Here is a 57,671-nt window from a genome sequence, read left to right as displayed (position 1 = left end):
CGTGCGCATGCGCTGGGCGCGGCCGGGGTCGGCCTGTTCCGCACCGAGTTCCTGTTCCTGCAGCGCACCGAGCTGCCGGACGAGGACGAGCAGTTCCACGTCTACCGCGACGCGGTGCTGGGCATGAGCGGTCGCCCGGTCACCTTCCGCACCCTGGACCTGGGTGCGGACAAGGCCGACCGCACCGGCCTGACCCTGGCCAACGAGGACAACCCGGCGCTGGGCGTGCGCGGCGTGCGCCTGTCGCTGCTGTACGACCGCGTGTTCGACACCCAGCTGCGCGCGATCGCGCGCGCCGCCGCCTACGGCCCGGTGCGGGTGCTGGTGCCGATGGTCAGCTGCCGCGAGGAAGTGGTGCTGGTGCGGCGCCGCCTGCGCCGTGCGGTGGCCGCGGTGCGTCGCCACGGCGTGCAGGTCGAGGTGCCACCGCTGGGCGCCATGATCGAGGTGCCGGCCGCGGCGATCGGCGTCTACGGCCTGGTCGACGCGGTCGACTTCATGTCGATCGGCACCAACGACCTGGTCCAGTACATGCTGGCGGTGGACCGCAACAACGACGCCCTCGGCGACCTGTATTCGCCGCTGCACCCGGGCGTGCTGCGGCTGCTCGCGCACGTGATCGGCGCCGGCGGCGCGTCTCGCATCCCGGTGGCGGTATGCGGCGAAATGGCCGGCGACGTCCGCCTGGCGCCGCTGCTGCTGGCGCTGGGCCTGCGCGAGTTCAGCCTGCACCCGTCCGGGCTGCTGGAGCTGCGCCGCACGATCCGCGAGTGCCGGCTGGAAGACCTCACCGCGCGCGCGGCCCGGCTGCTGCAGGCGCGCGACCGCAACGCGATCGAACGCTGGTTGAGCGCAGCGACCTCCTGAGCACGAGTGCAGCCGCAGCCTCGGGCAGCATCCGGTCGCGATCCATGACCGCAATCACCACTGCGACCCACAACCACACCCACGACCGCGATGGCCACGCGCAAGGGCGGGCTTCCCTGCCCCGCACCGTGGCTACCCATCGCCGGCGTGAGCGGTGATAATGCCGCGCATGAACGCCTGACCCGCCGCGCACCTCCACCGCGGCCCCGCCCGCCACCGGAGACGCGCATGGCCGAAGCCGTCCGCCACGACAAGACCGCGCGCCAGCTGCGCCTGCTGTCCGATGCGCTGGACAGCGGCCGCCTGGGCCCGGTGCGGCGGCTGGTCAATACCCTGGCCCCGGCCGAGATCGGCAACCTGCTCGAGTCGCTGCCGCCCGGCAAGCGCGAGGTGGTGTGGGGCCTGGTCGACGCCGAGGACGACGGCGAGGTGCTGCTGCACGTTGGCGACGAGGTGCGTGAGAGCCTGATCGCGGACATGGATCCGGACGAGCTGGTCGCCGCGGTCGAAGACCTGGACATCGACGACCTGGCCGACCTGGTCGAGGACCTGCCGGACACGGTCATCGACGAGGTCCTCAAGTCGATGGACCGCGAGAACCGCGAGCGCCTGGAGCAGGTGCTCTCGTACCCGGAGGACAGCGCCGGCCGCCTGATGAACCCGGACGTGGTCACCGTGCGCACCGACGTCAACGTCGACGTCGTGCTGCGCTACCTGCGCCTGCGCGGCGAACTGCCCGACCACACCGATCACCTGTACGTGGTCAGCCGCCGCCACCAGTACCTGGGCCGGGTGCCGCTGGCGGCGCTGGTCACCCACGAGGACACCACCCCGATCAACCGCCTGGTCGACGACGAGCAGCCGGCGATCGACGTGGGCGAGAGCGCGCAGGAAGTGGCGCGCCAGTTCTCCGACCACGACTGGGTCTCGGCACCGGTAGTGGACGAGAACAACATCCTGCTCGGCCGCATCACCGTCGACGACGTGGTCGACATCATCCGCGAGCAGGCCGAGCACCAGGCCCTGGGCGCGGCCGGCCTGGACGAGGACGAGGACCTGTTCTCGCCGGTCAAGCGCGCCGTGCGCGGCCGCGTGGTCTGGCTGGGCATCAACCTGTTCACCGCGTTCCTGGCCGCCAGCGTGATCGGCCAGTTCGAGGTGACCCTGCAGAAGATCGTCGCCCTGGCGGTGCTGATGCCGATCGTGGCCGGCATCGGCGGCAATGCCGCGGTGCAGGTGCTGACCCTGATGGTGCGCGGCCTGGCCCTGGGCCAGGTCGGCGCCAGCAACGCGAAGATCCTGCTGTGGAAGGAGATCAGGGTGGCGCTGATCAACGGCCTGCTGATCGGCGGCATCGTCGGCGTGATCGCCTTCTTCTGGTTCCACAGCCCGTTGCTCTCGCTGGTGATCGCGCTGGCGCTGGTGCTGAACTTCTGCGCCGCGGCCGCGGCCGGCGTGCTGCTGCCGCTGCTGCTCAAGCGCATGAACATCGATCCTGCCGTGGCCGGCACCGTGGTGGTCACCGCGGTGACCGACGTGATGGGTTTCTTCTGCTTCCTCGGCCTGGCCACGCTGATCCTGCTGCACTGACGCCGACGACGGCACGGCCACGCGTGCCCGGCCATACTGCACCGCCCCGCCACCCGCCGGAGTCCCGCATGTTCCGCCAGTTCGGTTGCCTGGTCCTGCTGTCGATGCCGCTGCTGGCCGGCTGTGCTTCCGCACCCGCGGGCGGCACCCATGCCGGCGAGCCAGCCACGGCAACCACCTCCGGCCATTACCTCGCGCGCGAACTGGAAATCGAAGGGCGGCACTACCGCTACGCGGTGTTCGTGCCCTCACGCGCGCAGCCACGGCCGCTGCCGGTGGTGCTGTTCCTGCACGGTTCGGGCGAGCGCGGCAGCGACGGCCTTGCGCAGACCCGCGCCGGCCTGGGCCCCTGGCTGGACGCCGATGCGGGCAGCTTCCCGGCACTGGCCGTGTTCCCGCAGGTGCCCGAAGGCGAGGAATGGAGCGGGGTCAACGCGCGCATGGCGCTGGCCACGCTCGACGCGGCCAGCGCCGAGTTCGGCGGCGACCGTTCGCGCACCTACCTCACCGGGATGTCGATGGGCGGGTACGGCACCTGGGAAGTGGCGCTGCTGGCGCCTGGCCGGTTCGCCGCGCTGGTGCCGGTGTGCGGCGGGGTACTGCCGCCGCGCGCGGAGCGCCCCACGCTGCGGGTCGGCGCGGTGGCCGGCGAAGCCGATCCGTACGCGGCGCTGGTGCAGAGGCTCGGCCACGTGCCGGCCTGGATGTTCCATGGCGCCCTCGACGACCTGGTCCCACCGGCGGACGACCGCCGCGTGTACCGGGCCGCGCGCGAAGCAGGCGCGGACTTCCGCTATACCGAGTATCCCGAAGGCAACCACAACGCCTGGGACGCGACCTATTCCGATCCGGCGATGTGGGACTGGCTGTTCGCCCGGCGCCTGCCCTGAGGACACTGCGATGCCCGAACTGGTCGACGACTACTTCCTGCCCGGCTGGCGCACGCGCACGCACGAATGCGCGGCCTGCGAATGGCGCGGCGACAGCCGCGCGATGCAGCTGCAGCCGCACGAAGACCTGAGCGAATACCTGTGCCCACGGTGCGAGGACATCGTGCTGGTGGTGCGGCACCCGGACCTGGAACGGGTGCGCGCCGCGGCCGCCGACGGCCATCCGGAGGCGATTGAACAGCTGGCCCTGCTGCAGGAATACCTGGACCGCCCGCGCGAAGCGGATTGACACGCGGCCACGCCGCACCCATGCGGGTTCCTGCTACGGGCGCAGGCGGCGGATCAGCTCCGCAGTGACCGGATCGGAGGCCTTGGTCTCCCCGCGCAACGCCGGCAGCAGAGCGTTCGCCACCTGCTTGCCCAGCTCCACGCCGAACTGGTCGAAGGCGTTGATGCCCCAGACCACCGACTGCACGTAGACGCTGTGCTCGTACATGGCCAGCAGCGCGCCCAGCGACTGCGGGGTCAGCGCGTCGAGCAGGATCGTGGTGCTCGGGCGATTGCCCGGATAGACCCTGTGCGGGTCGTCGCTGTGCTGGCCATTGGCCAGCGCCTCGGTCTGCGCCAGCAGGTTGGACAGCAGCGCGTCGTGGTTCTCGGCGTAGGGATCGTCGTTGCGCACGGTGCCGACGAAATCGGCCGGGACAATGCCGGTGCCCTGGTGCAGCGCCTGGAAGAAGCTGTGCTGCACGTCGGTGCCCGCCCCGCCCCACCACACCGGCACGGTGTCGGCGGCGACCGGGGCGCCGTCCAGCTGCACCCGCTTGCCCAGCGACTCCATCACCAGCTGCTGCAGGTAGGCCGGCAGCAGCGCCAGGCGCTGGTCGTAGGTCATCACCGCGTGCGAGGCCAGGCCCAGCGCGTTGCGGTTCCATACCGCGGTCAGGCCGTGGCGCACGGCCAGGTTGGATTCCAGCGGCGCTTCCAGCGCGTGCGCGTCGACCCGGCCGGCGCCTTCGAGCAGCTGTTCGAAGCGCTCGAAGCCGATCGCCAGCGCGATCGGGAAGCCCACCGCCGACCACAGCGAATAGCGCCCGCCGACCCAGTCCCACATCGGCAGCACGCGCTCGCCGGCGATGTCGAACGCCGCCGCGGCGCGCTCGGGATTGGCGCTGACCGCATGGATGCGCTCGCTGCCGCCGAGCCAGTCGCGGACGATGCCGCCGTTGAGCAGGGTTTCCTGGGTGCCGAAGGTCTTGGAGATCAGGACCGCGGCGGTACGCTCCGGGTCCAGCGGCGCCAGCACGCGCTGCGCGGCGGCGCCGTCGACGTTGGAGATGAAGTGCACGCGGAAGCGGCCCGGCAGCGGACCGCGCAGCGCGTCGGCCACCAGCCGCGGCCCCAGGTCCGAGCCGCCGATGCCGACGCTGACGATGTCGGTGACCTCGCGGGCCTCCAGCGCTTCGACCAGCGCGCGCATCCGCACCCGCACCGCCGCGGCGGTGGCATGCGCCTCGCGCGCCACCGGCGCCGGCGACAGGTCGCCGCGCAGCGCGGTGTGCAGCGCGGCGCGACCTTCGGTGACGTTGACCTTTTCGCCGTCGAACAGCCGCCGGAACGCGCCGGCCAGGTCGCGCTGCCGGCCCAGCGCCAGCAGCGCCTCCCAGGCCCGCGCGTCGTAACGCTGGCGGGCGAAGCTGGCGTAAAGCGGCCCGACCTGCAGCGCCTGCGCCTGCACCCGCCCCGGTTCGCGTTCCAGCAGCCCGGCGATGCTGGCGCCCTGCAGGCGCGCGGCGTGGGACTGGAGGAGGTCGATACCGGAGGCGGATGCGGTCATCAGGCGGCCTGCTTGGGGATGCTGTGGTTGGTATGGGTGATGCGGTTGCCGGCGTCCACGTAGACCAGGTCGGGCTTGAACGTGGCCGCTTCGGCGGCGTCGAGCTGGGCGAACGCGGCGATGATCACCAGGTCGCCCACCTGCACGTGGCGCGCGGCGCCGCCATTGAGCGAGATGATGCCGCTGCCCTCGTCGGCGCGGATCGCGTAGGTGGTGAAGCGGCTGCCGTTGGTCACGTCCCACACGTGCACCTGCTCGAACTCGCGGATGCCGGTGGCATCGAGCAGCAGCCCGTCGATCGCCACCGAGCCTTCGTAGTTGAGCTCGGAATGGGTGACGGTGGCGCGGTGGATCTTGGCTTTGAGCAGGGTCAGGTGCATCGGTCGTTCAACTCTCGGGGCTTCAGAATTCGATGTTGTCGATCAGCCGGGTCCGGCCCAGCCGCGCGGCGACCAGCGCCACCTTCGGGCCGGTCTCGCCGTCCAGCGGCTCGGACAGGTCGGGCCGGCGCAGCGCGGCGTAGTCCACCGCGAAACCCGCCTGGCGCAGCTCCTCGCCCGCCTGCGCCTCGACCACCGTACGCGGCGCGCCGGCCTGGTGCGCGGTGCGCATGCCGAGCAGCACGCGGTGGATCGTGGCCGCGCGCGGGCGCTCCTCCGCGCCCAGGTACTGGTTGCGCGAACTCATCGCCAGGCCGTCGGCCTCGCGGACGATGCCGCCGCCGACGATTTCGATCGGGAACTGCAGGTCGGCCACCAGCTGCCGGATCACCGCCAGCTGCTGGTAGTCCTTCTTGCCGAACGCGGCCACGTCCGGCAGCACCTGGTGGAACAGGCGGCTGACCACGGTGCACACGCCGTCGAAGTGGCCGGGGCGGCATTCGCCCTCCAGCACTGCGCTCACGCCCGGCACGTGCACGTGCGAGGCCAGCTCCACCCCGAACGGATACATCGACTCGACCGTCGGCAGCCACAGCACGTCGCAGCCGGCGCCTTCCAGGCCGGCGGTATCGGCGTCGGGCGTGCGCGGGTAACGGGTGAAGTCCTCGTTCGGACCGAACTGGGTCGGATTGACGAACACGCTGGAGACCACGCGGTCGGCATACTGCCGGGCCAGCATCACCAGCGAGTAATGACCGGCGTGCAGGTTGCCCATGGTCGGGACGAAGCCCACCCGCAGGCCCTCGCGCTTCCAGCCGCGCACGCGCTCGCGCAGGGCATCCAGTCCGGTGATGGTTTCGATCATGTTCCCGTGCTTCGAGTGGCGTGGCGGAGTGGCGGCCCGGAGGCCGGCTCAGGCGTAGGCGTGCCCGGCGTCGGGGAAGCTTCCGTCGCGCACCGCCTCGGCATAGGCGCGGAACGCGCCGGCGACCGAGCCGCCTTCGGCGAGGAAATCCTTGACGAAGCGCGGCCGGCGATGACCGCTGTCCAGGCCGAGCATGTCGTGCAGCACCAGCACCTGGCCATCGCAGTGCGGGCCGGCGCCTATCCCGATGGTGGGCACGGGCACCGCGGCGGTGATCTCCCTGGCCAGCGGAGTCGGCACGCATTCGAGCACCAGCAGCGAGGCGCCGGCCTCGACGACCGCGCGCGCATCGGCGAGCAGCTGCGCCGCGGCGGCCTGCTCCCTGCCCTGCACCTTGTAACCGCCGAGCTTGAGCACCGACTGCGGGGTCAGGCCCAGGTGCGAACAGACCGGGATGTCGCGCGCGGCCAGGAAGCGGATCACCTCGAGCTTGGGACCGGCGCCTTCCAGCTTGACCATCTGCGCACCGGCCTGGAGCAGTGCCACCGAGGCATCCAGCGCACGCGCCGGCGTCGCGTCGGCCTGGAACGGCAGGTCGGCCACCAGCAGTGCCTGCGTGAGCACCCGGGCCACCGCGGCGGTGTGGTAAGCCATGTCGGCCACCGTCACCGGCAAGGGCGACGCGTGGCCCTGCACGACCATGCCCAGCGAATCGCCGACCAGGACCAGGTCGATGCCATTGCCGTCCATGACCCGGGCAAAGCCGGCGTCGTAGGCGGTCAGCATCGCCAGCCGGCGGCCCTGGCGCTTGGCTTCGGCCAGCGCGGGCACGGTCCACGGCTTCTGCTCGGCATGTACGCTCATCAAGGTATCCGGTTCGGCAGGCGGGCATTATGCCCACCCTGCGGCCCGGAAGGGTCGAAGAAGCGCTCTTCTCCCCGCCGCGGGCGCCGGACGCGCAGGCCCGTTTTCCGGCAACTACCCGTGGCCCGGCTGACCCTGGCGGCGGATCAACCCATCCCCGCGGGCCCGTCCAACGGCTCGATCGCGCCTGCACCGGACTGCCCGGGATCCAGGCCGCGCAGGGCGTCGGCGACGGTGCCATGGCCGGGGAACGGCTCGGCGGGCGCGATCTCGGCCAGCGGCACCATGGCAAAGGCACGCTCGTGCAGGTGCGGGTGCGGCACGCGCAGGCCCGGCAGGTCGAGCACGCGGCCGCCGTACAGCAGCAGATCCAGGTCAAGCACGCGCGGCCCCCAGCGCGAATCGGCATCCCGTTCGCGGCCCGCTTCGCGCTCGATCCGCAGCAACGCCTCCAGCAGCGCCAGCGGCGCCAGCCGGGTCCGCAGCAGTGCGGCGGCGTTGACGAAATCCGGCTGGTCCAGCCGGCCCCAGGCCGGGGTGCGATAAAAGCGCGAGAGCGCCAGCAGGCGGGTGTCCGGCAATGCCGCCAGCGCGGCGGCCGCGGCGCGCAGACCTTCGACCGGCCGGCCCAGGTTTGCGCCCAGGCCGATGCAGGCGTGGACCGGCGGGGCGCCCGCGCTCATTCGGCGGCGACGGGCCCGCGACGACGGCGACGGCGACGGCGGCGTCCGGGCGCATCGTCGTCCCCTTCGGCGGCCGCGCCGGCGGCCTCCAGGCTGGCCGACAGTTCGTCGCCGGAAGTGCGCTGCGCCTCCTTCCAGAATTCCACGTCGGCCGCGTGCGAATCCGACGCGACCTGGCGCAGCACCAGGAAGTCGAAGGCGGCGCGGAAGCGCGGATGCGCCAGCAGGCGGAACACGCGCTTGCGCTGGCGGCTGGAGAAGCGCGACTGCAGCAGCCAGATCTCCTGCATCGGCAGCGAGAAGCGCTTGGGCAAAGCAATTGTCTGCACCTGGTGCAGGGTGACCCGGTCGGCGGCGCGGCGCTGCGCTTCTTCGGCGTGCATGCCCTGCGCCTGCAGCCCGGCCAGGGCACGGCAGTAGGCCGGCCACAGCAGCAGCGCGAACAGGAACGCCGGCGACACCGGCTCGTCGGCGGCCACCCGCGCATCGGTGTTGGCCAGGCCCTGCAGCAGCATCCGCCGCAGCGCGCCGCTGCGGTTGGAGCGCAGCGCGGCGGCGGTTTCCGGCAGCAGCGCGCCGAGCAGGCCGTGCGCTTCCAGGCCCTCGAAGCTGGCCACCGCGTGCCCGGACAGGAACAGCTTGAGCATTTCCTCGAACAGCCGCGCCGGCGCAGCCTCGCCCAGCAGCGGCGCCAGCCGCGGGATCGGCGCGGCGGTGGCCGGCTCGATGCTGAAGCCGAGCTTCGCCGCCAGCCGCACCGCGCGCAGCATCCGCACCGGGTCTTCGCGGTAGCGTGTTTCCGGGTCGCCGATCAGGCGCATCACCCGCGCCTGCACGTCCTCGTAGCCGCCCACGTAGTCGCGCACCGAGAAGTCCTCGATCGCGTAGTACAGGGCATTGCAGGTGAAGTCGCGGCGGACCGCATCGTCCTCGATGCTGCCGTAGACGTTGTCGCGGACCAGGCGCCCGTCCTCGACCTCGCGGTCGCCGCTGCCGTCGTCGACGTTGGCGCGGAAGGTGGCGACCTCGATGATCTCGCGACCGTAGACCACGTGGGCCAGGCGGAAGCGGCGGCCGATCAGGCGGCAGTTGCGGAACAGCTGCTTGACCTGCTCGGGCGTGGCATCGGTGGCCACGTCGAAATCCTTCGGATGCATGCCCAGCAGCAGGTCGCGCACCGCGCCGCCGACCAGGTAGGCGCCGAAGCCGCCCTCGCGCAGGCGGTAGAGCACGCGCAGCGCATTGGGGCTGACGTCCTTGCGCGAGAGGATGTGCTGGTCGCGGGGAATGCGGCGCAGGATGGGCTGCGGGAGGGCTTGCGGATTGATGGGCGTGCTTCCGTGAACGGGAACGTGCCGGACCGATTGCCGTCCGGCGGGCGCGTGAATATACTAGCGCGCCTTCGCCGGCGACACCCCGACGCTCCCTTCGTCTAGTGGTTAGGACGTGGCCCTCTCAAGGCTAAAACAGGGGTTCGAGTCCCCTAGGGAGCGCCACTCCGCCGGCCGGAGCAAAGGAAAACCCCGCATCCGCGGGGTTTTTTCGTTTCCGGGCCCGGGGGCACCCCCCTGCCTTGCCGGGTCGCCCGGCCCCGCCCCGGAAACCGGCCCGGCGGGCAGCGACCGCGCCGGGCCTGCCCCCGTGCCCGGTCGTGGCGCGCGCCACGACCGGACCACCGGGCTCAGCCCTCCATCTGCTCCAGCTCCTTGCCCTTGGTCTCCTTCACGTAGCGCAGGACGAAGAACACGGAGAGCACCGCCGCGACCATGTAGATGCTGTAGGTCGCCGCCAGGCCGATGCCGGCGAGCAGGATCGGGAAGGTCATGGTGACGGCGAAGTTGGAGGTCCACTGCGCCGCGCCGGCCACCGCCAGCGCCGAGCCGCGGATCTGGTTCGGGAACATCTCGCCCAGCATCACCCACATCACCGGACCCCAGGAGATGTTGAAGAACACCACGTAGGCATTGGCCGCGACCAGCGCCAGCGTGCCCATGCCGCCGGGCAACTGCAGGTGGCCGTCCACCAGCGAACCGCTGGAGAACGCCCACACCACCAGCGCCAGGGTGACCGACATGCCCACCGAGCCGACCCACAGCAGCGGCTTGCGCCCGACCTTGTCGATCAGCAGCACGGTGACGATGCAGGCACCGATGCTCAACGCGCCGGACAGCACGTTGATCAGCAGCGCGTCGGATTCGGAGAAGCCCACCGCCTGCCACAGCACCGCACCGTAGTAGAACACCACGTTGATGCCGACCAGCTGCTGGAAGGTGGCAAGACCGATACCGACCCACACGATCGGGCGGATCTTTCCGGTCGCCCTGTTGACCAGGTCCGACAGGCTCGGGCGATGGTGGTCCTGCGACAGCGAGGCATCGATCTCGGCCAGCTTGGCCTGCGCCTCACCGGCGCCGAACAGGCGCGTGAGCACGGCCAGCGCGTCGTCCTTGCGCCGCTTCACCACCAGGTAGCGCGGACTCTCCGGGATCACCAGCAGCAGCACCAGGAACAGCGCCGACGGGAACGCCATCATCCAGAACATCCAGCGCCAGGCCGGATAGCCACCCCACAGCGCCTCGGTCGACGCGCCGGCGGTCCTGGCCAGCAGGTAGTTGCTCAGGAACGCGGCGAACAGGCCGGAGATGATCGCGATCTGCTGCACCGTGGCCAGGCGGCCGCGGTAACGCGCCGGCGCCACTTCGGCGATGTAGGCCGGGGACATCACGCTGGCCGCGCCGACGGCGAAGCCGCCGAGCACGCGCGCGACGATGAACATCAGCGAGCTGGATGCCGCGCCGGCGCCGATGGCCGACAGCAGGAACAGGACCGCCGAGATGATCAGCACGCTGCGCCGGCCCCAGCGGTCGGCCAGGCGGCCGGCGAAGAACGCGCCGATCGCGCAGCCCAGCAGCATCGAGGCGACCTCGAAACCGAGCGCGGCCTTGCTCGAACCGAACGCCTGCTGCAGGCCATCGACGGTGCCGTTGATCACGCCGCTGTCGAAGCCGAACAGGAAGCCACCGATCGTGGCCACGCAGCTGATCAGGATTATGAAGCGGGTGTTTTCCCCGCCTTGCGCGGCCGTCTGGCCGGCGATGGATGGACTGCTCATTTCAACCCTTGTCGTCGTATTGGTCTTCCGCACCGGCACGCCGGTGCGCCCTCCCCCGCGGTCCGCCGCACGCGGACCGTCCAACCACGCGGCCCGCAGGAACAGCGGACCGCGCCACAGCTTACCCGTACTGCCAGCGCCTTCACCGGCGGGTTTGCAACGCTCCCGATCATGCCCGCACCAGCCGGCCGCCCTGCCATGCCAGTGCCGCCGACTCGCCCGCGGCCAGTTCCAGTTCCAGCACCTGGCCGCCGTATTCGATGCGGTAGCGGCCACCGCGGTCGCTGGCCACGCGCGCGCGGTGCAGCTGCCCGCCCGCCCACTCCAGGTCCACGCCCGCCGCACCGCGCACACGCAGCCCGCGCACCCGGCCGTCGGGCCAGGCCTGCGGCAGCGCCGGCAGCAGGAACACCGAACCGCCCCAGCTCTGCAGCAGCATCTCGGTGATGCCGGCGGTGCCGCCGAAGTTGCCGTCGATCTGGAACGGCGGATGGGCGTCGAACAGGTTCGGGTAGGTGCGCGCGGGGCTGACCAGCATCGCCAGCACCTGGTACGCGCGCTCGGCGTCGCGCAGCCGCGCCCACAGGTTCAGGCGCCAGCCGATGCCCCAGCCGGTGGCCTCGTCGCCGCGGATCTCCAGCGAGCGGCGAGCGGCGGCGGCCAGCTCCGGCGTGTCGCGCACGTTGACCTGGCTGGACGGATGCAGCGCGTACAGGTGGGAGACGTGGCGGTGGTGGATCTCCGGCACGTCCATGTCCCAGTCCTGCTGCCATTCCTGCAACTGGCCGGCCTTGCCGATCCGGTGCGGCGGCAGGCGCTGGCGCAGCGCTTCGAGCCTGGCCGCCAGCTCCGCGTCCACGCCCAGTTCGCCGGCGATTTCGATGCACTGGCCGAACAGGTCGCGCAGCAGCTGCGCGTCCATCGACGGGCCGGCGCATAGCGTCGCGCCGAACGGATGCACGTTCTCCGGCGAGATCGACGGCGCGGTGACCATCGCTCCCGTGTCGGGATCTTCGACCAGGGTGGCGGCATGGAACTCGGCCGCGCCCTTGAACAGCGGCCACACCTTTTCCAGGTAGCCCGGCTCGCGGCCGTAGTCCCAGCGGTCCCACAGGTGCTGCAGCAGCCAGGCGCCGCCGGTCGGCCACAGGCCCCATTCGGCGCCATCGATCGGCGCGGTGCGCCGCCACAGGTCGGTGTTGTGGTGAACCACCCAACCGGGGGCGCCGTACATGCGCCGCGCAGTCTCTTCGCCGGCCGCGGCCAGTTCGGCCACCATCCGTTCCAGCGGCTCGACGCACTCGCCCAGCGCATTGGCCTCGGCCGGCCAGTAGTTCATCTCGGTGTTGATGTTGATCGTGTACTTGCTCTCCCACGGCGGCGAGAGCAGGTCGTTCCAGATGCCCTGCAGGTTGGCCGGCTGGCTGCCGGGCCGCGAGCAGCCGACCAGCAGGTAGCGGCCGAACTGGTGGTAGAGCGCGGCCAGTCCCGGGTCGCCGCCCTCGGCGAAGCGGGCCACGCGCTCGTCGGTCGGCAGCGCGGCAATGGCTTCGGGTGTGCGGCCCAGGTCGAGGTCGACGCGGCGGAACAGGCGCCGGTGCTCGGCCTGGTGCGCGGCGAGCAGCTCGTCCCACGGTTTCTTCGCGGCGGCGTCGAGCTGGCGCCGGGTAATGCCTTCCGGATCACCGCTGGTGTCGTCGAAGGCGATGAAGCTGGTGGCGGCGGTCAGCAGCAGCACCACTTCGTCGGCCTTGGCCACTTCGATGCGGTCGCCGAGGCGGCGCAGGGTGCCGCCCTTCGGCATCACCTTCAGGCGCAGGGCGAAACGCAGCCGGCCTTCGATGCCGAAGGCGTCGCCGTTGCGGCCACGCAGCAGCAGGCCGTCGTCACCGTCGGCGAGCACTCCGGTATCGGCGTGGTCGCTGTCCAGGCCGATGCGCAGGCCGATGCGCCCGGCCTTGTCGGCGGAAAGGCGCACGGCGATGCACTGGTCCACCGGCGAGACGAACACCTCGCGCAGGTGCTGCATGCCGCGGGCCTCGAACGTACTGGTCGCCAGCGCACGGTCCAGGTCCAGTTCGCGGCGGTAGCCGTTGACGTCGGAGATCTCGAGGAAATCCAGCTGCAGGTCGCCCAGCGGCTGGTAGGGCATCTGCTTCTTCGGCCGGCCCATCATCTTCGCGTTGGCCAGCGCTTCGGCCTCGGCGTAGCGGCCGGCGAACAGCAGACGGCGCACCTCCGGCAATGCGGCCAGTGCGTCCGGCGGCGTCGGGTCGTACGGGCCGCCGGCGTACAGCGTGTCCTCGTTGAGTTGCAGGCGCTCGTACCTGCCGCCGCCCCAGACCATCGCCCCGAGCCGGCCGTTGCCCAGCGGCAGCGCCTCGACCCATTGCGTGGCGGGGCGCCGGTACCACAGGCGCAGCGGTTCGGGCGCGGTCGTGGGTGCGGATGCGGCCGTGACCGCAGCCACGCCGGCCACGCCACCGAGCGCACCGCTGCCGACGGCGGCAGCGGTGGCCTTGAGCAGTTCGCGCCGGGTCAGGTCCACGTGCAGCGCTCCTTGCTCATGCCCTGCGACCTCAGCCGTTGCGGCCCACGGTCAGCGCCTGCCCCGTGTACTGCAGCGTGCGGTCGGCCTTCGGCTCCACTTCGCCGGCGTCGTCGCGCGGGCCGTCGATGAAGCGCACGCGGACCTCGCGCTCCGCCTGCATGCCCGGGTACGAGCCCTCACGCGCACCGATCGTCAACTCGCCGCTGGCCTCGTTCCAGGCCAGCGGAATGCGGCTGGATTCACCACGCTCGTAGCCGTAGTTGCGGCCGTCGTCCTCGTAAAGCGAGAAGCTGCCGTCGGCGCCGGTGTAGACCTCGATGGTCAACGGAGCATCGGGCTGCTCGTCCACGTACTGCTGGACCACGGTGCGCGGCACGATCGAGCCGGCGCGCACGAACAGCGGCATGCGCTGCAGCGGTGCCGCGGCGGTGATGGTCTGCCCGCCCTCGTGGCGCTGGCCGGTCTCGAAGTCGATCCACGACGTGCCCGCCGGCAGGTAGACCTCGCGGCTGGTCGCCTTGAATTCCACCACCGGCGCGACCAGGAAGGCCGGGCCGAACAGGTACTGGTCGGCGACCTCGCGGGCCTTCGCATCGGACGGGAAGTCCATCGCCAGCGCGCGCAGGATGGTGCCGTCGCGATGGTACGTGTCGCCGGCCAGGGTGTAGATGTACGGCAGCAACGAGTAGCGCAGCTTCAGGTAGTGGACGAAGCTGTCGTAGTGCGGCGTGCCCTCCGGGGCGATCTCCCAGATCTCGCGGTACGGGAACTGGCCGTGCAGGCGGAAGATCGGCACGAACGCGCCGTACTGGAACCAGCGCAGGTTGAGCTCGCGCCACTCCGGCACGTGCGCCGGCTGCTGCTCGATGAAGCGGTTCTCCGGGGCGAAGCCGCCGATGTCGAAGCTCACGTTCGGCGCGCCGGCCATCGAGGCGTTGACCAGGCCGGAGATCTGTTCGCGGAAGTCGTCCCAGCGCGGCACGATGTCGCCGCTCCAGAACGCCGCGCCGGCGCGCTGCTGCCCGGCGAAATACGCGCGAGAGAGGATGAACACGCGCTTGTCCGGATCGACCTGGCGCGAACCCTGGTACACGCCCTCGGAGTGCTTGAGCGGATAGGAATTGAAGTACTCCACCGACGAGCCCAGCGCATTGGGCAGCATCCGCGCCTTGCGCTCGCCGATGTCGATGTTGCTGTGCAGGTCCGGCTCGGACGCATCCAGCCACCACGCATCGATGCCGCGGCGGTTGAGGGTCTCGTTGACCTGGCGCCAGAAGATCGAACGGCCCTGCTCCGAATGCGCGTCGTAGAACGAGTTGAGGTAGCCCTTGCCGATCCAGTCCAGCTCGCCGACCTCGACGTTGCGCGTGAACATCGCGCCGGCCGCGTCCAGTTCCTTGTAGTGCGCGGTGGTCGGGTAGAACTTCGGCCACACCGAGATCATGATCTGCGCGTGCTGGTCGTGCACGTGCCTGACCATGCCGTCGGGGTCCGGGAAGTTCTTCGTGTCGAACTCGTGCGAGCCCCAGGCGTCCTCCGGCCAGTACGACCAGTCGAGCACGATCGCATCGATCGGCAGCTTGCGGCGGCGGTACTCGTCGAGCGCGCCGGTCAGTTCGGCCTGGGTCTTGTAGCGCTCGCGGCTCTGCCAGAAGCCGTAGGACCACTTCGGCAGGACCACCGCCTTGCCGGTGAGCTGGCGGTAGCCGGCGATCACGCCGTCGGCATCGTCATCGGCGACCACGTAGTAGTCGATCACCTGCGCCGCCTCGGACCAGATCGACAGGTCCTGCGCCTCCGTGGCCGGCAACGGGTCGCGGCCCTGCAGGGCGATGTAGGCCGGCTCGATCCGGTCCCACTCGATCTTCAGGTCGTGCTTCTCGCCGGCCTTGAGCTCGAGCGCGAACTCGTGGTGCCACGGGTTCCAGTTCTGGCGCCAGCGGTCGAGGACCAGCTTGCCGTCGACATAGAGCTTCGCGTACTCGCTGTTGTACAGCGAGAAGGTGTGGCGGCCGTCGGTCCGCGCGGCGATCTTTCCTTCCCAGGTCACGTCGCTGCGGCCGCCCGGTGCGAGGTTCTTGCCCTCCTCCGGGAAGTCCTCCAGGCCGGAGATGAACTGGTAGTCGACCTTCTCCTCGCGGCGGGCCAGCTTCACCTGGCCGTCGATCGAATAGGTCGCCGTCAGCGCGCCCTCCACGCCGTCCTTGTCGAACAGCGTCACCACCTCGCCGACCTGGCGCAGGCCGCGCGGGTCGCCGTAGCGGGTGATCGAGTTGTTGTCCCACAGGATGCCGTAGTGGCGGCTGGACATCAGGTAGGGAATGGCGTTGTCGATGTTGTGCTGGAGCAGCTCGACATCACGGCCCTTGAGGTCCATCCAGCCCTGCTGGTGCAGGCCGGTACCGTGCAGGCTCTCGTCGGCATTGCCGGCGAAGCGCTGGCGGATGCTGTAGTACGGCCGGCCGTCGAACTCGGTGGCGGTGAAGCTGCGGCCGCCGGCCACTTCCGACACCAGCGGCTTGCCGGCCGCATCGAAGAAGGCGACGTGGCCATCCTCCAGCGACACCGTCGCCGACACGCCGGCGGCGGCCACGCGCAGCTGGCCATCGGCCTCGCTGACCTCGAACGCCGGAGCCTTCGCGTCGGACGGCACCCGCATCAGGCTCTCGGCGCGCTCGAACTTGCCGGCCGGATCGGCGGTGACGCGGATGATGTTGTCGGCCACGACCTGCAGGCGCACGCCGGCGGCACCTTCGGCGCTGGGGCGGACGAGCACATCGTCGCCGGAGCGCTCCCAGTTCGAGGCCGCCTTGGTGCCGCAGCCGGCCAGCGAAATGGCCAGTGGCAGGGCCAGCAGGCCTGCGATTCGGTGGAGTCGGGTCATGTCAGGGCTCCTGGTGGTTCGCCGTGTTCGTGGTGTCGTAGGTCGCCAGCTTCACCCGCAGCAGCTGCGGGGCGCTGGAGAAGTTGAGTCCGTAATCGGTCTGGTCGCCGTTCCAGCGGCGGTGGAACACCCATTCGCCGTCGACGTAGGTGCCTTCGTCGACGTACTCGTAGATCTGGCGGTCGGCGATGGCCGGGTCGGTCGCGACCAGGTTCACCCGCGCGTACTGGCCGGTGACCAGGAATTCGTCTGGCCCCAGCTGCACCACCAGCGCGGCGCCGATCGGCTCGGGATTGCCCGGCGGCTCGCCCTGGAACCAGAACTGCGGCACGCCGTAGGTGACCACCGCCTTCCAGCGCCCGTCGATCGGCAGGATCTGCACCGGCTGGCCGGGTTGCTCGGCGGTGCCGTGCACGCGGCCTTCGAAGCTGGCCTTGGCGATCAGCCGCGCGGCCGGGGACACCAGCGCGTAGTTGAGCGCGAACGGCGCCAGCGTCTCCGGGTTCATGGATTTCGCGCCCAGCGGATAGTTCGAATACTTCGAGTAGTCGATCCCGAACGGCGACCAGCCGATCGCCTGGTGGCCCAGCGCGGAGAAGAAGTAGCGTGCGTACTCGACGCGGTTGCCGGTCTCGGCCACGAACAGCGGGTTGTCCGGGCGCGCGTAGCGGTCCAGCACCGTCGTGTACATCGTGTACTCGGGCATGTAGATGTCCGGCGCCAGCAGGTCGATATGCGGCGCGGCGGCCTTGTAGATGTCGAGCACGTTGTCGGTCGGGCCGCCGCTGGCGTACTGGCCGGGCTGGCCGGGATTGAACGGCCCGCGCAGGGCCGCATTGACGAACATCGGCAGCGGATAGACCGCCTTGCCGGCCTGCGCCACCTGGTCGATGAAGTGGGCGATGTGCCAGGCGTGGAAGAACTCGTCGGCGTCGGCGCCGAACACCTGGCGCCAGCTGCCCGGCGGCTTGCCGAGCTTCTCCAGCAGTTCCTGAGGCACCGGGCCTTCGAACACCTCCTGCGCCATCGGCGAGAAGTCGCGCACCCCGCCGTAGGTGCCCGGCTCGTTCTGCGGCTGGACCATGATCACCGTGCGCTGCGGATCGTTGTCGCGCAGGTGGGTCATCAGCTGGACGAAGGCGCGGCGGTCGGCCTCCAGCGTTTCCTGCCCGAGCGGCGACAGCGAATTGAGGGTGCGGCCGTCTTCGGTGATCACCCGCGGGAAGCGCTGGGTGTCCAGCTTCACCCACTTCGGCGCGTAATGCGGTGCGTTGTTCTTCCAGGTGGCGAACCACAGCAGGATCAGGCGCTTGTCGCGCTCGCGCGCCTGCCTGAGCAGCTCGTCGACGAAGGAGAAGTCGAACTCGCCTTCCACCGGCTCGATCTGCTCCCAGGCCACCGGCACCATCACCGTGTTCGGCTTGAGCACCTCGATCGCCGGCCACACGTTGTCCAGCGCCCTGGGCCAGTTGCTGGAATTGTTGACCTGCGCGCCGAGGATGAGGAACGGTTCGCCGTCGACCAGCAGGGCGTGGCGGCCATCCTTGCTGACGATCCGCGGGATCGGCGCCTCATCCGCCGCGCCGGGCCTGGCGGGCGCACCGGACGCGGGCGTGACTGCAGCCGTCGGCCCTGACGCGTCCGTCCCCTCGCGATCGCCGCATGCGGCCAGCGACAACGCCAGCAGCGCCAGCGCCGCCGTGCGCGCGAATCCGCCACCACTCCACCTCCACACGTTCCGCATCCCGCACTCCTCCACCATTCGAATCAGGTCCCGCTGCACGCCCGCCTCACCAGGCCCGCGTGCGGAACGGCGAAGCCGGCAGCCCATCGGCGCCGACCAGGTCGGCCTGCGCCGGGTTGTCGCTCCACGCGTAGCGCGCCGTTTCCGGCGTGGCGACCGCGTCGCTGCGCAGCACCACGGTATCGCCGGCGATGCGCGCCTGCGCCGGGTGGAAGCGTCCGTCGGCACCGGCCAGCTCGAAACCCCGCGGCGCGGCGCCGCCACCCATCCGCGCGGCCAGCACGCCGCCGATCGCGTCGAAGTGCAGGACCAGCTCGCGTCCCTTCGCCTCGACCCCGCGGAACTCCGGCCCGCGATGGACCAGGTCCTGCGCGCCATGGGCCACGTGCCGCGCCTGCAGCGCCAGGCGATGGCCAACGGTGTGCTTGTCGCGCGGATGGATGTCGTCGGCCGCGCCCACGTCGATGATCACCGCCTGGCCGGTGGCCGGGAGCGCCAGCACCGCGGACTGCGATTCGCGCAGGGTCGCCCACGGGCTGTCGATGACCACGCCACGCCCGTCGAGGCGGTCGCCGCCGGAATGGAACGCGGCCAGCTGTGCCCACAGGAACGGCATCTGCGGCGCGTTCCACTTCGCGCGCCAGCCCTCGATGAGGGTCCTGAACTGCTCGCGATAGCGGTACGCGCCCCACTCGCTGGCGTTGGTCTCGCCCTGGTACCAGATCACTCCCGCCAGCGGATATGGCAGCAGCGGATGGATCATCGCGTTGTACAGCAGGGTATCGACCTGGTTCTTGTCGTCGGAGGTGGAGACCGTGACCGCCGCGGTACGGAAGCGCCAGCCTCCATCCAGGCCGCGGCGCGTGCCGCCGACCGGTTCGACGAAGAGCTCGCCGGCGCTGCCGCCAATGCCGCCGCCACCGCCGCCGTCCTCGACCCGCACCGCGATCGTGTTCAGGCCCGCGCGCAGCGCCGACGCCGGCACCTTGTAGACACGCGGCACGTTGTAGCCGTTGCTGACGCCGCCCACGCGCACGCCGTTGACCCAGGTGGTGTCGGTATCGTCGACCTGGCCCAGGCCCAGCACCACCCCGGCCTTCGCCTCGCGCTCGCTCAGTTCGAAGACCGTGCGGTACCAGGCCACGCCATCCATGCCCGGATAACCCTGCTGCTCCCACATGCCCGGCACCTGGAGGGTGGTCCAGGCGCTGTCGTCCATCTGTGCGACGGCGAACGCCTCCGACGCCGGCTCCAGCGCTGGCCATGCCGCCAGCTTCGCCCGCACCTGTTCCTCGACCCGGAGGTCGGCGGCGCGGCGCTCGCGCATCTTCGCCTCCAGCGCTGCCGCATCCAGGCCGAGCATCGATGCGTCCATCCACGCCTCGATCGAACTGCCGCCCCAGGTGCTGTCGATCACCCCGACCGGCACGCCGAGCACCTGGCGCAGCTCGCGGGCGAAGGCATGCGCCACCGCCGAAAACTGCCCCACCGTATCCGGCGCGGCCGACTTCCACTGCCCGCCCTGCAACTGCGCCTGCGGCGCTTCGGCCCAGGACTTGGGGACCTTGAACTGGCGCAGCCACGGATCGGCCGGCGCGGCGATGTCCTCCTGCGCGTGCAGGGTCTGCGCCACCGGCCACTCCATGTTCGACTGGCCCGAGGCCAGCCACACCTCGCCGACCAGCACGTCGCGCACGCGGTGCTCTTCGCCGCCCGCTCGCACCACCAGCTCATAGGGACCGCCGGCGGCGTGCGCGGGCAGCTGCAGCGACCAATGGCCGTCGGCGCCGGCCACGGCCTGCGCACTGCTGCGGTCGAACTGCACCTGCACCTTCGCGCCGGGCGCGGCCTGGCCCCACACCGGCAACGCGCGGTCGCGCTGCAGCACGGCGCCGTCGGAGAACAGCAGCGGCAGTTCCAGCTGCGCCGCCAGCGCCGTCATCGGCAGTGCGAACAACGACAGTGCCGCAAGAAGGATGCGATGTTTCATCGTGCAGGTTCCCCATAGATGATGCCGCGGCCACCGGTGGCCAGGTAGACGCGGCCGGGCACGCGCGCATCGCCGGTGAGCATGCGCACGCTGCCGAAGCGGTGCCGGGCGTCGTCGATCCGCACCCAGCGCTTGCCATCGTCGTCGGAGCGGAACAGGCCCTGCACCCCACCGACTTCACCGGACACGAACAGGGTCGGCGCGTCGCTGCCGGGCTTCGGCGCGCCCAGCCCGGCGGCGTAGGCATTCTCCACCCCGGGCAGCCGCTCCAGCCTGCCTTCGCTCCAGCGCAGCAGGCCCTTCCACGACGCGGCAAAGTACACCACCCTGCCCACCGGCGCCGGCAGCAGCTCGGCGCGAAACCAGTCGCCAACCGCGCCGATGCCGCCGCTTGCCTTCTCGAATTCGACGCCACCGTCGCCACTGATGTACAGGTCGCCACTTACCGGATCGAAGCCGTACCACAGCGCCGCAGCGACCCGGTCGGCGGCGACCACCGCGGTCGCCGGCAGGCCGCGCACCTTCTGCCAGCGCCCGCCGAAGTTGTCGCTCAGCCACTGCACGCCATCGCGCGTGTGCCAGATCACCCGGCCGCCATCGGCGGCGATCGCGATCCGTCCGGCGCCGTTGCCGGCGCCCTCGCCCTGCGGCTCGTTCGCGAACGCGGTCCAGCTGCTGCCGCCGTCGCGCGAGTACGCCGCGCGCACCACGCCGGTGCCGGCATCGTGCAGGTGGCCGCTGCGCACCAGCAACTGCGGCTGCTGGCCGGCGTAGTCCAGGCTTTCGGTATTGCTGTAGCGCGGCGGCGCCGGGAACTGCGTGGTCGCCCGTTGCAGGTCGTCGTGGCGGAAACCATCGATGTCGCCCAGGCCGCTGACCAGCGGTGCACCCTGCGGCGGGCTGAGTAGATCCAGCGGCACCGTTTCCTCCAGCCCGGCGACCTCGAAGCTCCAGTGCACCCTGTCGCCGCGGTCGAACGCAGTCATGTCGCGCGAGGCCCATAGCCCGTAGCCGGTGACGAACAGCACCCGGTCCGGGTCGTGCGGGTCGATCTCGATGTCGGCCATCCAGTGCGGCTTCGCCTGCGCCGTCCACGGCGATGCGGAATGGTCGAACTGCGAACACACGAACACCGGCGTCCAGCTGCGGCCGCCATCGGTGCTGCGGTAGACGTCGTCGCCCGGCGCCCAGCGGGCGAAGGTGGAGGCCATGATCACGTCGGGATTGGATGCATCCACCGCGACCGCGCCCCAGCCGAAGCCGTCGCCCTGCTGGTCGGTGGACTGCGGCGCCGGGGTGACGTCGGTCCAGGCGCCACTGGCCGGCGACCAGCGCCAGACCGCGCCATTGCTCATGCTGTCCGGCCCCGGCTCGTCGCCGTAGCTGAGCAGGAAGTCACCGCGCGCGTCGCGGACCATGTGGTTCGGGCGCAGCCCCTGCGGCTGCCCCGCGACCGCCTGCCAGCTGCGGCCGCCGTCGCTGGAACGGAACAGCCCGCCGTCGCGGCTGGACACGCCCGCGTACACCACCGGCGTCGGCGCACCCGGCGTGCCGCTGGCCGGGTCGAAGGCGACGAAGACGATGCCGATCGCCTGCGTGCGCCAGTTGCTCGCGCTGGCCGACGCCGAAGTGGCCAGCGCCGGGAAACCGTCTACCCGCGTCCAGCGCTCGCCATGGTCCTCGCTGCGCCACAGCCCGTCGGCGCGCGAGCCGAGGAACAGCACGCGGCCATCGTTCGGATCCACCACCAGGCGCTCGCCGTTGCCGCGCGCCAGCTCGTTGCCGCCCAGCTTGAACGGCAGGTCGCTGCGCTGGAACGTCGCGCCACGGTCGGCCGAGCGCAGGATCGCGCCTTTGCCGGCCCGTTCGTGGGTATAGGTGCCGGCGGCCAGGTACACGCGCTGCGGATCGGAGGGATCCAGCGCCACGCTCTCGATCCCGGTGAGGTTGGCGTCGGCGTGGCCAATCCAGTCGGTCAGCGGAATCCAGCGCCTCGCGGCCGCGTCCCAACGGTAGGCGCCACCGACGTCGGTGCGCGCATAGGCCAGCCCGCGTTCGGAGGGATGGAACTCGATGCCGGTGACGAAACCGCCGCCACCGACGGCGACGTTGCGCCAGACGTACGGCTCGGATTTCGTGGCCGCTATGGCCGTGCCGCCGTGCCATGCGAGCACGGCAAGCAGGATCGCGATGCGACGCACGCGCTGTTCCCTCCCAGGACAGACCTCGTGTTGGGGACCGGCGGCACCGGACTGGCCCGTGCCGCCGGAGCCGGCCGCGATGCAGCGTGCGGTCCTGCCAGGGACGAGAATAGGCGAGGCTGCCATTCCGGACCAATGAATTCTGGGGCTCGAACTATTCCGCGAGGGAATTGCATCGCGGCAAGCGCCTGGTCGCCCCAGGCGCATCGGGCGTCCCGGAAAAAGGAAAGGGGAGGCAGCCACCTCCCCTTCCCCTCACTGCCGGTCTTCGATCAGAACGTGATGCGGAGCGTGGCCGCGTACCGGCGGTCGTTCACGTACCACGAAGTCACGTGCCGGCCGGCGTCGGCCTGCTGCATGATCGTGCGCTGCTCGGCGTTGTTGAGGTTGTTCATCTCCAGGCCGAGCTGCACGTTGTCGCTGAAGCGGTAGAAGATCGAACCGTCCAGCTGGCCGTAGTCGTCGCTGTACACCGGCAGCTTCCAGGCGATGCCACCGTCGCCGCCGTTGTAGCCGTTCGGGCCGACCGACAGCAGGAACTCGCTGCGCCAGTTGTAGGCGAAGCGGACCTGCCACGGACCCTTCTCGTAGAACGCGGCGATGTTGTAGGCGCGCTCGGACAGGCCGTCGGCCGGCAGGTCGCCGAGCGGGGTGCCGTCGGTGTCGGTCGGGATCACCGTCGGGTCGTTCGGGATGCTGGTCGAACTGTCGATGTAGGTGAAGTTCGCCGACATGCCCAGGCCATCGAACGGCGCCGGCAGGAAGGTGAAGAACTGGTTCCAGCCCAGTTCGGCGCCGGTGATGCGCGCCGAGCCGATGTTCACCGGGCGGGTGACCAGGTAGTCGTACATGTTGCCGTCGGCGCCCGGGAACGCGACCAGCTCGGACTGGCGGCGGAAGTAGTCCTTGATGTCCTTGTGGAACAGGTTCACCCAGGCCATGCCGCCGTGGTCCGGATCGAAGTACCACTCCGTCGACAGGTCGTACTGGTTGGCCTTCATCGGCTCCAGGTACGGGTTGTCGTAGGAGTCGCCGGTCAGGTTGAGGTCGGTGACTGGCAGCGGGCTGCCGTCGGTGGGCGGAGTCACCCCGTCGCGCGCCGAGGCGTTGAGCACCTGGTAGGCCTGCATGTCGCCGAAGTCAGGGCGCGCGATCGCCTGGGACGCGGCGAAGCGCACGATCACGTCGTCGACCGGCTCCCAGCGCACGTTCCCGCTCGGCAGGACGTCGGTGTAGGAGTTCTTCGCCTCGATCGGCTCGGACTCGCCGGCGCCCAGGAACGGCGCGTAGGCCACGTTCGGGAAGATCAGGTAGCCGTTGGCGGAGTTCTCGGTGCGCACCACGCGCACGCCGAAGTTGCCGTCCAGCAGCAACTCGTCCAGGCCGAAGTCGACCATCGCGTAGGCCGCGCGGGTGGTCTCGCTCTGGATGTTGGTGTACGCCGGCTCGTCCAGGCTGCGCGGCTCGAACGGGCCCAGGCCGTAGCAACAACTGTAGAACGGCGCGGCGGCGTCGTGGATGGCCTTGTAGCTGTCCGGGAAACCCAGCGCGGTGGCCAGGATCGGCGCGTAGAACTTGCCGGGGGTGTTGGCGCCGCCACGGTAGAAGTTGTTGAAGTTGTTGAGGTTGACCAGGCTGGAATTGACCGTGTCGTTGAGGTCCAGCCCCGGCAGCGGCACGCCGCCCGGCAGCGCCCACCACTGCATCCAGGTCTGGAACACCGGCTGCCAGTTGTAGCTGGTGTCGCGGCTGGTGGCGTCGCGGTCGGTCAGGCGCACGCCGCCGCGGATGCCCTTGAAGAGCCCGCCGTCCAGGCGGTGCCGGATGTCGGCGCGCCACGCAACCTGGTCGGCTTCGTTGTCGACCAGGTTCTCCATGGTGAAGCCCCAGTAGTAGTTCGCCGGGTTGGTGGTGAAGTCCTCGTTGATGCCGATGCTGGGCACGCCGCCCAGGGCGACGTCGATGTAAGGCACGTTGACGCCCAGTGACACGGTGGAATCGAGCTTCTGGGTGTCGGCCTTGACGTACTGCAGGTCGGTCGAGAACTCGGTGTTGTCGCTGAACTGCCACTTCACCCCGATCGAGTAGTCGGCGGTCTTCGACTTGCGGTCCGAGGCACGGATGTCGGTGCCCATCGGCACGCCACCGTTCTGGGTGATGCGGCCGGAACGGAACACGTTGCCTTCGAACTCGTAGGGCTGGCTGGCGTCGACCATGACCTGGGTCGGGTCGTTCGAGACGAAGATCGCGTCCTCGAACCACAGCTCGTTGTACTTGCTCTGGAAGGCGGTGGCGACGACCTCGATGTCGTCGTTCGGGCGCCACTGCGCCGCCACGTAGGCGCCGGAGCGCTCGCGCTCGTACTGCAGCGTGCGCCAGTCGGCACCGCGCGGGATCCACAGCTCGTCGCCGGTGCCGTCGCCGTTGAGGTCGCTGTTGCTGTTCTTGAAGAACGGGCGCACGAACAGGCCGTCGGTGCGGGTGGACAGGTCCGAGCGGGCCACGTCGACCAGCAGGCCGAACTCGCCGCCGTCGCCGTAGGTCCAGCGGTTGCTGTACAGCACCGAGGCCGACGGATCGACCTTGTCGGCGAAGTCGCCGCGGTTGATGCTGAAGCTGGCGGCCAGCTTCTGGTCCTCGAAGTCGAACGGCAGCCGCGTGCGCAGGTTGACGGTGCCGCCCAGGCCACCCTCGATCATCGCGGCGGTCTGGTTCTTGTACACGTCCACGCCGCCCATCAGCTCGGACGGCACGTCCTGGAAGCTGAGGCCACGGCCGCCGGAGGCGGAGAAGCTGTCGCGGCCGTTGAGCTCGGAACGCACCTGGGTCAGGCCACGCACCTGCACGCCATTGCCTTCGGCGGAGAAGTGCTCCGGGTCGCCCACGGCGAGGAAGCGGTCGATGGTCACGCCGGGGATGCGCGACAGGGTCTCGGTGACGCTGCGGTCGGGCAGCGCGCCGATATCCAGCGCGGTCACCGAGTCGACGAAAGTATCGGCTTCGCGCTTGATGTCCTGCGCGCGCTGGATCGAGCCGCGGATGCCGGTGACGGTGACCTGGTCGAGTTCGGTGACCGCCTGGTCGTCGCCGCTGGCGGGGGTGGCCGCGTCCTGCGCGTAGGCCGGGGCGGCGAGCAGCAGCGCCAGGCTCATCGCCAGCGTGCTGCGGTTGAGGGGGCGGAACTGGGTGCGCGTGGACGCGCGTCCGGACGGACGGCGGTTCTGGAGCTTGGACATACGATCCCTCCCAGGACGTGCGTTGCAAGCGGGAACGGGGCGGCCGCTCCCAGGCTGGTTTTTTTTTGGCCTTCGCGGCCGGCCGGTCCCGCGGAGGGGCACGGCCGATTGATTCGTGCAGCGGTCGATCGATGAACCGGCGACTCCCGCAGCCTAAGCGGCGCTCCAATTCCAGACCAATGAAATATCCGGGCCCACCTATTCCGTACTGGACTACATCAAGGCACCCGCAAGGAAGCAAAGAAAAGGCCCGCGCGGTTGCCCGCGCGGGCCGACGGAGGAAACATGTCGCGGTGGAACAGCGCTACCAGCGCGCGCGCAGCACCGCCGAGTAGCGCCGGTCGTTCATGAAGTACGAACGCGGGTACAGCGTCTCGTCCAGGTAACCGTCGTCGTAGAGCCGCGGCCCCATCAGCACGGTGGTGACCGCGTCGGTGAGGTTGTTGGCCTGGATGCCGACCTGGATGTTGTCGTTGATGTTGTAGAAGAACGAGCCGTCCAGCTGGCCGAAATCGTCCGCCCACATCGGCAGCTGCAGGTTGGTTTCGCTGGCCGTCAGCAGGTAGCGCGAACGCCAGTTGTAGGCCAGGCGGAACGACCAGGGGCCGTGCTCGTAGATGCCCACCACGTTGTACGAACGCTCGGACAGCCCTTCCAGCGGCAGGTTGTCCACCTGCGGCCGGCGCGCGTCCGGATCGTTCGGATCGGGGTTCATGTTGCTGCCGCCCGAGCTGTCCACGTAGGTGTAGTTCGCCTGCACGCCGAAGCCCTTCATCCAGCCGGGCAGGAAGTCGAAGAACTGGTTCCAGCCCACCTCGAAGCCCTGGATTTTTCCGGTATCGAGGTTGTGCGGGCGGGTCACCGCCCAGCTGATCCCGCCGATCTCCTCGTCGCGGGTCTCGGAGACGAAGTAGCCCTCCACGTCCTTGTAGAACAGGGTCGCGTAGAGCATGTTCGCCGGCCCGAAGTACCACTCCAGCGCGGTGTCGAACTGGTTGGCGCGCATCGGCTCAAGGTTCGGGTTGCCGGCCGAGCCGGTGAAGCCCTCGAGGTACTCGAAGCCGCACAGCGCGCCGCCGTTCTGCTGTGGCTGGCAGCTTTCGTCCACACCCACCCGCAGCGGCAGCCACGAGGTCATCTGCCGGAACTCCGGGCGCGCGATCGCCTTGGACGCGGCGAAGCGCCACTGCAGCTGCGGGTTCAGGTGCAGGCGCAGGTTGAGGCTGGGCAGCACGTCGGTATAGCTGCCGGCGCTGTCGATGTTGAAGTAGCTGCCGTCGAACGCCGCGCGTACCTCAGGGGTCAGCCGGAGCTGGCCGCTCAGGTCGGGGATCTGGCCATAGCCGACGCTCGAGGTGCTGGTCTGGACGATGCGCACGCCGACGTTGCCGTCGAGGGTGCGGCCGCCGAACAGGCTGTCGTTCTCGAAGTACAGCGCGCCGTACACCGCCTGGGTGCGTTCCTCCTGGTGGTTGGTGTCCTGCGGATTGAACACCGCCGGCAGCCAGCCCTGGCCGCCGGCGGCCAGGCGGTCGGCATACAGCGGCGGGAACGCCGCGCCCGCGTTCTCCAGATCGACGATCGCGTTGTTCGGGTACCACAGGTTGCCCGGCACCTGGACCTTGCCGCGGAAGAAGTTGCCCATCGTGTACAGCTCGGAGTACTGCGGCAGGTAGTCGCTCAGCCACGCCAGCTCGTTGCCGCCGTCCCAGGAGCCGTACTGCCCGGTGGCGCCGGGGTCGAGCGTGGCCCAGGTGGCGCTGACCGGCATCCAGTTGTCCCAGCCGCTGTCCCTGTTGACCTGCTCGCGCGAGGTGGCGCGCACGCCGAAACGGAAGAAGCGCAGCCAGTTGCTGTCGTCGAAGGCGTACTCCCAGTCCAGGCGCGCGGCGACTTCCTCGCCATGGTTGTCCTGCAGGTTGTCCATGTTCGCCAGCCACGAGTACGAGCGCGGGTCGCCCAGTTGCTCGTGCTCGGCGGCCAGCTGCAGCGAGGGATACTTGCCGGTCAGGTCGAGGTAGACGTCGCTGAGGAAGGTGCTGGCGATGACGGAGAAGTCCACCGGCTTGCTCGAGGACTCCACGTACTGCAGGTCGCCGCGCATCACCAGCCGGTCGGTGATGTAGTGGCGGAAGCCGGCCGACCAGTCGCTGGTCACCGTCTCCTGGGTGGCCAGGCGGTTGGTGGTACGGAAGGCCAGGCTGTAGGGCTCCAGGTCGCAGCACAGCTCGGTGATGCTCGGATCCCAGGGCTGGCTCCAGTCGATGCTGCCCCAGTCGATGTTCACCCAGTCGATTTCCTGGCGCTGGCGCGTCGCGTAACCGGTCTGGAACACGCCGTTGCGGTCGTAGGTGAACGTCGTGCCGGGCGCCGGCAGGATGTCGTTGTCGCGCCACGCGCCATCGGCGCCCTGCAGCTGGTCGCCGAAGGTCATCGAGTGCTCGCGCCACTGCATGTTGTACTTCGAGCGCAGGAACTGGGCGTAGACCTCGGTGTTCTCGTTCGGCCGCCATTGCGCCGCCAGGGCCAGGCCCTGCCGCTTGCGTTCGAAGTCCAGGGTGCGCCAGTTGACGCCGCCGGGGATGTAGACCCAGTCGAAACTGGTGCCTTCCAGCAGCGCGGCGTCGTTGCGGCGCTGGTAGGCCTCGACCTGGATGCCGTCCGAACGCGTGGCCAGTTCCGAATACGAGACGTTGGCCAGGAAGCCGAATTCGCCGCCACCGCTGGTGGTCCAGCGGTCGCTGAACAGGAACGAGCCCGACGGATTGCCCTTCTCGACGAAGTCGCCGTAGTTGTAGTCGATGCTGGCGGCGACCTTGCGCCCGGGCTCGTCGAACGGCATGCGTGTGCGCAGGTTGACCGTGCCGCCCAGGCCGCCCTCGATGATGTCCGCCGCCGGGTTCTTGTACACGTCCACGCCGGCCATCAGCTCGGAGGGCACTTCCTCGAAGCTCAGGCCGCGGCCGCCGTTGGCGCTGAACACGTCGCGGCCGTTGAGTTCGCCGCGCACCTGGGTCAGGCCGCGGATCATCACGCCGCTGCCCTCGGCCGAGAAGTGGTCGGGATCGTCGCGCGCCAGGAAGTTGGTGACGGTCACGCCGCTCACGCGCTTGAGCGTCTCGGTCACGCTGCGGTCCGGCAGCGCGCCGATGTCCTGCGCGGTGACCGAGTCCACGATCTGATCGGCGTCGCGCTTGAGGTCCTGGGCGCGCATCACGCTGCCGCGGATGCCCCTGACCTCGACGGACTGGAAGTCCTGGGTCCCCTCGGCGCCGCCAGCGGCTTCGGCGGTCTTTCCGGCGGCCTCCCCGGCCTGGTCCTCCGCCACGTCGGCCGCGGCCTGGGCGTGCAGCACCCCGGCCGGCAGCGCCAGGGCGATGCCCAGGGCGAGCGCGGAACGGGCGAGGTGGACAGGCAGGCGCAAGGTCGCACCGCGCGTGGCGGTGCCAATCGGTTGCTTCGACATCACTGTTCCCTCCCAGGACACTGACGGATCGAACGGACTGGTTTTTCTGTTTTTCCCCTGGAGCGTCCCGCCCCCCTGCAAGCGCTGTCATCCCGGACGAGATAACGATACCGCAGCGGCGCAAAGGTTTCCCCGGAGGCACCATAGGAGGGGGTGCGGGTCGGACACCAATGAAGTTTTGGGATAGGCGGTATTCCTCAATGGAATTGGAAAACCGCGGTCAGGAGGCCCCGGTCGGCCGGGCGTGACCCGCGTACAACCGCTGCGCCGTGGCCCGCAGCGCCTCCAGCACCCGCTCGGCGGCCGGCGACAGCAGGTGGCCGCGGCGGCGGATAATCCCGAACGACTCCATGCCGACCCCCAGCTCCACCGGCAGCACCGCCAGCTGCCGGGCCTGCACGTAGGAGGCGACCGATTCCACCGGCAGCGCCACCAGCAGGTCGCTGACCCGCAGCAGGTTGATCATCACCGGCAGCGACGCGGTCTCGATCGCGTTGCGCGCGCCGACCAGGCCGTTCTCCAGGAACATGGTCTCCAGCCGCGCGCGCAGCACGCTGTCCGGCGGCGGCAGGATCCAGCCGTAGTCCGCCAGTTCCTCGTGCCGGACCAGGGCGCGGCCGTCCAGCGGATGGCCGGCGCGCACGATCACCGAGTGTGGCTCGTCGGCCAGCGACTCGAACTCCAGGTCCACGCTGTCCGCCGGATCCATGATCCGGCCGACCACCAGGTCCAGCTGGCCGTCCAGCAGCGCGGCCACCAGCGGCCGGCTGTAGTCCATCTCGATCCGCACCAGGATGTCCGGGTACTCGCGCTTGACCGCAGCCACCGCCTGCGGCACCAGGTTGGTGCCCGGATTGACCACGGTCCCGATCGAGGCCTGGCCCATGCGCCCTTCGCGCAGCGCGGCGATCTCCTCCTGGGCGCGATTAATCTCCAGCAGCGCGGTGCGCGCGCGCCGGATCAGCACCTGGCCGTACCAGGTCGGCTCCACCCCGCGCGCATGCCGCTCGAACAGCGGCACCCCGAGCAGGCCCTCCATTTCCGCCAGCAACTTGGAGGCGGCCGGCTGGGTCATACGCGCGGCCTCGGCGGCGCGCAGCACCGAGCCCTGCTCTTCCAGGTGCATCAGCAGCAGCAGGTGCCGGGTCTTCAGCCGCGACGGGTTGAACCAGTGCGCGTTGCCGGTGGGCTTGCCCATCTCCCCTCCCAGGGCGATCTATGCGAGTGGGGAATAGATTACGGCGAAAATTTCATTTGCCCAACATAGCTTGCCGGGCGAGGCTAGCGCCGCCCATTCATCCGTGAAGCGCAGGCGCACGCCCGCGCCACGCGCGGGCATCGTCCGGGCGGAGGGCCCATGGCGCACGACAGAACAGGCCGTCCCCAGCGGGCCGGTCCGGCGGGCAGGACCTGCCGCAGCCACGGCGGCGTCGAACGGGCGGCCGCACCATGACCATCGCCGAGGGCGCGCGCGCGCCGCAACTGCCGTTCCGCCTGCCGCTGGTGGCGATCCTGCGCGGCATCACCCCGGCCGAGGCGCCGGCGCACGTCGGCGCGCTGGTCGAGGAAGGGTACGACGCGATCGAGGTGCCGCTGAATTCGCCGGACTGGGCGCAGAGTATTGCTACCGCGGTGCGCGACCACAGCGGGCACGCCTGGATCGGCGGCGGCACCGTGCTGCGCCCGGCCGAGGTCGACACCCTGCGGCAGCTCGGCGCGCGCTTCATCGTCACCCCGAACACAAACCCGGCGCTGATCCGCCACGCGGTCGCGGCCGGGATGCAGGTACTGGCCGGCTTCGCCACCCCCAGCGAAGCCTTCGCCGCGCTAGACGCCGGCGCGCAGATGCTCAAGCTGTTCCCCGCCGCCAGCTTCGGCCCCGGCCACGTGCGCGCGCTGCGCGCGGTGCTGCCGGCGGTACCCCTGCTCGTGGTCGGTGGCGTCACCCCGCTCACCCTCACCGATTACCTGGCCGCCGGCAGCGACGGCGCAGGCATCGGCGGGGAACTCTATCGCCCCGGCCAGCCGCTAGAACGCACCCGCACCAACGCGCGCGAGTTCCGCCTGGTCCAGTCCGGCTACCGCCGATGAGGGATGCCGGTCGATGAAGATCACCCGCCTCACCACCTACCACGCCGCACCGCGCTGGCTGTTCCTCAAGGTCGAGACCGACGAAGGCGTCACCGGCTGGGGCGAGCCGGTGGTCGAAGGCCGCGCACGCACGGTCGAAGCCGCCGTGCACGAACTCGGCGATTACCTGGTCGGCCAGGACCCGGCGCGGATCAACGACCTGTGGCAGGTGCTGTACCGCGGCGGCTTCTACCGCGGCGGCGCGGTGTTCATGAGCGCGATCGCCGGCATCGACCAGGCGCTGTGGGACATCAAGGGCAAGGCCCTGGGCGTGCCGGTGTACCAGCTGCTCGGCGGCCTGGTCCGCGACCGGATGAAGACCTACCGCTGGGTCGGCGGCGACCGCCCGGACGACCTGGTCGAACAGATCGACGGCTACCGCGGGCTGGGCTTCGACACCTTCAAGTTCAACGCCACCGCGGAGCTGCGCCTGGTCGACAGCCCGCGCGCGGTCGACGCGGCGCTGGCGCGGGTGGCCGCGGTGCGCGACGCGTTCGGCGACACGGTCGACTTCGGCGTCGATTTCCACGGTCGCGTCGGCGCGCCGATGGCGCGGGTGCTGCTGCGCGAGCTGGAGCCCTACAAGCCGCTGTTCGTCGAAGAACCCGTGCTGCCCGAGCAGGCCGAGCATTACCCGCGCCTGGCGGCGGCCACCGCGATCCCGCTGGCGGCCGGCGAACGCATGTACTCGCGCTTCGAATTCAAGCAGGTGCTGCAGGCCGGCGGCCTGGCGATCCTGCAACCGGACCTGTCGCACGCCGGTGGCATCAGCGAATGCGTGAAGATCGCGGCGATGGCCGAGGCCCACGACGTGGCCCTCGCGCCGCACTGCCCGCTGGGCCCGGTAGCGCTGGCCGCCTGCCTGCAGGTGGACTTCGTCGCGCACAACGCGATGCTGCAGGAGCAGAGCATCGGCATCCACTACAACCAGGGCGCCGACCTGCTCGACTACGTGCTCAACCGGGAGGATTTCGCCTGCGACGAGGGCGGCCACATCCGCGCCCTGCCGCGGCCCGGCCTGGGCGTGGAAATCGACGAGGAGCGCCTGCGCCGCGCCCACGCCAACCCGCCCGACTGGCGCAATCCCCTCTGGCGGCATGCGGACGGGAGCGTCGCCGAATGGTAGAACTGCGCCGATGGATCCCGGCCCGACCGCCCACCTGATCGTCGACGCGCGCTGCGCCCATGGCGAAGGCGTGCTCTGGTGCGAACGCCGGCAGGCGCTGCTGTGGGTGGACATCGACGGCGCGCGGCTGTGGATGCACGAACCTGCCAGCGGTCGCTCGCACCACTGGGCGTTGCCCGACCGCCCCGGCTGCCTTGGCCTTGCCGCTTCCGGCGAACTGCTGCTGGCGCTGGCCAGGGCGCTGTCCCACGCCGACCTGGACGCAGCGCTGGCCGGCGACGACGCGCCGCTGCCGCTGCGGCACCTGGCCGACGTGCAGCCGCACGAGCCGCGCACGCACAGCAACGACGGCCGCGCCGACCGCCACGGCAATTTCGTGTTCGGGACCATGGACGGATCGGCGGTGAAGTCGCCGCTCGGCGCGTTCTTCCAGTACTCGGCCGCCCATGGCCTGCGCCCGCTGCCGCTGCCGGGCGTGGCCATCCCCAATTCGATCTGCTTCTCGCCCGACGGCCGCACGCTGTACTGGTGCGATTCCACCCGGCCGCAGATCCAGTGCTGCGACTACGACCCGGAGGCCGCGCGGGTGGGCGACTCGCGCGTGTTCGCCGCGGTCGACCTGCCCGGCGTGGCCGCCGACGGCTCCTGCATCGACGCCGATGGCTTCCTCTGGAACGCGCAGTGGGGCGGCGCGCGCGTGGTCCGCTACGCACCCGATGGCCGCATCGACCGGGTCGTGCCGGTGCCGGTGCCGCAGCCGTCGTGCTGTGCGATCGGCGGCGCCGGGATGGACATGCTCTACGTGATCACTTCGCCGCAGGGGCTGGATGGGGCGGCGCGCGCCGCCGCGCCCGCCTCCGGCGGCCTGTTCGGGATACCGCTCGGCGCTGCGCTGGGCCTGCCGGAAAGCCGGGTGGAACTGCCATGATCGCGGTCGACTGGGGTGGCAGCAGCCTGCGCGTGTACCGCCTGGATGCCGGCGGCGCGGTGGTGGACCGCCGCCGCGGCGAGGAAGGCGCGCTGGCCTGCGCCGGCCGCTACGGCAAGGTGCTCGCGGCGATGATCGCCGGCTGGGACGATCCGCTGGTGGTGCTGGCCGGCATGGTCGGCGCACGCGGCGGCTGGATCGAAGTGCCCTACGTGCGCTGCCCGGCCGATGCCGACGCGCTGGCCGCGGGCATGCTGCGGCTGGACGCCTCGCGCGAGGCCCCGGGCTTCGGCTACCGCCAGTTCTGGTGCGTGCCGGGCATCGCCGACCGCACCAGCACCACCGGCGACGTGATGCGCGGGGAGGAAACCCAGATCGCCGGCCTCCTCGATGCGCTGGGCGGTGGCACGCACACCGTCTGCCTGCCCGGCACGCACAGCAAGTGGGTGCAGGTGCGCGACGGCACGATCACCTCGCTGGCCACGGCGATGACCGGCGAGCTGTACGCGCTGCTGCGCACGCACAGCATCCTCGCCCGCGGCATGGCCGAAGGCGAACCGCCACTGGACGAGCCTGCGTTCGACGCCGGACTGGCCTGCAGCGACGGCGGCGGCAGCCTGCTGCACGACCTGTTCGCGGTGCGCACCGCCTCGCTGTTCGGGCGCTTCCCGGCGCAGGTCCTGCCCTCCTTCCTGTCGGGCATGCTGATCGGGCACGAGGTGCAGTTCGCGCTCGCCGGCCTGTCCACGCCGGTGCACCTGGTCGGCGGCGACGGCCTGGTCGGGCGCTACGCGCACGCGCTGCGCCGGCGCGGCGTCGCCGTGCACCGCCATCCGGAGGAGCTTGCGGCCGCCGGGATGTTCCGCCTGGCCCGGGCGCGCGGCCTGGCCTGAACCGCGCCGCGGCCCGCGGGGCGACGGCGCACGGGCGCTGGCTTAGAATATCGGTCGCTCTTCCCGCCACGCAGCCGTTCGCCATGCCCTTCGTCGTCACCGAGAACTGCATCAAGTGCAAGTACACCGACTGCGTGGAGGTGTGCCCGGTCGACTGTTTCCACGAGGGCCCGAACTTCCTGGTGATCGACCCGGACGAGTGCATCGACTGCACCCTGTGCGAGCCGGAATGCCCCGCCAACGCGATCTTCCCGGAAGACGACGTGCCGGCCGGCCAGGAAAGCTACGTCGCGCTCAACGCCGAGCTGTCGCAGGCCTGGCCGGTGATCACCGTGCGCAAGGAGCCGCTGCCCGACGCCGCCGAGGGGGACGGCAAGCCGGACAAGCTGCCGCTGCTGGAACGCTGAGGGCCGCACCGCGCGGCTTGCCCCGCCGCAAATGGGAAAGGCGCCCTCGGGCGCCTTTCCACGTGCCGGCGATGGCGGCTTCCGGAAAATCAGTGCTTGGCCAGCGCCGCCTGCAGCGCGGCGACCACCTGCAGCGGCGCGCCCGCCGTGGCCGGAAGGCCGCGCGGATCGACCGCCGAGACGTAGGCGCCGCCTTCGACCCCGACCACGCGCACCAGGAAATCCACGCCCTGGTACTTCACGTCGTAGGTGCCCAGCAGCTGTGCGCGGCTGGCGATCTCCAGGCCGTCGATGGCTTCCAGCGCCGGCCCGACCCTGGTGAACACTTCATCGCGACTGCCGGCGACGGTGAAGCCGCTGGGCGATGCGGCCGGTGCGGCGGCGGGCTGCGGGGCGGCCGCCTGGCCGGCGGCCGGCGGCAGTGCCATCGCGCCGCTGGTGTCGGGCAGGTTCAGGTCCGGCGGCACTTCCAGCGGGCGCGCTTCGGGGCTGAGCGCGTAATCGCCCTTGGAGCCGCCGCCGAACCAGGAGCAGCCGCCGAGCAGCGCGGTCGCGGTGAAGGCCAGCAGCGCGGCCGTGGAGGCGCGGGCGAGGCGGGAGGTGTGGGACATCGGCAAGGCTCCGGAAGGTTCGGGTGTTTCGGAAGGGATCAGGCCGCGAGCGGTTCGCGGCCACAACTGGCTTCGAGCGCGCGGGCCAGGGCGATCATGCGCGCGGCTTCATCGTGGTGCCGCGCCGACAGCGGCAGCAGCGGCAGGCGCACGCCGTGGCCGAGGCCAAGGCGCTGCAGCAGCGCCTTGACCGGGATCGGGTTGGGCTCGACGCCGCAGAAGGCGTGCAGCGGCGCCAGCCGCGCATCCCACTGCGCAGTCGCGGCCGCGTCGCCGCCACGTGCAAGGTCGAGCAGCCGACGGTAGGCGGCGGGAGCGGCGTTGGAACCGACCGAGACCAGGCCATCGGCGCCGGCCAGCAGCGCGCGCGCGGCGGTGGCGTCGTCGCCACCAAGCACGCGGAAACCGGGGGCGCGCAGCGCAACCAGCGCGTCGATGCGCGCCGCATCGGCAACCGCTTCCTTGATGCCGACGATGCGTTCGTGCGCGGCCAGTGCGGCTACCGTTTCCGGCAGCAGGTCGGCGCCGCTGCGGCCGGGCACGTTGTACAGCATCACCGGCAGGCCGCCCTCGTCGGCCACGGCGCGGAAGTGCGCCAGCATGCCGGACTGGGTGGGGCGCACGTACGGCGGCACCACCACCAGCGCCACGTCGGCGCCGAGCGCAGCGGCGCGGCGGGTCTGGGCGATGGTGCGCGCGGTGCCCGGCTGGCCGGGGCCGGCCCGCACCGGCACGCGGCCGGCGACGGCCTGCACCGCGGTGCGCAGCAGGGTGTCGTATTCGTCGTCGGCGAGCATCGAGGCCTCGCCGGTGGAACCGGCGACGACCACGCCTTCCACGCCCGCGGCCAGCTGCCATTCCAGCAACCTGCGCCAGGCGCCCAGGTCCAGTGCGCCGGCCTCGTCGAACGGGGTCGCAAGCGCGGTGATCAGGCCGGTGGGATGCAATGCGTTCGACTCGGGCGATTGCTGGGTTCCGGCGGTCTGCGCGCGTGGCGCGGCCGGCTTCCAGGGAGGCCCGATCATACTTGCGGCGCGAAAGCACGGGCAAGTATGCTGGCCGCGAGGCTGGGCCCTGGACGGCCCGCCATTCAGCCTTACGCACGCAATGCCGGAAGCCGACTTGACCGACACCCCGCCGCGGCCTTCGCCGACCGAAAACCACCTCCTGATCAACGCCTATACGACGCATCCGGAGTCGCCACTGCTGCCGGTCACGCGCCGCATCGCCGACAGCGGCTGCAACCTGGTCGACGCACGCCTGGCCACGGTCGGCCGCGACGTGTCGATGACCGCGCTGGCGACCGGTTCGTGGGACGCGGTGGCCAAGCTCGAAGCCATGCTCGGCCGCCTGGACCGCGAGGAAGGGCTCAAGCTCAACTGGTACCGCACCGCGGCCAAGCAGAGCCAGTCCAACCTGCTGCCCTACATCGTCGAGGTGGTGGCCGCCGACAAGCCCGGCATCCTGTTCCAGCTGGCCGACTTCTTCGACCGCCAGGGCATCACCATCGAGAACCTGCAGAGCACCCGCTACCGGGCGATGCAGACCGGCGCGGAGATGGTCTCGGCGCAGGTCACCATCGGCGTTCCCTCCAACATGCACATCGCCGCGCTGCGCGACGATTTCCTCGAGTTCTGCGACCACCTGAACCTCGACGCGATCATGGATCCGATGAAGTTCTGAGCAGGAGCGCGACCCCGGCACGATGAAACAGCCCAAGCTCGACCGCGCCACCCTCAAGCTGCCGCTGGCCCTTTCCGGCGGCAACAGCGCCACCCTCGCCGACTACGCCGGCCGCTGGCTGGTCCTGTACTTCTATCCCAAGGACAGCACCCCCGGCTGCACCACCGAGGGCCTGGACTTCAACGCGCTGCTGCCGCAGTTCGCCCGGCTCGGCGCCGACGTGCTCGGCGTGTCGCGCGACTCGGTCAGGTCGCACGACAATTTCTGCGCGAAGCAGGGCTTCGATTTCGCCCTGGTCAGCGACGCCGACGAAGCGCTGTGCCGCGCCTTCGACGTGATCCACGAGAAGAACATGTACGGGCGCAAGGTGCTGGGCGTGGTCCGCAGCACCTTCCTCATCAGCCCCGACTCGCGCATCGCGCGCGAATGGCGCGGGGTGAAGGTGCCCGGCCATGCCCAGGCCGTGCTCGACGCACTGAAGGCCGAAACCTCGCAGTGACCGCCATCGCCTCCCTCCCGAGCCGTCGCCCTGCCCCGCAGGCCGCGACGGCTCGCCCCTGTCCGGCACCGGCGCGCGCGACCGCCGCCGATGCCGCACGCACCATCCCGGCCCACCGCCACGCACCGCCCACCAGGAAGCCACGATGACCCGAGGCAAGCGCATCTACGTGCTGGATACCAACGTGCTGATGCACGATCCCACCGCGCTGTTCAAGTTCGACGAGCACGACATCTACCTGCCGATGCAGGTCATCGAGGAGCTGGACAACGCCAAGAAGGGCACTTCCGAGGCCAGCCGCAACGCGCGCCAGGTCAGCCGCTTCCTCAACGAACTGGTCGAGGCCTCGGGACTGGAGAAGCTGGACCAGGGCATCCCGCTGATGCAGCCGCAGGGCGTGCAGCTGCGCGGGCGCCAGATCGCCGGCCTGCTGCGCTTCCAGACCAGCCACTTCGAGGCCGGCAAGAGCTTCGGCGCGGTGATCCCCGACAACGCCATCCTCGGCGCGATCCTGGCGCTGAAGGAGACCACCCCGCCGGAGATCCCGGTGGTGTTCGTCTCCAAGGACATCAACCTGCGGATCAAGGCGGCGATCGCCGGGATCGCGTCGGAGGACTACGAGAACGACCGCGCGCTGGACGACTTCAGCCTGCTGTTCACCGGCGCCACCGAGCTGCCCGACGATTTCTGGGAGAAGCACCGCGACGACCTGCGCTCGTGGTCGGACAAGGGACGCACGACCTACGAAGTGGCCCCGCGCGAGGACGAGGACTGGCACCCGAACCAGTACCTGTACCTGCCCGGCGAGGACGAAGTCGAACTGCGCGTGGCGAAGATCGACGGCGGCAAGGCCACCCTGGCCCTGGTCGACGACTTCCGCGGCGGCCAGCACGCGGTGTGGGGCATCACCGCGCGCAACCGCGAGCAGAACTTCGCGCTCAACGCGCTGATGGACCCGGACATCGACTTCGTCACCCTGCTCGGCACCGCAGGCACCGGCAAGACCCTGCTGGCGCTGGCCGCCGGCCTGGCCCAGACCATGGACCAGCAGCGCTACCGCGAGATCATCATGACCCGCGCCACGGTCAGCGTCGGCGAGGACATCGGCTTCCTGCCCGGCACCGAGGAGGAAAAGATGACGCCGTGGATGGGCGCGCTGACCGACAACCTGGAAGTGCTCACCCACAACCAGGAAGGCGGCGCCTGGGGCCGCGCGGCGACCAACGACCTGCTCGCCAGCCGGATCAAGATCCGCTCGATGAACTTCATGCGCGGCCGCACCTTCCTTTCGCGCTACCTGATCCTGGACGAGGCGCAGAACCTCACCCCCAAGCAGATGAAGACCCTGATCACCCGCGCCGGCCCCGGCACCAAGATCGTGTGCCTGGGCAACGTCGAGCAGATCGACACCCCGTACCTGACCGAGACCACCTCGGGCCTGACCTACGCGGTGGACCGCTTCAAGAACTGGCCGCACAGCGCGCACATCACCCTGCGCCGCGGCGAGCGCTCGCGGCTGGCCGATTTCGCCTCCGAAGTGCTGTAGCGGCGGCCCCGCCGGCACGCTCCCGGTGGCACTGCGCGGAAGCGGGTGCCACCGGTGCCGGCAGCCTCCATCCGGCCCACTGGAATGATGTTTTATACATCACCATAGACTTATGGTGATTGCATCATCACGCCCCATGGCTCCAGAATGCGGCAGGTCCCCACCGAGGCCGCCACCATGATCACCGCCGCGCAGCTGCGCGCCGCACGCGCCCTGCTGGGCATCGACCAGCGCAGCCTGGCCGCGATGGCCGGCGTTTCCCTGCCCACCATCCAGCGCATGGAAGCCAGCGACGGCACCGTGCGCGGCGTGGTCGACACGCTGGTGAAGGTGATCGACGCGCTCGATGCTTCCGGGGTCGAACTGATCGGCCCCGGCCAGCCCAGCCAGGCGCAGGGCCGCGGCGTGCGCCTGAAGGAGCCAGCCTGATGGACACCCGACGCTACCTGCGCCAGTTCGAACCGAAGCTGCTGACCACCTTGCGCGAAGGCTACGGCTGGGGCGACCTGCGCGCCGACGCCGTCGCCGGCCTGACCGTGGCGATCGTCGCCCTGCCGCTGGCCATGGCCCTGGCCATCGCCAGCGGTACCGGCCCGGAAAAGGGCCTGTACACCGCGATCATCGCCGGCTTCCTGATCTCGGCGCTGGGCGGCTCGCGGGTGCAGATCGGCGGGCCGACCGCGGCGTTCATCCCGGTCGTGTTCGTGGTGATCGAGAGGTTCGGCTTCGGCGGCCTGGTGCTGTGCACGCTGCTGGCCGGGCTGATGCTCATCGCCGCCGGCCTGCTGCGGCTGGGCACGCTGATGAAGTACATGCCGCAGCCGGTGACCCCCGGCTTCACCGCCGGCATCGCGGTCAGCATCTTCTCCAGCCAGGTCAAGGACGCGCTCGGCCTGCGGATGGAGTCGGTGCCGGCCGAGTTCGTTCCGCGCTGGACCGCCTACGCCCAGCACATCGCCACTACCCAGCCGGCCGCGGTCGCATTGACCGTGCTGGGGCTGGTGGTGATCTTCGGCCTGCGCCGCTGGAAGCCGAACTGGCCCGGCTTCCTGATCGCGCTGCTGGCCTGCACCGGCGCGTGCCTGGCCTTCGCCCTGCCGGCCGAAACCATCGGCAGCCGCTTCGGCGCGCTGCCGTCGGCACTGCCGGCCTTCGATTTCCCGCACATCCCCTTCGAACGCACCCTGGAGCTGCTGCCCAGTTCGTTCACCATCGCCTTCCTCGCCGGCGTCGAGTCGCTGCTGTCGGCGGTGGTCGCCGACGGCATGACCGGCGGGCGCCACCGTTCCAACGGCGAGCTGGTCGCGCAGGGCGTGGCCAACGTCGGCTCGGCGCTGTTCGGCGGCCTGCCGGCGACCGGCGCGATCGCGCGCACCGCGACCAACATCCGCGCCGGTGGACGCTCGCCGATGGCCGGCATGCTGCACGCCGGGTTCCTGCTGCTGTTCATGCTGGCCCTGGCTCCGCTGATGCGCTACGTGCCACTGCCGGCGCTGTCGGCGGTGCTGCTGGTGGTGGCCTGGAACATGAGCGAGTACCAGCACTTCCGCCACACCCTCTCGGCGCCGTGGGGCGATCGCCTGGTGCTGCTGCTGACCTTCGGCCTGACCGTGTTCTTCGACCTGACCGTCGCCATCCAGGCCGGCCTGGTCACCGCGACGCTGATCTTCATGTACCGCATGGCCGAGAGCGTGGAGATCAGCTCGGGCGTGCGCGCCACCGACGACGACCTGTACGCCGACCCGCAGCGCGCCGCCGACGAAAGCCAGCGCCTGCGCCTGCCCAAGGGCGTGGAGGCCTTCCAGATCAGCGGCCCGCTGTTCTTCGGCGCGGCCAACCGGCTCGACAGCCTGCTCGACCAGTTCGTCGACCCGCCGAAGGTGTTCATCCTGCGCATGCGCCTGGTGCCGATCGTCGACGCCAGCGGCGTGCACGCGCTGGCGAACCTGGCCCGGCGCTGCGCGCGGCGCGGCATCGTGCTGGTCGTGTCCGGGCTGCAGCCGCAGCCGAACCGGGTCCTGGCCGACATGGACTTCGGCGCGATGCACGCGCAGGTGCACTTCGTCTCCAACTTCGACCGCGCCCTGCAGATGGCCGCTTCGCTGCTCGAGGACGGCGGGCACGCCCCGGCCACGCGCGCCGGTGCAGAATAGCGGCATGGCCGCCGACCCGAACGATATCCGCCCCGTCTCCGTCCTCACCATCGCCGGCTCCGATTCCGGCGGCGGTGCCGGCATCCAGGCCGACCTGAAGACCTTCGCCGCGCACGGCGTGCACGGGCTGTCGGCGCTGGCCGCACTGACCGCACAGCACACCCGCGGGGTGACCGCGGTGCACGTGCCGCCGCTGGATTTCCTCGACGCGCAGATCGATGCATGCTTCGACGACTTCCGCATCGGCGCGGTCAAGCTGGGCATGCTCGCCAGCGCCGACGTCATCGAGGCCGTCGCCCGCGCGCTGGAACGGCACCGCCCCGCGCACGTGGTGGTGGATCCGGTGATGGTCGCCACCAGCGGCGCGCGCCTGCTGCAGGAAGACGCCCTGCACGCGCTGCGCACGCGGCTGCTGCCGCTGGCCACCGTGCTCACCCCGAACCTGCCGGAAGCCGAACTGCTGCTGGGCTGGAAGATCGACGACCTGGCCGCGATGTCCGCCGCGGCCGCGGCGCTGCGCGCGCTCGGCGCACCGGCGGTGCTGCTCAAGGGCGGACACCTGGCCGGGCCGGGCGAGGTGGTCGACATCCTTGCCGATGCCGAAGGCGAGCAGCGCACCGCGCATCCGCGGCTGCGCCTGGAAGCACACGGCACCGGCTGCACCCTCGCCTCGGCGATCGCCGCCAACCTCGCCCGCGGCCTGCCGCTGCGCGAAGCCTGCGCGGCGGCGACCGGCTACGTGCATGCGGCGCTGCTCGGCGGCTACCGCCCCGGCCGCGGCGAGGTGGTGGTGCTCGACCACTTCGCGACGATGCCGTGCAGATGATCGAGGCCAACGGAGCCACCGAGGCGACCGTAGCCGCCGCCGACGGCCACCGCTGGACCCTGCTCGCGCATGCACCGGCGCGGCCGCGCGCGCGACTGCTGTGGCTGCCGGCGCTGGGCGTGGCTGCGCGCCACTACCTGCCGCTGGCCGAGGCACTGGCCAGGCAAGGCATCGCCACCCACCTGCACGAATGGCGCGGCAACGGCAGCAGTTCGCTGCGCCCGTCGCGCGAACAGGACTGGGGCTATCGCGAACTGCTCACGCTGGACCTTCCTGCCAGCCACGCGGCACTGCCCGACGACGGCACCCCGCTGCTGCTCGGCGGCCACAGCCTCGGCGGCCAGCTGTCCTGCTGCTTCGCCGGCCAGCATCCGCAGGCCTTCGCCGGCCTGTGGCTGGTCGCCAGCGGCACGCCGTACTGGCGCAGCTTCCCGCCGCCGCGGCGCTGGCTGCTGCCATCGCTGTACCGCTTCCTGCCCTGGCTGGCGCGGCGGCACGGCACGCTGCCGGGCCGGCGGCTGGGGTTCGGCGGCAACGAGGCGCGCAGCCTGATCGCCGACTGGGCGCGGGTCGGCCTGGGCAACCGCTACGCGGCCGCCGGCCTCGACCGCGACCTCGAGGCAGGCATCGCACGGCTGCACGTGCCGGCCCATGGCGTGCTGCTGGCCGACGACTGGCTGGCACCGGGCGACTCGCTGCACGCGCTGCTGGCCAAGCTGCCGCATGCGCCGGTGCGGATCACGCACCTGGATGCGGCAACGCTGCAGGCGCCGGCCGATCACTTCAGCTGGATGCGGCACCCGGACGCGGTCGCCACGACCCTGGCTGAAGGACTCGGAGCCGGAACCGGCGCGGACGATTGACGGCCGCCGGAAGCTCACGCATAATTCCGCGCCTTGAAACGCGCCCGTAGCTCAGCTGGATAGAGTACCTGGCTACGAACCAGGCGGTCGGGAGTTCGAATCTCTCCGGGCGCGCCATTTGCAAAGGGCCGGTGACTCATGTCGCCGGCCCTTCTTTTTGCCTCCGCAGCGGCGCCTTACTTCGCCGGCGCGCTGCCCGGCGGGAAGCCGGCGAACATGTCGGCGATGCCGGCCCGCACCAGCGCATCCACCTTGGCCGGATCGTCCGGCACCGTGTCGCTGGCGGTACCGCGCCAGATCGCCTGCTTGGTCTGGGTGTCGAACAGGTCGATGATCAGCGTGCCCACCGTATAGGTGCGGACGTGGGTGGTGGAGCTGCCCATGCCCATGCCGCCGTACCAGCCCGGGCCCCAGCCCCAGCCGCCGTACATCGGGCCCGAATACATGGTGTCCAGGCTCTGCTGCTGCTTGGTGGCCACGTGCGCGACCACGGCCACGTCGCCATTGGCCGCCTCGGTCCAGCCCTTGGCGTGCAGCTGCGCGTTCACGTACTCCACGATCCGCTGCGAAGCCAGCGGCGACACGCCCTGCTGCTCGGGCTTGCTCAGCCAGGTGTAGGTGCGGTAGCTGCTGAAGTTCGCCGACGGGTCCGCGTCGGTGTGCACGGTCGGCGTGCTGGCGCAGCCGGCCATCATCAGGATCGCGGCTGCGACGAGTACGAAACGCTTCATGTCATTCCTCCATTGGGTCTGATGCTGGCCTGGAATCGTCCCGCGCCGCTCAGGGCGCGGGTACGACCACGTATTGCACGGCGGTACCGGCGTACTGCGGCTGGTACCAGGTTGAACCGCACTGCTGGTAGGTCATGCCGTTGACCATGACCGGCACGCAGCCGGGCGGTACCGTGTTGACGATCGAACCGATCACCGCCGAGGTGAGCGCCACCGCGCCGGTCACCGCGGCCGCGGTCGCCACCGGATGGTCGTCCCAGTGGTCGCCGTGGCAGCAGCCGTCGTCGACGTCGATGTGGACCTCGCGACTGCTGTCGATGTTGACGTTGCTGCTGCGGCTGACGCTGGTGTTGCGGTTCGTGCTGGTATTGCGGTTGGCATTGGCGCTGGCGGCGCGCCCGCCGCCCTGCGCGGTGCTGCGCGCGCCGGCCTCGGCGTGCCCGCGCTGTGCCTGCACCGGCCGGTTGACGTTGCCGCTGGCGCTGGCCCGGGTGCCCGGGCGCGCGGCTTCGGCCTGCATGACCGGCGCCAGCGCGCCGGCCGCCACCAGCAGCAACGACACGGCCAGGCCCAGGGTTCCGCGGGAACATGCGTGCATGTCAGTCCTCCTTGCCTTCCAGCGCCGCGTGCACCGGCACCAGCCTGATCCGGTTGGCATCGGCCGGCGGCGCGAAGGCGAACGTCGCATCGGTGATCGGGGTCTTCGTGTCCCAGTGCAGCACGGCGCTGAACTCCGGCAACGCCGGATCGTCCTGGCCGACGATCACCAGCTTGCGCGGCAGCGATGAATCCTTCGAGATCCACACCTGCCAGTCCGCGCCTTCCTGGCGGAAGGCCCAGTGCTCGACGCGATCGCCGTCGACGATGCCGTCGCCCACCCGGAACGCGGTGGTGATGGCCGCCAGCGGCGCCGCTTCGGTGCCCCACAGGAACAGGTCGGTCAGCGGCAACGCCAGCCCGTAGCGGCTCGCGGCGTTGGTCACCAGCTGGCCGAGCGTGCGCGCCTCGGTGTCGACGGTGGCGTAATAGTTCAGCTGCGGCGCCCACACCGTCAGCTGCCTGCCGTCGAAAAACACCTGGCGGTCGTAGCTGTCGTTGCTCATGTCGACCCGCAGCCGGTCGGGGGTGCGCGCCCGGTAGCGGATGTCCTGGTCGATCTCGATCTTCTGCCCGTTCTCGAGCACCAGCTCGATGCTGGCGTCGGACACGACCTCGAACTGGCCCAGGCCGCGCAGGGCGCGCCCCATCTTCTCCAGCGCGGCGACCGCGGCCGGATCGACCGCCGCCTCCGTCCCCGCTGCAGCGGGGGCTGCGGGAGCTGCGGCGCGGGCGGCGGGCGCGATGGCCGGCACTGCCAGTGCCATGCAACCGGCGACCATGAACTGCAGGTATCGACTGGGCCGAGTCATCTCAACTCCCGGTACGGACGGTGGCGTCCCGGATCGTAATTCCGCGGCCGTCGCGCGACAAATAGGCCCAAGGACCAATGCAGCCGGCGCCGCGGCTAGCGATGATGCGCATGGAGCATCGCCCGGCCGGCGCGCGGGACGCGCAGGCACGGAACGAGCCGCACGGAGGCGTTCCGCCGCTCCGGTTCACGCGGCCTTTACAACCACCTGTCTGGCACTGCCGGAGGAACACATGCGACGCACATCTTCCCTGATCGCCGGCCTCCTGCTTCTGGTGCTGTCCCTGCCCGCATTGTGCGCCGCGCCGAGCTCGATCGACGCGCGCCCCTTCCCGCGCCAGTACAGCGCCTCCAACACGCCCTTCACCGTCTACCAGCCGCAGATGGAAAGCTGGGAAGGCAACCGGCTCAAGGGCCGTTTCGCGGTGTCGGTGAAGAGCGGCACCGCCACCGACGCCGACGGCAAGCCGGTCGACAACCTCGACTACGGCGTGGTCTGGTTCAGCGCGCTCACCGAAGTGGACAAGGAGGCCCGCGAGGTCGTGCTGCGCAATGCCACGTTCGACCGCGCCAGCTTCCCGACCGCGATCCCCGACCAGGACAAGTACCTGGCCATGGTCCGCAGCGTGGTCCGCGATGGCGCCACCTTCACCATCGACCTGGACCAGCTCGAGTCCGCGCTGGCGGTAAGCCAGGCGGACAAGCAGCCGGCCTCGCTGCCGGTGAAGAACGTGCCGCCGGAGATCGTGATCGCGTTCAAGCCCACCCAGCTGCTGCTGGTCGATGGCAAGCCGGCGTTGCGGCAGACCTCGATGGACGGCGTGCAGCGGGTGATCAACAGCCGCTCGCTGCTGCTGTTGCGCGACGGCCGTTACTACACCCGGATCGCCGGCCGCTGGGCCAGCGCGGCGGCCTTGGAAGGCCCGTGGAGCCGGGTCGACAAGGTCGACAAATCGCTGCAGGCCGCGGCCGACCAGGCCGCCGGCCAGCACCTGGTCGACACCCTGGACGATCCGCCGGACTCGCTGGAGAAGCTGCTCGCATCCGGTGGTTTCCCCGACATCCTGGTGCGCACCGGCCCGGCCGAGCTGATCGTGGTCGACGGCGACCCGCAGTTCGCGCCGATCCCGGGCACCTCGCTGAGCTACATCGCCAACACCCGCGCCGACGTGATCATCAACGGCGCCAAGGGCAACGCCTGGTACGTGCTGGTGTCGGGCCGCTGGTTCACCTCCGCGTCCAGCCGCGGACCGTGGCAGCACGTCGCCTCCGACAAGCTGCCGGTGGACTTCGCCAGGATCCCGCCGGACAGCCCCAAGGGCAGCGTGCTGGCCTCGATCGCCGGCACCCCGGAGGCGTTCGAGTCGCTGATCGCCAACAGCATCCCGCAGACGGCCACGGTCGACCGCAACGAGGCCAGGCTGGAGGTGAAGTACGACGGCGAACCGAAATTCGAGGCCATCGACGGCACCAGGCTGCAGTACGCGGCCAATACGCCGGTGCCGGTGATCCTGGTGCCGGGCGGCGCGTACTACGCGGTGGACAAGGGCGTCTGGTTCACCGCAACCGCCGCCACCGGCCCCTGGCGCGTGGCCGACAGCGTGCCGCCGGAAATCTATTCGATCCCGATCAGCTCGCCGCTGCACTACGTCACCTACGTGCGCGTGTACGGCGGCGAGGGCGACGATGTGTATGTCGGCTACACCCCCGGCTACTACGGCACGGTGGCCAGCAACGGCGTGGTCGTCTACGGCACCGGCTACTACTGCGACCCGTGGATCTACGACTACTGGTACGGCTGCCCGGCCACCTACGGCATGGGCGTGTACTTCGGCTGGAGCTCGTATGCGGGCTGGAGCTTCGGCTTCGGCTGGGGCTATTACCCCTGGTACCCGTGGTGGGGCCCGTGGTGGGGTTATCCGGGTGGCTGGTGGGGCGGCGCCGGCGCCTGGAACTTCTACGGACGCTGGGGCAATGCAGTGGTCGCCGGCACCGGCGCGGCCTGGGCCAACCCGTACACCGGCAACGTCGGCCGCGGCTACCGCGGCGGCTACCACAACGAGCGCACCGGCGGGCGCGGCGCCGGCCGTGGCTACGTCAACACAAACGTCTACACCGGCACCACCAGCGCCGCCGCCCAGGGCATCCGCTACAACCCGGAGACCGGGCGCGTGGTCGGCGGCACCGGCGGCGCGGCCTACAACCCCTATACCGGGCAGAAGGCTGCCGGCGGCACGCGCACGGTGGTCAACACCGAAACCGGCCGCACCACCGAGATGGCGGCGGGCAAGGTGTCCGGCCCGGAAGGCGCAGCGGGCGCGGGCGCGATCAACAGCGACGGCCAGCGGGTCGATATCAGCGGTGCCGGCGGCTACCGCTACAACACCGACACCGGCGAGTTCGACCGCGGCGGCGTGGCCAAGATCAACGACGAGGTCTTCGCCGGCAAGGACGGCAACGTCTACCACTACCAGGACGGCGAGTGGCAGGAGGTCAACCGGCCCGAGCCCAAGCGCGGCGACATCGACAGCCAGACCCGCAACGACCTGGTCCGCGACCGCGCTGCGCGCGAGGGCGGCTACCAGCGCTCGAACAGCGGCGCCACGCAGCGGCCGGCCGGTGGCTATTCGCGTCCGGCGGGCGGATTCTCGCGCCCTGCAGGCGGGTTCTCCAGGCCGATGGGTGGCGGTGGTCGCCGGCGTTGAGGGCTGGCCGGCGGTCGCCGAAGCCGGCGGCTCGCGGCGGCCGGCGGCACGGGCTGCGATGACGCCCCGTGCCGCCTGCCTGGCGTGGATAGCGCTGGCGGCCTGCGCCGCGGCGCCGGGACTGCAGGCGGGCGAGCCCACCGGCCATGGCGGGCCGCCCGTGGCTGTGGCTGGTGATGCCGCGTCTGGTGATGCCGCGTCTGGTGATGGCGCGGACGGCAAGGACGGCGCGTCCACCTTCCGCGACCCGCACGATGGTGGCTTCGACATGTCGAAGTGGCTGCTGGAGCGGCACGGTTTCCTGCCGGTGCCGATCGTCATCACCGATCCGGCGCTGGGCTACGGCGGCGGCATCGTGTTCGCCTTCTTCCACCGGCCCAAGGGCGCGCCGAGCACGCGCACCGCGTCGGACGGCAGCACGCAGATGATCGCGCCGAACCTGATGGGCGCGCTGGTGATGAAGACCGAGAACGGCAGCAAGGCCTACGGCGGCGGCGGCATCCTGCACTTCCGCGAGGACACCTGGCGCTACAAGGGCGGCGTGGCCGACGCCGATTTCAACATCGATTTCTTCACCGGCGGTGGCGTGTTGCCGGAGACGCGGGTGGCGGTGAACCTGACCGGCCTGGGTTCGATGCAGCAGGTTTCGCGTCGGATCGGCGACCAGGAACTGTTCCTGTCGGCGCAGTGGATCTACACCGACCTGGATCCGCGGCTGCAGGACCAGGGGCAGCGCCCGCTGTTCGACGATGTCGATTTCGCGCAGGTCAATTCGGGTCTGGGCCTGGCCCTGGAGTACGACAGCCGCGACAACACCTTCACCCCATCGCGCGGCTACCTGGCGATGGCCCAGGGCAACGCCTACCTGACCCGGCTCGGCAGCGACGTGACCTTCCAGTACTACCGTGCGCACGGCTACGGCTACTGGCCGCTCGGTACGCAGCTGGTGCTGGGCGGGCGCGCGGACCTGCGCCATGCCGATGGCGACGTGCCGTTCTACCGCCTGCCCTTCATCGACCTGCGCGGCATCGCCTCGGCGCGCTACCAGGACGAGACCGTCGCCGTACTGGAGACCGAGCTGCGCTGGAACCTCACCCCGCGCTGGGCCGGGATCGGCTTCGCCGGCGCAGGCCGCGCCTGGGGCGAGCGCGCCGGCTTCGGCGACGCATCGACCGCGGTCAGCAAGGGCCTGGGCGTGCGCTACCTGGTCGCGCGCCGGCTGGGGCTGTACATGGGCCTGGACTACGCCTGGGGGCCGGAAGACCGGACTGCGATCGTCCAGTTCGGCAGCGCCTGGCGCTGAGGCCGGAAACGAAGAAGCCGCCTGGCGGAGGCGGCTTCGACGGGAATTTCCTGCTTTTTCGAACTGGCGGAGTGAGAGGGATTCGAACCCTCGATAGAGCTTTTGACCCTATACTCCCTTAGCAGGGGAGCCCCTTCGGCCTCTCGGGCATCACTCCGTTCGACCCGCGCAGCGCCTGGGGCGCCCGCGGGCCGCAAAGGATACCGTCTGGGCCCATTCGCGGCAAACGTTTCCGCTCAGGCGGCCGGATCGCCCTCGCCCTCGCCCGCGGTGCCCGGCGCCTCGCCGCGCTGGATCCGCTGGTAGATCTCCTCGCGGTGTACGGCCACGTCCTTCGGCGCGGTGATGCCGATCCGCACCTGGTTGCCCTTGACCCCGAGCACGGTAACGCTGATCGAATCACCGATCATCAGGGTTTCGCCTACGCGGCGGGTAAGAATCAGCATTGTCTATCTCCTTTGCGCCGGCATCCCTTCGCCGGCCTGCGCATGGCCCCTGGCTGGGGCATGCGCGTCCACATCCGCCGCGCACGAAACCGCAACAAGTGCCGGATCGTACTGCTGCCGCCGCGAACCGGGCAAGGCCCGCAAGGCGGCGTACCGGAACTGGTGGCCCGGGCGCCAGCGCCCTACTGCAGGCGCTGGCCGACCCAGGCGTGAACCTCGTCGAGGGCAAGGGCAAGGGCGGGCCCGTCCTCGCCACCACCCTGGGCGAGGTCCGGGCGACCACCGCCCTTGCCTCCGATACGACCGGCCACGTGGGCCAGAAGTTCGCCGGCCTTGACCTTGCCCGTTGCGGCTCCGTTCACGCCTGCGACCAGCGCGGCCTTGCCTTCCTGCGCCCCGGCGAGCACCACCACGGTGTCGCCGAGCTGCTGCTTGAGCCGGTCCACCGCCTCACGCAGGCCCTTGGCGTCGATGCCCTCCAGGCGCGCGGCGAGGACCTTGATCCCGCCCACGTCCACCGCGGCCGACGCCAGATCGGCGGCGGCGCTGCTGGCGGCCTTCGCCTTGAACGACTCGATCTCGCGCTCCAGCCTGCGGATGCGCTCGGCCAGCGAGCGCGCCTTCTCGACCACGTCGGCGCGGCTGCCGCCGAGCACGGCGGCGGCCTCGTCCAGGCTGCGGCCTTCGGCGGCGGCATGGTCCAGCGCGCCCTGCCCGGTCACCGCCTCGATCCGGCGCACGCCGGCGGAGACGCCGCCCTCGGAGACGATACGGAAGAAGCCGATGTCGCCGGTGCGGCCGACATGGGTACCGCCGCACAGCTCGACCGACTCGCCCATCTTCACCACGCGCACGCGCTCGCCGTACTTCTCGCCGAACAGCGCCATCGCGCCCATGTCCAGCGCTTCCTGGATGCCCATCTGCCGGATCACGACCTCGTGGTTGGCGCGGACCTCGTCGTTGACCATGCGCTCGATCGCCGCCAGTTCCTCGCCGGCGACGGGCTGGAAGTGCGAAAAGTCGAAGCGCAGGCGGTCGGGCGCGACCAGCGAGCCCTTCTGCGCCACGTGGGTGCCGAGCAGGCCACGCAGGGCGCCGTGCAGCAGGTGGGTGGCGGAGTGGTTGAGGATGATGGTGGCGCGGCGGGCACCGTCGACCGCGCCGGACAGCACGTCGCCGACTTTGATCGAACCTTCGGCGACGCGGCCGAGGTGGCCGTGGAACTGGCCGGCGAACTTGTGCGTGTCGGCCACGTCGATGCGCACGCGCGGCGCCTCCAGGGTGCCGGTGTCGCCGACCTGGCCGCCGGACTCGGCGTAGAACGGGGTGTGATCGGTGAGCACGATGACGTCGTCGCCGGCTGCGGCCGACTCGACCGGGCGACCGTCGCGCAGCAGGGCCACGACCTTGAGGTCGCCGGCCTGCAGCTGGTCATAGCCGAGGAATACGGTCGGCTGCAGGGTGGCGACCAGGTCGGCCGGCAGCTGCACGCCACCGCCGAACTTGCCGGCCGCGCGTGCCGTCTCGCGCTGCTGCTCCATCGCCGCGTCGAAACCGGCAACGTCCACGCCCAGGCCACGCTCGCGGGCGATGTCCTGGGTCAGGTCCAGCGGGAAGCCGTAGGTGTCGTACAGGCGGAACGCATCCACGCCAGGGATGGTGCCGTCGGCCGCACGCGCAGCGACGTCCTCGAAGATCTTCATGCCGGCGTCGAGCGTTTCGGCGAAGCGCTCCTCTTCGGCCTTGAGCGCGCGCTCGACGGTGGACTGCGCCTCCGGAAGTTCCGGGTAAGCCTCGCCCATCAGCGCCGACAGGGTCGGCACCAGCTGGTGGAAGAACGGCTCGCGCACGCCCAGCATCCAGCCGTGGCGCAGGGCGCGGCGGATGATCCGGCGCAGCACGTAGCCGCGGCCCTCGTTCGACGGCAGCACGCCGTCGACGATCAGGAAGGCGCTGGCGCGGATGTGGTCGGCGATCACCCGCAGCGACTTGTTCTCCAGGTCGGCGGTGCCGGTGAGCCGGGCGGCGTGGCCGATCAGCGCCTGGAACAGGTCGATCTCGTAGTTGGAGTGCACGTGCTGCAGGATCGCGGCCAGCCGCTCCAGGCCCATGCCGGTGTCCACGCACGGCGCCGGCAGCGGCACCAGGGTGCCGTCCGGCTGCTTGTCGAACTGCATGAACACCAGGTTCCAGATCTCGATGAAGCGGTCGCCGTCCTCGTCAGGCGAGCCCGGCGGACCGCCGGCGATGTGCGCGCCGTGGTCGTAGAAGATCTCGGTACACGGACCGCAGGGGCCGGTGTCGGCCATCTGCCAGAAATTGTCCGAGGCGTACGGCGCGCCCTTGTTGTCGCCAATGCGGACGATGCGCTCCTCGGGCACGCCGACCATGTCGCGCCACAGCGCATAGGCCTCGTCGTCGTTGTGGTAGACGGTGACCAGCAGGCGCTCGGCCGGCAGCTTCCACACCCCGGTCAGCAGTTCCCAGGCCCAGGCGATCGCGTCCTTCTTGAAGTAGTCGCCGAACGACCAGTTGCCCAGCATCTCGAAGAAGGTGTGGTGGCGGGCGGTGTAGCCGACCGAATCGAGGTCGTTGTGCTTGCCGCCGGCGCGCAGGCAGCGCTGGACGTCGGCCGCGCGCACGTAGCTGCGCTTCTCCGCGCCCAGGAACACGTCCTTGAACTGGACCATGCCCGAGTTGGTGAACAGCAGGGTCGGGTCGTTGCCCGGCACCAGCGGGGCCGAGGGCACGATGGTGTGGCCCTTGCCCTGGAAGAATTCGAGGAAATCGCTGCGGATGCGGGCGGTGGTGTAGGCGGGGCTGGAGGCGGTCATCTGGCTTCGGCTGGCGGACGGGTCGCGGCCGGACATGGCCCTGGGGCCGCCCGGCGGGACGGGAAATTCAACCTGCAAAGGGTAGCAGAGCGTGGGGCGTGGCCCACGGATGCCGGGAGTGCGGGGTGAACGCCGGGATGAACGCGGGCGTGGCGGCGATGGCCGGCCCGGGTACCGGCGCGTCAGTCGTCCGGATCGAAACGGCTGGCGGCGCGGATGCTGTCGCCGTCGAAACCGCGGCGCGCCAGCAGGTCGGCGGCCTTGCGGCGCTGGGCCAGGTCGAGCGGACCGGCCGGGCCGAAGCGGCGCCGGACCAGGTCGCGGGCGATGGCGGTCCAATCGCCCCCGTAGCCTTCCAGCGCGGCGGCGATGGCCTCCCCGCCCAGGCCATGGGTCCCCAGTTCGGCGCGGATGTAGAGCGGGCCGTAGCCGGCGCCGGCGCGGCCGCGGACCAGCGCTTCGGCGAAACGGGTGTCGTCCTGCCAACCCTCGCTGGCCAGGCGCTCGACCGCCGCGGCGGCCTCTCCGGCCTCGACCCCGCGCGCGGCCAGCTTGCGGGCCAGCTCCTTGCGCGAATGCTCGCGGCGCACCAGCAGGCCCAGCGCACGCTGCACCGGCGTCGGTGGCGGCCGCCGGCTGCGACGGCGACCCGGCACGGCGGCGTCACCCGCAACCGGCGCGCCCGTCCCTTCCGGAACCTCGTCCTGCGTCCCGTCATCGCCCGGCAGGCGATCGTTTCCGTGCGGATCCTGGCTCATCGCTCCACTGCAAGATGTGCGCCGTCCGTGGCGCCTGCCCTCCTGGCCTCCGGAGACCGCTCCCCGCCATCACGCCACTGACAGCGCTCCGGCGGGGAGACGGAACCGATGGCAGCGCCTGCGCGCCGCCGCTTACTCGTCGTCGCCCTCGCCTTCCTCGCGCGCGCCCTGCTCGGGCTGGAACTTCTCGCGCAGTTCGGCCTCGAGCTTCGCCGCCACCGCCGGGTTCTCGCGCAGATACTGGCGCGAGTTGTCCTTGCCCTGGCCGATGCGCTCGCCGTTGTAGCCGTACCAGGCGCCGGACTTGTCGACCAGCTTGGCGTCCACGCCCATGTCGATCAGCTCGCCCTCGCGGCTGATGCCCTCGCCGTACAGGATCTCGGTGACGATCTGCTTGAACGGGGGCGCCAGCTTGTTCTTGACCACCTTGATCTTGGTCTGGTTGCCGATGATCTCGTCGCCCTTCTTGATCGCGCCGATGCGACGGATGTCCAGGCGCACCGAGGCGTAGAACTTCAGCGCATTGCCGCCCGTGGTCACCTCCGGGCTCTGGCCCGGCATCATCACGCCGATCTTCATGCGCAGCTGGTTGATGAACACCACCAGGGTGTTGGAGCGCTTGATGTTGCCGGTCAGCTTGCGCAGTGCCTGGCTCATCAGGCGCGCCTGCAGGCCGGGCAGCTGGTCGCCCATCTCGCCCTCGATCTCCGCCTTCGGCGTCAGCGCGGCGACCGAGTCGACCACCAGGATGTCGATCGAGCCAGAGCGCACCAGCATGTCGGCGATCTCCAGCGCCTGCTCGCCGGTGTCCGGCTGCGACAGCAGCAGGTCGTCGACGTTGACGCCCAGCTTGGCCGCGTAGACCGGGTCCAGCGCGTGCTCGGCGTCGATGAAGGCGGCGGTGCCGCCCTGCTTCTGGCATTCGGCGATGGCCTGCAGGGTCAGGGTGGTCTTGCCCGAGGACTCCGGCCCGTAGATCTCGACCACGCGGCCCTTCGGCAGGCCGCCGATGCCCAAGGCGATGTCCAGCATCAGCGAGCCGGTCGGGACGACCTCGACCGCCTCGATCGCGCGGTCGCCCATGCGCATCACCGAACCCTTGCCGAACTGCTTGTCGATCTGGCTCAGGGCCGCGGCAAGGGCGCGCTTCTTGTTCTCGTCCATCTGGAAGTCCTCGGGTGTCAGTGGTGTGGTGCGAAGTCTGCGGAGGCCCGGTCGCACAGGCTGCGACCTGGCCGGGGAAATCGAAACTAGTCGCCGCCGGGGGACCGGCCCATCGCCGCGGCGCGCCGCCGGCCGTGGGGAAACACCTCGCGGCCGGCAGGAAAAACGCCCATCAGCGGTTCGGCCTGACCAGGCCGCAATACAGGCCCTCGATGGCGAAGTCCTGGTCCGGCAGCACCTCGATCGGGGCGTAGTCCGGATTGCGCGGCAGCAGGCGGATGCGGTCCTTGCCGATCTTCAGCAGCTTGACCGTGATCTCCTCGTCCACCCGCGCCACCACGATCTGGCCCGAGCGCGCGTCGCGGGTGCGGTGTACGCCGATCAGGTCGCCGTCGAAGATCCCCTCGTCGCGCATCGAGTCGCCCTGGACCTTGAGCAGGTAGTCCGGCGAGGGCGAGAACAGCACCCGGTCCAGGACCACGAAGCTCTCGGCCAGGTCGGCCGGCGCGTCGGCGCCGATCGGCAGGCCGGCAGCGACCCGGCCAAGCACCGGCAGGCGCAGCGCGTCGTCGTCATTGACCGCCGGCGGCAGCGCCAGCTCCGGCTGCACCGCCGGCGGCAGTTGCTTCACCCGGATCCCGCGCGCCCGCCCCGGCACCCGCTCGATCGCCCCGGCCGCTTCCAGCGCCTCCAGGTGGTACTGCGCCGCGCGCACGCCCTTGAAGCCGAAAGCGCGGGCGATCTCGGCCTGCGACGGCGGCATGCCCTCGGCCTCGATGCGTTCGGCGATCAGGGCGAGGATGGCCTGCTGGGTGTCGGTGAGCGTGTCCATGGTTAGTAGTAATACTACTAACGCTGGTGGGCCGCAAGGGGGGCGCCATGTTTGCCCCTGTAGGAGCGGACATGGCCGCGACCCGGCGTCGGCACAGGGGACGGCGTCATGGTTCCGACGACCGGGTCGCGGTCATGCCCGCTCCTACAACACCGTTGCTTCCGGTTCGCGCCTTTCCTCAGCGCCGGCCGCTGCGCCAGATCGAGAGCAGGATCCACATGCCGATCAGGGCGGCGCCGACGAAGCCCAGGGCCCCCAGCGCCAGCAGCCAGCGGCTGGGCACGCCGCCGCCGGCGCTGTTCATCACGATCGACGAGCCGATCACCAGGGCGGCGGTGACCACGCCCATGGTCAGGCGGTTGGCGGCGCGGTCGACCTGGTCGCCGAAGGCCTTCAGCGAGGTCACCTCGATCTGCATGTTCAGCCGCCCGCGCCGCGCCGCGCGCAGCAGGCGGCGCAGTTCGCGCGGCAGGTCGCCGGCCAGTTCCAGCGCGTCGATCGCGCCGCGGCGGCCACGGCGCAGCAGCGCGCGCGGCGAATAGCGCTGCAGCAGCACCTTCTCCACGTACGGGCGCGCGGCCCCGGCCATGTCGAAATCCGGGTCCAGCTGCCGGCCCAACCCTTCCAGGGTCAGGAACGCCTTGATCATGAGCGCCAGGTCCGGCGGCAGGCTCAGGCCGTGCTCGCGCAGGATCGTGGTCACGTCCAGCAGCATCGCGCCCATCCGCAGGTCCTTCAGCGGCACCCCGCGGTACTGGTCGACGAAGGCGCCGATGTCGGCCTGCAGGCGGGTCTCGTCGGTTTCGCCCGCGCCCTCGCCCCACTCCATCAGCACGTCGGTGACCGCCTCGGCCTCGCGCTCGACCAGGCCGTGCAGCAGCTGCACGATCTGCACGCGGCGCTGCTCGGACAGCCGCCCGACCATGCCGAAATCGATCACGCCGATGCGGTCACCTGGCAGGTAGAAGATGTTCCCCGGGTGCGGGTCGGCGTGGAAGAAGCCGTCCTCCAGCACCATCTTCAGCACGATGCCCGCGCCTTCCCGGGCCAGCCGGCGACGGTCCAGTCCCGCCGCATCGACCGCGGCCAGGTCCGGCCCGGGGATGCCGGCGACGAAGTCCTGCACGTTGAGCCGCTCGCTGGTCCATTGCCAGTGCACGCGCGGCACCACGATCCCGTCGTGGCCGGCGAAGTTGGCGGCGATGCGCTCGGCGTTGCGGCATTCGGCGGCGAAGTCCAGTTCGCGGCGCAGCGATTGCGCGAACTGCTGCACCACCTCGCGCGGGCGGTAGCGCTGCAGGTCCGGCGCCTGCGCCTCGACGATCTCGGCCAGCCGCGCCAGCAGGCGCAGGTCGGCCTCGACCGTGTCGCGGATGCCGGGCCGGCGGATCTTCAGCACCACCGCGGTGCCGTCGGCCAGCCAGGCGCGGTGGGTCTGGGCCAGCGAGGCGGCGGCCAGCGGAGTTTCGTCCAGTTGCGCGAACACTTCTTCCGGTTCGGCGCCCAGGTCCTCGACCAGCTGCGGCCGCACCTGCGCGAACGGCAGCGCCGGCACCGCGTTCTGCAGCTTGCCCAGTTCGACGATCCATTCCGGCGGGAACAGGTCCACGCGCGTGGCCAGCACCTGGCCGAGCTTGACGAAGGTCGGGCCCAGGTCCTCCAGCGCGCGGCGCACGCGTTCGGGAGGGGCCATGTGCGCCATCGCCTCCGGGTCCTGCCAGTGCAGCAGGCGCCCGGCGCGTTCCAGCGCACCGGCCAGGCCGATGCGTCGGACCATGTCGCCGAAACCGTAGCCGACCAGCACCGAGGCGATCTGCTGCAGCCTGCCCAGGTCGCGGACGGTGCCGAGCGTCTCCCACATCAGGCCCGCTCCCTTCGCCGCATCGCGCCGCGGGTCGTGTTCATGCCGGCAGCGACCCGGCGATGCCCTGCAGCGCGCGATCCACGGTCTGCCGGCGCACCGCCTCGCGGTCGCCGTCGAAGTGGAACACCTCGGCGTGGGCGTAACCGCCGCGTCGCTTCCAGGCGATCCAGACCGTGCCCACCGGCTTGTCGGCGCTGCCGCCGCCGGGCCCGGCGATGCCGGTCACCGCGACCGCGACGCTGGCGCCGGAATTCACCAGCGCGCCGGAAACCATCTCGATCGCGGTCTCGCGGCTCACCGCGCCGTGCAGTTCCAGGGTCTGCGGGTGCACGCCCAGCAGCGCCTGCTTGGCCTCGTAGCTGTACACGACCATGCCGCAGTCGAACCAGTCCGAGGAGCCGACGACGTCGGTCAGGCATTTGGCGATCCAGCCGCCGGTGCAGCTTTCGGCGGTGACCAGGGATTCGCGCTGGGTGCGCAGGCGCTCGCCCAGCGCGTGGGCCTGTTCGCGCAGCTGCGCGTCGGTGGGTGTCTGCATCGACGTCGGGGGCGGGTGGGGTCGCCGACCGTTTTAGCCGAAACGCCGGCGTGTGTCTGCCCCGTGGGCTTTCGGCTTGCCGGGGCCGGCGGCGCGGAAAAGCAACAGCTCCGGCTCCGGCGGGGGCCGCCGCGTCTGGAAGTCTTCAAAGCGTCGGCTCCGGCGGGGGCCGCCGCACCTTGGGTATATGGCCCACCCTTCGGGACGACATCCTGTCTTTACGAAGGGCCGTGGCACATCCATGTGCCACTTGGGCCATATAC

Annotated in this window: 45 protein-coding genes and 3 tRNA genes (1 of these 48 running past the window's edge); 20 read left to right on the top strand and 28 right to left on the bottom strand. The window is 70.6% G+C overall.

All coding sequences use genetic code 11. From position 1 onward, the window contains the following. The 4 genes from ptsP to CSC64_RS07200 all read left to right on the top strand — a co-directional run. A protein-coding gene (gene ptsP / locus CSC64_RS07215; protein ID WP_162434648.1) for a phosphoenolpyruvate--protein phosphotransferase crosses the window boundary here: on the top strand, positions 1-867 show its 3' portion. The gene continues 849 nt to the left of window position 1, outside the view; the window shows 867 of its 1,716 coding nt (coding positions 850-1,716); the start codon falls outside the window, past its left edge; its stop codon occupies positions 865-867. Positions 868-1,095: 228 nt separating this feature from the next. Further along, positions 1,096-2,457, top strand: a complete 1,362-nt coding sequence (gene mgtE / locus CSC64_RS07210) for a magnesium transporter (RefSeq protein ID WP_162434647.1) — start codon at positions 1,096-1,098, stop codon at positions 2,455-2,457. A 68-nt stretch (positions 2,458-2,525) separates the two neighbouring features. Next, a complete protein-coding gene (locus CSC64_RS07205) occupies positions 2,526-3,347 on the top strand; it encodes a carboxylesterase family protein (protein WP_162434646.1) in 822 nt (273 codons plus the stop codon). Positions 3,348-3,357: 10 nt separating this feature from the next. Then, positions 3,358-3,636 (top strand): hypothetical protein, encoded by a 279-nt coding sequence (locus CSC64_RS07200; protein ID WP_162434645.1) that lies wholly within the window; start codon positions 3,358-3,360, stop codon positions 3,634-3,636. A 33-nt stretch (positions 3,637-3,669) separates the two neighbouring features. On the opposite strand, the gene pgi is transcribed toward CSC64_RS07200, so the two are convergent. From pgi to pcnB, 6 genes are all read right to left on the bottom strand, one after another. Beyond that, the gene (pgi, locus tag CSC64_RS07195) at positions 3,670-5,184 is read right to left on the bottom strand and encodes a glucose-6-phosphate isomerase (protein WP_162434644.1); all 1,515 of its coding nucleotides are present in this window, start codon (positions 5,182-5,184) and stop codon (positions 3,670-3,672) included. Beyond that, the gene (panD, locus tag CSC64_RS07190) at positions 5,184-5,564 is read right to left on the bottom strand and encodes an aspartate 1-decarboxylase (protein ID WP_162434643.1); all 381 of its coding nucleotides are present in this window, start codon (positions 5,562-5,564) and stop codon (positions 5,184-5,186) included. The genes pgi and panD overlap by 1 nt, the downstream gene beginning before the upstream one ends. 22 nt (positions 5,565-5,586) lie before the next feature. Then, positions 5,587-6,429: a pantoate--beta-alanine ligase gene (panC, locus tag CSC64_RS07185; protein WP_162434642.1), complete on the bottom strand. Its 843-nt coding sequence runs from the start codon at positions 6,427-6,429 to the stop codon at positions 5,587-5,589. Positions 6,430-6,477: 48 nt separating this feature from the next. After that, positions 6,478-7,293, bottom strand: a complete 816-nt coding sequence (gene panB, locus CSC64_RS07180) for a 3-methyl-2-oxobutanoate hydroxymethyltransferase (protein WP_162434641.1) — start codon at positions 7,291-7,293, stop codon at positions 6,478-6,480. 146 nt (positions 7,294-7,439) lie between these two features. Then, on the bottom strand, positions 7,440-7,976 hold the full coding sequence (folK, locus tag CSC64_RS07175) for a 2-amino-4-hydroxy-6-hydroxymethyldihydropteridine diphosphokinase (protein WP_162434640.1): 537 nt from the start codon (positions 7,974-7,976) through the stop codon (positions 7,440-7,442). Beyond that, the gene (pcnB, locus tag CSC64_RS07170; RefSeq protein ID WP_162434656.1) at positions 7,973-9,304 is read right to left on the bottom strand and encodes a polynucleotide adenylyltransferase PcnB; all 1,332 of its coding nucleotides are present in this window, start codon (positions 9,302-9,304) and stop codon (positions 7,973-7,975) included. Before pcnB ends, folK begins: the two co-directional genes overlap by 4 nt. A gap of 93 nt (positions 9,305-9,397) precedes the next feature. Between pcnB and CSC64_RS07165 the strand changes: the two genes are divergently transcribed. Next, a tRNA-Glu gene (locus tag CSC64_RS07165) sits at positions 9,398-9,472 on the top strand. 185 nt (positions 9,473-9,657) lie between these two features. Here CSC64_RS07165 and CSC64_RS07160 read toward each other — a convergent pair. The 9 genes from CSC64_RS07160 to CSC64_RS07120 all read right to left on the bottom strand — a co-directional run bounded on the left by CSC64_RS07160 (position 9,658) and on the right by CSC64_RS07120 (position 30,358). Continuing rightward, a complete protein-coding gene (locus CSC64_RS07160; RefSeq protein WP_162434639.1) occupies positions 9,658-11,088 on the bottom strand; it encodes a sugar porter family MFS transporter in 1,431 nt (476 codons plus the stop codon). 169 nt (positions 11,089-11,257) lie between these two features. Next, positions 11,258-13,636 (bottom strand): glycoside hydrolase family 95 protein, encoded by a 2,379-nt coding sequence (locus tag CSC64_RS07155; protein WP_202922332.1) that lies wholly within the window; start codon positions 13,634-13,636, stop codon positions 11,258-11,260. Positions 13,637-13,667: 31 nt separating this feature from the next. Then, positions 13,668-16,523 carry a TIM-barrel domain-containing protein gene (locus CSC64_RS07150; RefSeq protein ID WP_162434638.1) on the bottom strand — a complete coding sequence of 952 codons (2,856 nt, stop codon included), beginning with the start codon at positions 16,521-16,523 and terminating at the stop codon, positions 13,668-13,670. Position 16,524: 1 nt separating this feature from the next. Continuing rightward, the gene (locus tag CSC64_RS07145) at positions 16,525-18,267 is read right to left on the bottom strand and encodes a GH35 family beta-galactosidase (protein ID WP_238389802.1); all 1,743 of its coding nucleotides are present in this window, start codon (positions 18,265-18,267) and stop codon (positions 16,525-16,527) included. A 46-nt stretch (positions 18,268-18,313) separates the two neighbouring features. Then, on the bottom strand, positions 18,314-20,257 hold the full coding sequence (locus CSC64_RS07140; protein WP_162434636.1) for a sialate O-acetylesterase: 1,944 nt from the start codon (positions 20,255-20,257) through the stop codon (positions 18,314-18,316). Further along, positions 20,254-22,458 carry a beta propeller repeat protein gene (locus CSC64_RS07135; RefSeq protein WP_238389801.1) on the bottom strand — a complete coding sequence of 735 codons (2,205 nt, stop codon included), beginning with the start codon at positions 22,456-22,458 and terminating at the stop codon, positions 20,254-20,256. Before CSC64_RS07135 ends, CSC64_RS07140 begins: the two co-directional genes overlap by 4 nt. 272 nt (positions 22,459-22,730) lie before the next feature. Continuing rightward, positions 22,731-25,694, bottom strand: coding sequence for a TonB-dependent receptor (locus CSC64_RS07130; protein WP_238389800.1), 2,964 nt, complete (start codon positions 25,692-25,694; stop codon positions 22,731-22,733). A gap of 304 nt (positions 25,695-25,998) precedes the next feature. Next, positions 25,999-29,160 carry a TonB-dependent receptor gene (locus tag CSC64_RS07125; protein WP_162434635.1) on the bottom strand — a complete coding sequence of 1,054 codons (3,162 nt, stop codon included), beginning with the start codon at positions 29,158-29,160 and terminating at the stop codon, positions 25,999-26,001. Positions 29,161-29,380: 220 nt separating this feature from the next. Continuing rightward, on the bottom strand, positions 29,381-30,358 hold the full coding sequence (locus CSC64_RS07120; protein ID WP_162434634.1) for a LysR substrate-binding domain-containing protein: 978 nt from the start codon (positions 30,356-30,358) through the stop codon (positions 29,381-29,383). A 251-nt stretch (positions 30,359-30,609) separates the two neighbouring features. On the opposite strand from CSC64_RS07120, the gene CSC64_RS07115 reads away from it, so the two are divergent. The 5 genes from CSC64_RS07115 (at position 30,610) to fdxA (ending at position 34,644) form a co-directional block, all read left to right on the top strand. Further along, on the top strand, positions 30,610-31,251 hold the full coding sequence (locus CSC64_RS07115) for a 2-dehydro-3-deoxy-6-phosphogalactonate aldolase (RefSeq protein ID WP_162434633.1): 642 nt from the start codon (positions 30,610-30,612) through the stop codon (positions 31,249-31,251). A gap of 13 nt (positions 31,252-31,264) precedes the next feature. Further along, positions 31,265-32,416, top strand: a complete 1,152-nt coding sequence (gene dgoD / locus CSC64_RS07110; RefSeq protein WP_162434632.1) for a galactonate dehydratase — start codon at positions 31,265-31,267, stop codon at positions 32,414-32,416. A gap of 10 nt (positions 32,417-32,426) precedes the next feature. Continuing rightward, positions 32,427-33,344, top strand: coding sequence for an SMP-30/gluconolactonase/LRE family protein (locus tag CSC64_RS07105; RefSeq protein ID WP_162434631.1), 918 nt, complete (start codon positions 32,427-32,429; stop codon positions 33,342-33,344). Next, positions 33,341-34,237, top strand: coding sequence for a 2-dehydro-3-deoxygalactonokinase (locus CSC64_RS07100; protein WP_162434630.1), 897 nt, complete (start codon positions 33,341-33,343; stop codon positions 34,235-34,237). The genes CSC64_RS07105 and CSC64_RS07100 overlap by 4 nt, the downstream gene beginning before the upstream one ends. A gap of 83 nt (positions 34,238-34,320) precedes the next feature. Next, positions 34,321-34,644: a ferredoxin FdxA gene (gene fdxA, locus CSC64_RS07095; protein ID WP_162434629.1), complete on the top strand. Its 324-nt coding sequence runs from the start codon at positions 34,321-34,323 to the stop codon at positions 34,642-34,644. An 89-nt stretch (positions 34,645-34,733) separates the two neighbouring features. Here the strand turns inward: fdxA and CSC64_RS07090 are convergent, their stop codons facing one another. Next, positions 34,734-35,255 carry a hypothetical protein gene (locus CSC64_RS07090; protein ID WP_162434628.1) on the bottom strand — a complete coding sequence of 174 codons (522 nt, stop codon included), beginning with the start codon at positions 35,253-35,255 and terminating at the stop codon, positions 34,734-34,736. Positions 35,256-35,293: 38 nt separating this feature from the next. Further along, entirely contained in the window at positions 35,294-36,202 is a 909-nt protein-coding gene (gene dapA, locus CSC64_RS07085) for a 4-hydroxy-tetrahydrodipicolinate synthase (protein WP_162434652.1), read from the bottom strand. Positions 36,203-36,362: 160 nt separating this feature from the next. On the opposite strand from dapA, the gene CSC64_RS07080 reads away from it, so the two are divergent. From CSC64_RS07080 to CSC64_RS07045, 8 genes are all read left to right on the top strand, one after another. Further along, positions 36,363-36,938 carry a glycine cleavage system transcriptional repressor gene (locus tag CSC64_RS07080; RefSeq protein ID WP_202922331.1) on the top strand — a complete coding sequence of 192 codons (576 nt, stop codon included), beginning with the start codon at positions 36,363-36,365 and terminating at the stop codon, positions 36,936-36,938. 22 nt (positions 36,939-36,960) lie between these two features. Further along, positions 36,961-37,437, top strand: a complete 477-nt coding sequence (locus CSC64_RS07075) for a peroxiredoxin (protein WP_162434626.1) — start codon at positions 36,961-36,963, stop codon at positions 37,435-37,437. 145 nt (positions 37,438-37,582) lie between these two features. Beyond that, positions 37,583-38,983, top strand: a complete 1,401-nt coding sequence (locus CSC64_RS07070; RefSeq protein ID WP_162434625.1) for a PhoH family protein — start codon at positions 37,583-37,585, stop codon at positions 38,981-38,983. A 147-nt stretch (positions 38,984-39,130) separates the two neighbouring features. Beyond that, positions 39,131-39,412, top strand: coding sequence for a helix-turn-helix domain-containing protein (locus CSC64_RS07065; RefSeq protein ID WP_238389799.1), 282 nt, complete (start codon positions 39,131-39,133; stop codon positions 39,410-39,412). Next, the gene (locus CSC64_RS07060; protein WP_162434624.1) at positions 39,412-41,136 is read left to right on the top strand and encodes a SulP family inorganic anion transporter; all 1,725 of its coding nucleotides are present in this window, start codon (positions 39,412-39,414) and stop codon (positions 41,134-41,136) included. The genes CSC64_RS07065 and CSC64_RS07060 overlap by 1 nt, the downstream gene beginning before the upstream one ends. Before the next feature lie 4 nt (positions 41,137-41,140). Next, on the top strand, positions 41,141-41,962 hold the full coding sequence (gene thiD / locus CSC64_RS07055) for a bifunctional hydroxymethylpyrimidine kinase/phosphomethylpyrimidine kinase (protein WP_162434623.1): 822 nt from the start codon (positions 41,141-41,143) through the stop codon (positions 41,960-41,962). Next, positions 41,959-42,825 (top strand): alpha/beta hydrolase family protein, encoded by an 867-nt coding sequence (locus tag CSC64_RS07050; RefSeq protein ID WP_162434622.1) that lies wholly within the window; start codon positions 41,959-41,961, stop codon positions 42,823-42,825. Before thiD ends, CSC64_RS07050 begins: the two co-directional genes overlap by 4 nt. 40 nt (positions 42,826-42,865) lie before the next feature. Next, positions 42,866-42,942 (top strand) — tRNA-Arg (locus CSC64_RS07045). 59 nt (positions 42,943-43,001) lie between these two features. Here CSC64_RS07045 and CSC64_RS07040 read toward each other — a convergent pair. The 3 genes from CSC64_RS07040 to CSC64_RS07030 are packed head-to-tail and all read right to left on the bottom strand — an operon-like array spanning position 43,002 to position 44,920. Further along, positions 43,002-43,556 carry a DUF4136 domain-containing protein gene (locus CSC64_RS07040; RefSeq protein WP_162434621.1) on the bottom strand — a complete coding sequence of 185 codons (555 nt, stop codon included), beginning with the start codon at positions 43,554-43,556 and terminating at the stop codon, positions 43,002-43,004. A gap of 49 nt (positions 43,557-43,605) precedes the next feature. Next, entirely contained in the window at positions 43,606-44,154 is a 549-nt protein-coding gene (locus CSC64_RS07035) for a hypothetical protein (protein ID WP_162434620.1), read from the bottom strand. 1 nt (position 44,155) lies between these two features. Beyond that, positions 44,156-44,920 (bottom strand): DUF2092 domain-containing protein, encoded by a 765-nt coding sequence (locus CSC64_RS07030; protein WP_238389798.1) that lies wholly within the window; start codon positions 44,918-44,920, stop codon positions 44,156-44,158. 277 nt (positions 44,921-45,197) lie between these two features. Between CSC64_RS07030 and CSC64_RS07025 the strand changes: the two genes are divergently transcribed. Further along, positions 45,198-47,669 (top strand): hypothetical protein, encoded by a 2,472-nt coding sequence (locus tag CSC64_RS07025; protein WP_162434618.1) that lies wholly within the window; start codon positions 45,198-45,200, stop codon positions 47,667-47,669. A gap of 58 nt (positions 47,670-47,727) precedes the next feature. Then, the gene (locus CSC64_RS07020; RefSeq protein ID WP_162434617.1) at positions 47,728-48,972 is read left to right on the top strand and encodes a BamA/TamA family outer membrane protein; all 1,245 of its coding nucleotides are present in this window, start codon (positions 47,728-47,730) and stop codon (positions 48,970-48,972) included. A 64-nt stretch (positions 48,973-49,036) separates the two neighbouring features. Here CSC64_RS07020 and CSC64_RS07015 read toward each other — a convergent pair. From CSC64_RS07015 to CSC64_RS06980, 8 genes are all read right to left on the bottom strand, one after another. Beyond that, positions 49,037-49,129: transfer RNA gene (locus CSC64_RS07015), tRNA-Ser, on the bottom strand. A gap of 79 nt (positions 49,130-49,208) precedes the next feature. Then, the gene (gene csrA, locus CSC64_RS07010; protein WP_162434616.1) at positions 49,209-49,418 is read right to left on the bottom strand and encodes a carbon storage regulator CsrA; all 210 of its coding nucleotides are present in this window, start codon (positions 49,416-49,418) and stop codon (positions 49,209-49,211) included. A gap of 182 nt (positions 49,419-49,600) precedes the next feature. Continuing rightward, complete coding sequence (gene alaS / locus CSC64_RS07005) at positions 49,601-52,252, bottom strand: alanine--tRNA ligase (RefSeq protein WP_162434615.1); 2,652 nt, start codon at positions 52,250-52,252, stop codon at positions 49,601-49,603. Between the two features lie 182 nt (positions 52,253-52,434). Next, positions 52,435-52,908: a recombination regulator RecX gene (gene recX / locus CSC64_RS07000; protein WP_238389797.1), complete on the bottom strand. Its 474-nt coding sequence runs from the start codon at positions 52,906-52,908 to the stop codon at positions 52,435-52,437. 234 nt (positions 52,909-53,142) lie between these two features. After that, positions 53,143-54,174, bottom strand: coding sequence for a recombinase RecA (gene recA, locus CSC64_RS06995; RefSeq protein ID WP_162434613.1), 1,032 nt, complete (start codon positions 54,172-54,174; stop codon positions 53,143-53,145). Positions 54,175-54,346: 172 nt separating this feature from the next. Continuing rightward, positions 54,347-55,006, bottom strand: coding sequence for a transcriptional repressor LexA (lexA, locus tag CSC64_RS06990; RefSeq protein ID WP_162434612.1), 660 nt, complete (start codon positions 55,004-55,006; stop codon positions 54,347-54,349). Between the two features lie 178 nt (positions 55,007-55,184). After that, a complete protein-coding gene (gene ubiB, locus CSC64_RS06985; protein ID WP_162434611.1) occupies positions 55,185-56,867 on the bottom strand; it encodes a 2-polyprenylphenol 6-hydroxylase in 1,683 nt (560 codons plus the stop codon). A 40-nt stretch (positions 56,868-56,907) separates the two neighbouring features. Further along, the gene (locus tag CSC64_RS06980; RefSeq protein ID WP_162434610.1) at positions 56,908-57,408 is read right to left on the bottom strand and encodes a CinA family protein; all 501 of its coding nucleotides are present in this window, start codon (positions 57,406-57,408) and stop codon (positions 56,908-56,910) included. Positions 57,409-57,671: the final 263 nt, after the last annotated feature.

Source organism: Pseudoxanthomonas koreensis (assembly GCF_010093225.1).
In the GTDB taxonomy this organism is placed as follows: Bacteria; Pseudomonadota; Gammaproteobacteria; order Xanthomonadales; family Xanthomonadaceae; genus Pseudoxanthomonas; species Pseudoxanthomonas koreensis.
The sequence above is the reverse complement of the archived record's forward strand: the minus strand, read 5'-3'. Positions and strand labels throughout refer to the sequence as shown.

What these genes read in the sequence shown, in the direction of transcription:
- mgtE (WP_162434647.1), top strand. Translation starts at nt 1,096, where the DNA reads ATGGCCGAAGCCGTCCGCCACGACAAGACCGCGCGCCAGCTGCGCCTG.
- alaS (WP_162434615.1), bottom strand. Translation starts at nt 52,252, where the DNA reads ATGACCGCCTCCAGCCCCGCCTACACCACCGCCCGCATCCGCAGCGAT.
- CSC64_RS07030 (WP_238389798.1), bottom strand. Translation starts at nt 44,920, where the DNA reads ATGGCACTGGCAGTGCCGGCCATCGCGCCCGCCGCCCGCGCCGCAGCT.
- CSC64_RS07100 (WP_162434630.1), top strand. Translation starts at nt 33,341, where the DNA reads ATGATCGCGGTCGACTGGGGTGGCAGCAGCCTGCGCGTGTACCGCCTG.
- CSC64_RS07075 (WP_162434626.1), top strand. Translation starts at nt 36,961, where the DNA reads ATGAAACAGCCCAAGCTCGACCGCGCCACCCTCAAGCTGCCGCTGGCC.
- dgoD (WP_162434632.1), top strand. Translation starts at nt 31,265, where the DNA reads ATGAAGATCACCCGCCTCACCACCTACCACGCCGCACCGCGCTGGCTG.
- CSC64_RS07160 (WP_162434639.1), bottom strand. Translation starts at nt 11,088, where the DNA reads ATGAGCAGTCCATCCATCGCCGGCCAGACGGCCGCGCAAGGCGGGGAA.
- ubiB (WP_162434611.1), bottom strand. Translation starts at nt 56,867, where the DNA reads ATGTGGGAGACGCTCGGCACCGTCCGCGACCTGGGCAGGCTGCAGCAG.
- CSC64_RS07150 (WP_162434638.1), bottom strand. Translation starts at nt 16,523, where the DNA reads ATGACCCGACTCCACCGAATCGCAGGCCTGCTGGCCCTGCCACTGGCC.
- CSC64_RS07125 (WP_162434635.1), bottom strand. Translation starts at nt 29,160, where the DNA reads ATGTCGAAGCAACCGATTGGCACCGCCACGCGCGGTGCGACCTTGCGC.
- CSC64_RS07140 (WP_162434636.1), bottom strand. Translation starts at nt 20,257, where the DNA reads ATGAAACATCGCATCCTTCTTGCGGCACTGTCGTTGTTCGCACTGCCG.
- recA (WP_162434613.1), bottom strand. Translation starts at nt 54,174, where the DNA reads ATGGACGAGAACAAGAAGCGCGCCCTTGCCGCGGCCCTGAGCCAGATC.
- fdxA (WP_162434629.1), top strand. Translation starts at nt 34,321, where the DNA reads ATGCCCTTCGTCGTCACCGAGAACTGCATCAAGTGCAAGTACACCGAC.
- panD (WP_162434643.1), bottom strand. Translation starts at nt 5,564, where the DNA reads ATGCACCTGACCCTGCTCAAAGCCAAGATCCACCGCGCCACCGTCACC.
- csrA (WP_162434616.1), bottom strand. Translation starts at nt 49,418, where the DNA reads ATGCTGATTCTTACCCGCCGCGTAGGCGAAACCCTGATGATCGGTGAT.
- CSC64_RS07120 (WP_162434634.1), bottom strand. Translation starts at nt 30,358, where the DNA reads ATGGGCAAGCCCACCGGCAACGCGCACTGGTTCAACCCGTCGCGGCTG.
- CSC64_RS07130 (WP_238389800.1), bottom strand. Translation starts at nt 25,694, where the DNA reads ATGTCCAAGCTCCAGAACCGCCGTCCGTCCGGACGCGCGTCCACGCGC.
- panB (WP_162434641.1), bottom strand. Translation starts at nt 7,293, where the DNA reads ATGAGCGTACATGCCGAGCAGAAGCCGTGGACCGTGCCCGCGCTGGCC.
- CSC64_RS07115 (WP_162434633.1), top strand. Translation starts at nt 30,610, where the DNA reads ATGACCATCGCCGAGGGCGCGCGCGCGCCGCAACTGCCGTTCCGCCTG.
- panC (WP_162434642.1), bottom strand. Translation starts at nt 6,429, where the DNA reads ATGATCGAAACCATCACCGGACTGGATGCCCTGCGCGAGCGCGTGCGC.
- CSC64_RS07040 (WP_162434621.1), bottom strand. Translation starts at nt 43,556, where the DNA reads ATGAAGCGTTTCGTACTCGTCGCAGCCGCGATCCTGATGATGGCCGGC.
- CSC64_RS07070 (WP_162434625.1), top strand. Translation starts at nt 37,583, where the DNA reads ATGACCCGAGGCAAGCGCATCTACGTGCTGGATACCAACGTGCTGATG.
- CSC64_RS07065 (WP_238389799.1), top strand. Translation starts at nt 39,131, where the DNA reads ATGCGGCAGGTCCCCACCGAGGCCGCCACCATGATCACCGCCGCGCAG.
- CSC64_RS07080 (WP_202922331.1), top strand. Translation starts at nt 36,363, where the DNA reads ATGCCGGAAGCCGACTTGACCGACACCCCGCCGCGGCCTTCGCCGACC.
- CSC64_RS07060 (WP_162434624.1), top strand. Translation starts at nt 39,412, where the DNA reads ATGGACACCCGACGCTACCTGCGCCAGTTCGAACCGAAGCTGCTGACC.
- CSC64_RS07035 (WP_162434620.1), bottom strand. Translation starts at nt 44,154, where the DNA reads ATGCACGCATGTTCCCGCGGAACCCTGGGCCTGGCCGTGTCGTTGCTG.
- CSC64_RS07200 (WP_162434645.1), top strand. Translation starts at nt 3,358, where the DNA reads ATGCCCGAACTGGTCGACGACTACTTCCTGCCCGGCTGGCGCACGCGC.
- CSC64_RS07090 (WP_162434628.1), bottom strand. Translation starts at nt 35,255, where the DNA reads ATGTCCCACACCTCCCGCCTCGCCCGCGCCTCCACGGCCGCGCTGCTG.
- CSC64_RS07020 (WP_162434617.1), top strand. Translation starts at nt 47,728, where the DNA reads ATGACGCCCCGTGCCGCCTGCCTGGCGTGGATAGCGCTGGCGGCCTGC.
- CSC64_RS07025 (WP_162434618.1), top strand. Translation starts at nt 45,198, where the DNA reads ATGCGACGCACATCTTCCCTGATCGCCGGCCTCCTGCTTCTGGTGCTG.
- folK (WP_162434640.1), bottom strand. Translation starts at nt 7,976, where the DNA reads ATGAGCGCGGGCGCCCCGCCGGTCCACGCCTGCATCGGCCTGGGCGCA.
- CSC64_RS07145 (WP_238389802.1), bottom strand. Translation starts at nt 18,267, where the DNA reads ATGCGGAACGTGTGGAGGTGGAGTGGTGGCGGATTCGCGCGCACGGCG.
- CSC64_RS06980 (WP_162434610.1), bottom strand. Translation starts at nt 57,408, where the DNA reads ATGCAGACACCCACCGACGCGCAGCTGCGCGAACAGGCCCACGCGCTG.
- lexA (WP_162434612.1), bottom strand. Translation starts at nt 55,006, where the DNA reads ATGGACACGCTCACCGACACCCAGCAGGCCATCCTCGCCCTGATCGCC.
- CSC64_RS07205 (WP_162434646.1), top strand. Translation starts at nt 2,526, where the DNA reads ATGTTCCGCCAGTTCGGTTGCCTGGTCCTGCTGTCGATGCCGCTGCTG.
- pgi (WP_162434644.1), bottom strand. Translation starts at nt 5,184, where the DNA reads ATGACCGCATCCGCCTCCGGTATCGACCTCCTCCAGTCCCACGCCGCG.
- thiD (WP_162434623.1), top strand. Translation starts at nt 41,141, where the DNA reads ATGGCCGCCGACCCGAACGATATCCGCCCCGTCTCCGTCCTCACCATC.
- CSC64_RS07105 (WP_162434631.1), top strand. Translation starts at nt 32,427, where the DNA reads ATGGATCCCGGCCCGACCGCCCACCTGATCGTCGACGCGCGCTGCGCC.
- CSC64_RS07050 (WP_162434622.1), top strand. Translation starts at nt 41,959, where the DNA reads ATGATCGAGGCCAACGGAGCCACCGAGGCGACCGTAGCCGCCGCCGAC.